Below are 56,618 nucleotides of genomic sequence, written 5' to 3' on the forward strand. Positions count from 1 at the left end.
ATCCGGTGCTCCCCGCGTACGCGGGGATGATCCGATCAGGTCGTAGAGGCCAGCTTCGGTGACGATGTGCTCCCCGCGTACGCGGGGATGATCCGTCGGTCTCGATGGTCTGAACGTTGACGCCGCCGTGCTCCCCGCGTACGCGGGGATGAGCCGATCGCGGACAACGTGGTCGAGGATCCGTCGCAGTGCTCCCCGCGCACGCGGTGATGATCCCGGGTCGCGGCCCGTCACCGACAGCTTGACGCGGTGCTCCTCGCGTACGCGGGGATGATTCCGGCGAAGCTGCTGATGGTGGCGGTGCCGACGGTGCTTCCCGCGTATGCGGGGATGGTCCGGTGGCCTGCTGGTCGGTCTTGAGGTTCGTCGGTTCCGCCTCCGCGTGTGCAGAGGCGGGCCTTCATCGCATGGACCTATGCTGTGGCACGCGCACTTTGCCTCGCGTATGCGGGGATTACCCGATCCAATTGTGCAGAGACCGCGGTCAACAAGCGCACGTCCCGCGTACGCGGGGATCAGCCGTTGTGATCGAACACGACCGCCGCGTCTGCTGTGCTGTCTGCTCCGTGCATGCGGGAGCTCGGTGGTTCTTCCGCTGTTCACCCCTCGGGTCTGGACCACCGTGTGTCGTGTGTCATACTCTCTCGCCATCGATTCCATCATCCAATTGTGGAGAGAAGATGCAACCTTCTGACTTTGTTCAGCAGATCCGTGACGCGGTTGCGGATCCGATCGTCGCCGCGGTGGTGTTCGAGCACGATCTCGAGCCTGCGTGGGGGCCGGGTACGCCGGTCGCGCCGCCCACCTATCCCGGGCCCTCGCGCTACGCGCACAGCCCGGACGGATTTGTCCCACGGGCCACCGACAGTTCGTGGCTGTCGGATGTGGTGCGGGACGAGTCCGGTCGTCCGGTGTCGGCCGACACGGTCGTGCTCGACGAGGTGCAGTCCCAGTCCGGGCGTGCCGAGGCCGCGTTGTGGGACGCGCGGTACGACCTGGGCGGTCTTCCTGGTTTCACGGTCACGGGAAAGGACGGCAGTAGCGAGCTTCCGGCCGGTGACCAGTCGGCGGATGGCGCCGTCCAGGACGCCTATGTCACCTCGTGGACTGCGGGGCACCGGCACGCCGATTCGTGGATCCAGACCGCCACAGAGGAGCCTGGCGGTGCCCCGATCTGGAAGGCCGGCGGTGCGGTTCGTGAGCTGCTGCAGTCGATGAACGCCACCGTTGACGCGTCGACCCTGTTCGCGTACGCGCCGAACAGTCTGCTGTTCGGTTTCTGGCTCAGCACGGATGTCGAGCGCCAGCATAAGGCGCCGCGGGCCTACTCGAGCCGGGTCACCGGCCACGGTGCCCGACCTGTGTACAGCTCCGTGACGAAGTCCGACAGCTTTCCCATCAGCAAAGACAGTGTTGTCGACCGGATGGAGATGGGTCACGCGCCGGCCAAGAAGAGCAAGGGCGCGGACGGGAAGCGGACCGACCGGCCGTCCAACCTCGGGTTCGGCCCGGTGATCGTCAACATGGATGTCACGGGTTTCGTGTGCGAGGTGATCGTGGCGCGCGGTGCGATCAGTCTCGCCGCTCTGCGCGGTGTGCAGTACGGCGGAGACCAGACCAAGCGGGACGCCGCCGCGGTTGCGCTGACGGTGCTCGGTATCGCCGGTGACGTCCTGTCCCGCCGCAACAGCCACCTCCGCAGCGGCTGCGACCTGGTCGTCACGTCGTCGCGGTACGGCCTCCGTCGCCACGGTAAGCCGACCCCGGACACACTCGACGTCGATCCGAACGCAGGCGTCGACTTCTGGGCGACCGCGTTGCACCTGGCGTTGGAGGATTGTCGGAAGGCCGGTCTGGAATGGGCCGAGCCGATCAACCTGTACCTGTCCGCACCGCAGAAGAAGCTGATCTCCGAGGGTGCCGACGCGACCAGGTCGGGCGAGGTCGAGACCAAATGATTCGTCTCCGTCTGCACAACCCGGGCAGGGTGTGGACGGCGTCGACGGGCCAGAACGGTGGCCGGTCGGCGTGGCCGGTGTCCCCGTGGACGGTCCTCGCCGCCCTGGTCAACGGTGCGCACTTGTCGGGGAATCCGGACCCTGCGCGGGCCGCGATCGCCGAGCTCGCCGCCGACGCGGATCCGTGGATGTGGCTGCCCGAGGTCGCCGACCAGACCGCCGGTGCCCGGTACGTGGGTCCGACGGGTCCGCAGCCGGCCGCCGCGCACCACACGCATCTGGATGCCTCTCGTGCCATCGCAGGCGCGACCGACCGGCGCACGAAACACCAGTTGCTGGAGGCGCGCACGGAGTGGTCCACGTCGACCGTGTTCCTCGACTTCCCGGACGTGTTGACCACCGCGCAGCTCGGTTCCCTCGCCGATGCCGCGCGCGCCACTCCCTACGTCGGGCGGGCCACCGACGAGGTCACCATCGGCGTGCTGTCCGGCCAGGGTGGCGACTGGTGGGACCACACCGCCGACGAGCTCGCCGACCCGGCGATGTCCGAACCGGGCGCCGATCACCGCCGGCATGTGCCGACCGACCTGGCCGGCTCCGTGCGCTGCACCGACTCGGATTTCCTCGACCGGTGCGACCTCGACCACCAGCGACGACAGGACGGAATCCCCGGACTGTCGATCGTCGCCCGTGGTCGTGGCGTGCGGTATGTGCAGACCACCGACCGAACGAGCGGTGCGATCGCGCTCGTGCTGGACGGGAAACGCACAGCCGGCGAGCTGTACACCGCCCTCGAGGAGACGGGCGAGCCGGTTCCGTTCCTGCTCGGCAGCAACCGGCGTCCGTGGGGTGCGTTGTTTCCCGACGTCGACGCCGCGTCCCGCATGGCCGGCGCGGTGCCGCACCTGTTCACCGGCGATGAGCCGCGGACGATGTACGTGAACCGGTGGCACGGCACGTCGGCCACGTCGTGGCGGACGGTCGCACCGGTGGCAGGGCACCCGGACCGGCGCCGCATCACCGCCGAACTCGAAGCCACGTCGAACGGACACGTGTCCGTGCGCCACGTCGGCGCCTGCCCCGAACTTCCGCACCTGTCCCTGTGGCACGTGGCGCTCGAACTCGATCAGCCGCACCCGGGGCCGATCCAGTACGGCGACGGCTGGCGATTCGGCTACGGCCGGTTCCGCAAGAGCGACGAGGAGAACCAGTGACCAGCGAGTTTCCGACGTTCGCGGAGTTCCACCGTGACGTGTACGGCGTCGACCCGTTCCCGTGGCAGGACGCGCTCGCCGAGCGGGTCAGTGCCGCCGACGCGTGGCCCGGCACCGTGTCCGTTCCTACCGGCCTGGGGAAGACGAGGTGTATCGCGGTCGCCGTGTGGCATCTGGCGAAGCAGGTCCACGGCGGGATGGATGGCCGTACAGCACCGCTGCGGATCCTGCACGTCGTCGACCGCACCAGCATCGTCGACCAGACGCACGCCGACCTTTCGGCCCTGCGGGACGGGTTGTGGTCGCCCGGTGGCCCCGCCGCGTCCCTTGTCGCGAGCACCCTCGCCGGCACCTTCGGTAGCGACCCCACCACCGGACCGCTGGTGATCGGTCGTATCCACGGCAGCTCCCCGGACACCGGGCACTGGCACGCGGTCGACCGGCCCACCGTCGTCACGATGACCGCCCACCAGGCGGTCAGTCGCGGACTCTTCCGCGGCTTCGGTGTGTCACCCGGCCTGTCGCCGGTCCACGCCGCGCTCGTCGGCGTCGACAGCCTGGTGTTGTTCGACGAACCGCATCTGTCCGCGCCTGCGGTGAAGACCCTCCGCGCGATCAAACAGCACCAGCAGCACAGCGACGTGCCCGGCATCCCGACCGGTCAATGCGTCCAGCTGGGCGCGACGGTCGACGCCATCGGCACGGTCCACACCACGTCCGACGCCGACCGGTCGCACCCGGTCGCCACCCGCCGCCTCACCGCAGCCAAGACGCTGCACGTGCACCCGTGCGGAGACAAGGACGCCGACGTGACCGGTGAACTCGTCGCCCGCGCACGGGACGCGCTCGCCGGTATCGACGACATGGTCCTCGTCGTTGCGAACACCGTCGCAACAGCGCGACAGGTGCACGCCAAACTCACCGCCGGTCGCAAACCCGACGTTCCTGCCTCCGACGCGCTCCTGGTGACCTCGCGTGTCCGCCGCGACGAGCGCCGCGTCCTGGACGAGCGAATGGCGGCCGGTGGGGCGCGTCTGGTCGTCGCCACCCAGACCGTCGAAGCGGGCGTCGATCTCGACGCGCACGCTCTGGTCACCGAAACGTCGGACTGGTCGTCGCTGGTGCAGCGGTTGGGCCGGCTCAACCGCCGCGGCGACCGTGACACCGCCGCCGCACACCTCGTCGCGCCCATCACACCCCGCACCGGCACCGCGGCCGTGTACGGCGACGATGTCACCGAAGCCATGACCCGGCTGGCCGGCATGCTCGACGGCAACGGCGTCGGCCCCGACCAGCTCGCCGCTCTCACCAGCGAGCACGCGGACCTGATCGACCAGGCAACGCGCCCCGCACCACCGGCGCCCACGCTGTCGGCGGAGCTGTTGCCGACGATCGCGCACACCAGGCCCCGTCCGGCCGCCGACATCAACGTGCAGTCCTACATCACCGGTGTGGAAGAACGTCGCCGCATCACCGACGTCACCGTCGTGTGGCGCCGCATTTTCGCCGCGGACGTACTCGACGACATGCCTGTCACCCCGAACGAAACGGTGTCGGTGCCGGTCGCCGAGGTCAATGGACTGCTCGCTGCCCGTCTGGCCGGCAGGCCGGCGCGACTCGGCGCGCTCGACGACGACGGTGAATCCTCACCGGAGGAAACGTCGCCGCGCCGGTGGCGTTCCGACGAACCGGCCGCCTACGTCCGCCGCGGCGACGAATGGACACCGGCACATTCGCACCGCGACATCACACCCGGCTCGCTCGTCGCCCTGCATGTCGACAGCGGCGGCCACGACGCCACCGGATGGAACCCCGCCAGCACCGACCCCGTCGCGGACCTGTCGGCGCGCATCGCGCATGACAACGGCCGCTGGTGGATCGCCAACCGCGAGACCATCGCCGAGGTCGCGGAACCGCTCGACCAAGACCGATCCGATGCGTGGCAGCGCCTCCTCGACCAGGGGCCCGACCAGTTCGGCGACGACCTCGAACAGCTCCTCGACGACGTCCTGGACGGGCGCATCGGACCGTGGGGCGAGATCGAGTACGGCAGCATCACCGACCACGGCATCTGGGTCCGCACCATGTCCGCGAAGACCACCGAACACCTCGTCACACTGGCCGACCACGCCGCGCACGTTGCGCACGAAACCCGGGAAGCTGCGATCCGCGCCGGCGTCGTGCCCGAGCTCGTGCCTGTCCTCGAGCACGCGGCTCACCGCCACGACGACGGGAAAGCCGACCCGGCGTTCCAAGCCGCGCTCGGCGCCGACGCCCGTGGCCCTGCGCTGGCAAAATCGGCGCCAGGCACCCGGTACGGGCGTGGTCTCGTGCCCACCGGATGGCGCCACGAAGCCGCCTCCGCGGCGCTGCTTCCCGACGACACGCACCCGCTCACAGCGCACATCGTCGCCGCACACCACGGATGGGCCCGCCCCGTCATGCCACCCGCCGACGGCCCCGGGCAGAACATCGACACTGCCGACAGGTTCGCTGCCATGAACCAGCGGTACGGGCCGTGGGGCTTGGCATGGCTCGAAACCGTCATGCGCCTCGCCGACCACCGCGCATCCGCCGAGCCGGTGGAGGGATACGCACCGCCGACGACACACCTGCCCCGCGCATCCCGCAGCGAACGGATCGACGAACCGCTCATCGAGCTCTCCGGCGCGGACGTGGACGGGCCGCTTGCCTGGTGGTCCGTGGCCGGTGCGCTCGCCGCCGCCACCGAGCTCGACGAGACTGCGCGCATCAGCTTCACCCCGGGGATCGGTGGTTCCCGTGCCAGGCTCCACACGTCCGCAACACTCGAGCAGATCGCCGACCACGTCGTGGCCGTGTGCTCCGAGCTCGACGACGTCCGCGGCGACATCGCACCGAAGCACGAGAAGATCAACACTGACCGCGCCCGGGCGCTCGTCTCCGACTACACCGGACCGGCTCGCCGCGCCGTCGCATCACTCGTCGACGACACCACCGCGGGTGACGCCAAGAACAACGTCCTGATCCGCGCGCACTGGTCTCACCAGAACTCGGGGTTTCTCCGCGGCTTCACCCCGGACGCCGACCACGTCGCGGACGTCCTCACCGGCAACGCCGCGAGCCAGTACGACACGGACAAGACGTTCGGCCTCGTCGGCTACCGGGGAACGTCAGCGATCCTCGCCGGAACCGGCACCACCATCCGCAGCGGCCTGCTCCCGCTCGTTCTTGCGGCCCACTCCCGGCTTCCGTCCACCGGCTCCGACCGGCCCGCCGGCGTCACGAGCGACAACCGTGCCGCACTACCCATGCCCGAACGGCCGGTCACCTGGACCGCGCTCGTCGCGCTCCTCCAGTCCGCCGCGTCCGCACCAAGGCGGCCGTGGAACGCCGCCGGAATCCACACGCTCCAGCTCCACCGCATCACCGCAGAGGAGGGGAAGGTCCCGACATGGGAAGCAGCGCAGTAACCAGTGACTTCGTCATCACCACGTCCGACGGCATCGGACTCGAGGCCGAGAAAGACAGGGATTTCGGGCACTGGATGTCGATCAGCCTTTTCGCGGAGGGCCCGGACTACGTCGCACGACGCGAGAACTCGACGCTGTGGGCCGCTGTCGACGCGCGCACGATCATCGTCCGCACGGCAGCGGCCGAACCGACGCACCTGCCGAAGTTCGTCGAGCACATCGAACGTCGCGACATCCCGACGCGCGCCGTCGGTGACCATGTGAGCGTGCGCGTCGACCTCGCCGCCCACAAATCACCGATCCACCACACCGACCCCGACGTGCACGCACGGCTCAAGTCCGGAGCGAACGGCCAGGCACGGCCCGCAGGCGAGGGACTCGCCTACAGGGTGAACAAGGTCCCCGTCCCCGCAGCCGAGGTCCAGACGTGGGCAACGGCCAAGCTCGCAAGGCACGGCGTCGAAGCCGACGATGTGGACATCGAGTGGTATCGCGAGATCCGATACAAACGTGGCCGATCGACCCTGCCCGTCGCACGGGTCTACGCCACCGGAACCGTCACCGACGCCGACACCTGGAACGAGGCCGTCACAACAGCCGCCGGACTCGGCAAAGGCAAAAGCTGGGGGACAGGGTGCATCCTGGAACGAAACTGAATGAGAATCGCCCTACGCGCCGGTATCGCCCCTGGTCAAGAAGTGTCGCCCCCGCGTACGCGGGGATGTTCCGCGATGGAGGCGACGCCTGATCTTGAGCTCGAGGTCGCCCCCGCGTACGCGGGGATGTTCCCCCGAGCCCGTCGACGGGCATGTGGGCTGCGGCGTCGCCCCCGCGTACGCGGGGATGTTCCCGCCACGATCCACCCCCACACCACCATCACCACGTCGCCCCCGCGTACGCGGGGATGTTCCGTCCTCGCCGCTGTCGACGACGACTTCGCGGGCGTCGCCCCCGCGTACGCGGGGATGTTCCGCGCACCGGGTGGCCGCCGGCGAACGTGACGTTGTCGCCCCCGCGTACGCGGGGATGTTCCTTCGTCGCGTTGTTGCTGGTCATGGCCTTACCCGTCGCCCCCGCGTACGCGGGGATGTTCCGGTCGAACCGGGTGACTACGTGATCCGCGGCGTGTCGCCCCCGCGTACGCGGGGATGTTCCGGGCTCGGGGCCGGAGTGGCTGACCTTCCACCCGTCGCCCCCGCGTACGCGGGGATGTTCCGGTCGTTCGGACAGCGATGAAGCTGGAGTAGGGGTCGCCCCCGCGTACGCGGGGATGTTCCGTGGTCGCCCACGCCACGGTCGACGACCCACCCGTCGCCCCCGCGTACGCGGGGATGTTCCCAGGTGCGTCTTGCCGTTCTGCCGCGCCACGAGGTCGCCCCCGCGTATGCGGGGATGTTCCCGCGATACGTTCGGAGTTCGCACCGTCGGCGAAGTCGCCCCCGCGTATGCGGGGATGTTCCCCAGCTGGTCATGTTCAACTCTCTGATCGCGCGGTCGCCCCCGCGTATGCGGGGATGTTCCACCGCCCGGCAGCGAGCCGCCGACCGCGCCCGCGTCGCCCCCGCGTACGCGGGGATGTTCCGAACAAACGCCTCAGCTCTCTGTCGAAGGGCAAGTCGCCCCCCGCGTACGCGGGGATGTTCCGACCAGCGCCTTAAACGTGGCCTGCTGGTCAATGTCGCCCCCGCGTATGCGGGGATGTTCCCGGCCGATGCTGGTCGGCGCAGGCCATACTCAGGCCGCTGAGCCTAATCGGCGAGGGCCCAGTCGATGACGGTTGGACGCTGCCTGGTTCGGACGTATTGCTCTAGCGCGGCGATCACCTTGTCGATCGGCACTTCTGCTTTGGGTGGGAATCCTGCGGGGTGGGCGCCGCCCAGTTGGTAGTCGATGTCTTCGTCGTTGGTGCCGTGGGCCGGGACGTAGATGGTGTCGCCGGCGCCGAACGCCAGGGCACCTTTGTCGGCTTCGGTGCTGATGCCGAATTCGAGCTCGATGTGGTCCTCGTGTGTCGGGTCCACGGGTCCTGCGGCGACGGCCCACATGTGCGGGACTTCCACGCCGCGGGTGGCGAGGTCGCGGACTTGGCCGAGGAACGTGATCACGTCGGTGACGTCGTCGACGTGGAAGCCGATGCGGTCGAGGAGGTCGGTCACTGTGCTGTCCCCTTGTAGGTGCGTGTGAACGGGTTTCCGTTGGCGTCCGTGCCGAGCACGGTCAGCGAGAAACCCAGCGGCAGGATACGGGCGAGATAGTCGTGGCAGCCGCCCGTCTCGTCCGGTTCGGATCCGCATGGCGCGTGATTGAGGGTCAATGTGCCGTTTCGTTCGCCGAGCCGGATCATCATCGCGGCGGTTTTCATCTCGACGTGGTGGGCCATGCGCCGGGCGATGATGCCTCGGTGTTGCCGAGCGCGGCCAGGAGTTGGTGCACGATGCTGTCCGCCTCTTGGGTTTGGGCGAGGATGCCGCTGGATTTCGTGGCATCTGCCTGATGCTGTGTGCAGCGCTGCCAGGGTTTCTTCATGGGAAGTCATCGTTTTCCTGTCGCGGTGCTCCGTCGTGGTCGGGGAGTTCGCCGATGGTCGCGGCGAGGGCTGTCTTGATTCCGTTGATCTGGATCTGCATCTGGTGGAGGGTGCGTTCGATCGCGTCCAGCCGTGCCGGCGGCGGGCTGGGATCTCGTGTTTCCTGCGGCGACCTGCTCAGACAGTGCTCACAGGGCATGCCCGAGGGGTGGTCGAGGCGTTCCAGCTGGCCCGGGCCGAACGACGCGCCGCAGAGGGCGGTGATCCGATGCGGGGGTGTCTGTGTGGCGGGGATCGGGAACAGGTGGCTGACCCGCTGAGATTCGTTCACGAGGCCGTGGACCGGCCGGGCGAGCATCACGCCGTCCGTCATGCACCCGCCTCCAGTCCGTGGATCCCGGTGGGAACGAGCGCAGAGGGGGTGTGCAGCTCGCTCCCACCGGGGCCGGGCTCCGGCCGCGGGGAACGCCCCGGGCGGGGACAGGATGGGGCGTCGGCCGGAGTGCGGATGGCACGGCCAAGCAGGCGACGGATGATTCCGGGGCGTGCGCTCTGTTCGGCGTGCCGTGGCGTGTTGCGGCGTTCGTGACTGTCCAGCACCGCGAAGCACCTGCAACAACGCGGGCCATTCGGCACTATCGCCGCCGACATCGCGACGACGTGACCGCAGATCGCGCGGTACTCACCGGCGCCGACTGCGCGGCCCGCGGCGAACGCCTCGTCCTCGACCGCGTGGTCATTGCCGTCGACGGCGCACCGGAACCATGTGATGTAGATCCTCCGGTGGGCGGTCGCCCGTGTAGCTGTCATGTGAATCGGTCCGTTACGGGTCGTGGATGAGCGGGTGGCGCCTCGAATGACGTTTCCGCGTTTGTTGTTCCAGGTCAGAAGCGCCAGGACGTTGCTCACGATCGGTGTGTGGCCATAAGCTCAATGGAACTGGCCCCATTGGTCACTGGCCAGGGCATGGGCCGGGCACTTTCCGGGCAGCAGCCGGACACCGTGTGCTCTGACCAGGAACAATTTGGTCGGCTGGGATTGGGGGACGTCGTGGTAGTCAGGCGGCGGGAGCTCGCGCAGCGCCGCAAATCCCAGGGGTTCAGTCAAGAAGCCCTGGCGGAACGACTCGGCGTGGACGAGAAGACGGTTCGCCGTTGGGAGAACGGCACGACCAGCGAAGGTCCGCAGCCATGGCTCAGGCCCAAGCTCGCGGCAGCACTGCAGGTCATGCCCGACGAACTTGAGGAGGTCATCGCTTCCGATCGGCGTGGGGAGGACAGCCGCATCGCGCACTCAGTGAGAAACCCACGCGGCACCGACATGATGGTTGTGGCGGGCCTTCGGGCCGAGGTGCAGGAACTGGGCCGACAGTACGATCGCGCGCCGTCGACATCGCTGCTCGCGAAAACCGGGGAGTGTCTCGGGCAGGTGGCGTTCCTGCGCGGCAACGTGTCCAACGAACACGTCCGGCACGAACTGCTTTCCGTTGAAGCAGAGGCGGCGACACTCATGGGCCAGCTCGTCTGGGACGCGTCACAGCGACGTGATCACACGACGGCTCACCGATATTTCGATGACGCGATCACGGCTGCACGGTCGCTCGGCGACTCGGCGGCGGAAAGTCGCGCTTTGCTGCGGAAGAGTTTTGTTGCCCTTTACGGCGAGAAAGACCCCGCTGCGGGCCTCCAGTTCACGATGCGGACAGCCGAGGCGGCGGATAGTAGCCGTGTCCTCAAAGGACTTGCTGTCCTCCATGCCGCTGAAGCGCATGCGATGCGGGGTGAGCGTAGTGATTGTGAGCGAGCTCTGAACGAAGCTGATCTGGACTTCGACAAGATCGGTCGGGATGACGTCGCGATCGACCTGTTCTCTCCTTCGCAGTCCGGCAGGCTCGCGGGGTCCTGTTATCTCTTCCTCGGTAAACCGGAACTGGCGCAGCCGATCTTGGAGATGACTTCACACGAACTTCCCGATTGGTCGAAGTCGCGGTCGATCGTTCTCGGCAATCTCGGCCTCGCTTGTATCCGACAAGGCAAGCTTGACGAGGCGGTCGGCGTACTCCACGGCGCAGTCGACGTGATCGAGTCGACGTGGGGCGGCGGTGGGCTCAACATCGTGTTCGGGGCGTGCCGTGAACTTCAGCCTTGGAGGGGCGTGGACGCAGTGCAGGACGTGTATGACCGAGTCATGACCCTGATGACGGCTTGAGGAGACACGTGTCTGCAATGAGCGTCGACCGCGCCAAGCAAGCGGCCCGCGAGAGTGTCTGGCAGTTGTTGGAAGAGCGGCAGGCCGCGCCTGCGGGAGTCCGTGGTCGCATCCCGGCGTTCTTCGGGGCCGACGATGCCGCTGACCGGCTGGCCGCTCTCCCGGAATGGACGGGCGCACGCGTCGTCAAGGCGGTGCCGGATCGGCCGCAACTGCCGGTCCGCGCGCGGGCGTTGGAGCAGGGCAAGCTCGTGTACATGGCGGTGCCGAAACTTGCCGAGCCGAAGCCCTTCTACACCCTCGACCCCGCTGTGCTCACCGTCTCGCCCCTCGAAGCGGCCGACAAGGGCGGCGCGGCGAAAGCGGGCACGCTTGTCGAGGTCGACGCCATGCGCCCGGTGGACCTGGTCGTCTGCGGCAGTGTTGCCGTGGACGTTCACGGCGGGCGGCTCGGCAAAGGCGCGGGCTACTCGGACCTCGAGCTCGCGTTCCTGCATGAAGCGGGCGTCATCGACCCGAACACGACGATCGTCACCACCGTGCACGACCTGCAGGTGGTCGACGGCGAGTTGCCGGAGACCGATCACGATTTCGGTGTCGACCTCATCGTGACTCCGACGACGGTGATCCGCTGCGACAACCCGCGCAGACCGAAGGGACTGCAGTGGTCCGACCTCCCGGCGGAGAAGATCGCCGCCATACCTGCGCTGGCTGCACGGATCGACCAGCGCGGCTGAGCGAACCATGAACAGCTGCGCCGATGACAAGGCAGGGGCATGCGATGGGTGAGATGCCGAAGCACTCGGTCAGCGTCGCCGGCATCGTCGTCGATTCCGACGACCGTGTCCTCGTGATCCGTCGCCGGGACAACGGGCGTTGGGAGATGCCCGGCGGTGTGCTGGAGCTGGGTGAGTCGTTCGAGGACGGCGTGCGTCGCGAGGTCGCCGAGGAAACGGGCATGACCGTCGAGGTGGAACGGCTGACCGGCGTTTACAAGAACCTCGGTCGCGGCATCGTTGCACTCGTGTTCCGGTGCAGCCCCGCCGGCGACCTCATTGCGCAGACCGACGAGGCGCGCGAAGTCCGCTGGATGAACCGTGACGAGGTCACCCGGGTCATGACTCCGGCCTTCGCCATCCGTGTCCACGATGCGTTCGACACGCAGCCGCACACGCGGGCGCACGACGGCGTGCAGCTGGTCGAGACCACGTAGCTGAGCTGTACACGGACATCAGCCGACGAGTAGCGTTTTCCGGCTCAGCCGATGCCGGCGCCGTCCGTGGCCCGCCACTCGACTGCACTGGGCACGTGACCGTGCGTCTCGACGAACTCGACGAGCGCGGCGCGGAACTTGTCGAGCGGAACACCCGTGCCGGCGGGGAATCCGATCTCAGCCTGCTCGTGCAGTGCAGGCGAGGCCGGGTCACCGACACTCAGTCCGGTGAGTTCGTCGCCCCAGAACGCCAGGTAGCCGTATTCGCCATCAGCGCGGACGTCGAGCACCGCGTCTTCCTCGCCGTCCTGGATCGTGGCGGCGCCGATGTTGTCCCGTTGAAGCAGTTCGACCAGCGCGTCGACGTCCTCCGCCAAGGTCAGGGGCACGTCCGTACCGTCGACGACGTCGACCTCGACCGCGGCGCTGTAGGTCACTTGTCGCTCCTTCCCTCGTACACCTTGATCGTGCCGTCGGGCTCGACGACCTACAACCTCCCACCCGGCGGCAAGACACGCGGCAGATACTTATCGCACGTCAAGGGCTTGGTTCGGCCGTTATCGCGAGTGCCGCACACTGTGCGGTCCATGACGACCGTCTCGTCGGTGAGCCCGTCGCGGCGCATCGCTGCGGCGATCTTGATCTCGACGTGCGTTGCGAGCCGGGCTGCTCGGGGGCCGTGGTGGTCTCGGAGGTAGCGGTTGGTGGGTTCGTAGTGGGTATCGCTGTTGCCGGAACCGACGCGCAGCGTGTCGCCGCTGTCCTGCACCCACTCGCCACGTGCCTGGGATGTCACCGGTAGGGCGGCGATGCGTTCGCGGGCGTCAGCCACGCGGGGCGCGAAGCGTGCTGGTGCGTCCGGGTCGGGGCGTGCCGGCGGCGCCGGTTGTCGGCGAGGTCGGTACAGGTGGCAGCCGCTTCGGCCGCCAGTCCGGGAAACATCGCGGCATGGGGATCGTTGGTACCGGCGGTGCACCTGCCGTACAGGTCGCGCGCTTCAGCTGCGAGGGATTCGGCTTCGGCGACGGCGCTGTGTGCCGCGTCGAGCTGAGCGAGCGTGCGGCTGATGGCCGCGGCGAGCTGCTCGACCGACACGTGTTGTCCTCCCTGCTGTCCTCGTGGCTCGCCAGCGGTGGGACCGTCCGCCCGGCCGGGAGCGCGGGGTGATCACCGACCGGGAAGCTAGGTGTTCGGCTCCATGGCACAGCCCGTGCTGCTCGAGGCGAACGCTCCGGTCCTCGCGGTCAAGGCCGACGTGAAATAGGGCCGGTGCGAAACCCGAGTAGCGGTAGGTGTGGTTGCCACGGCCCGGCCGGGTGACTCGATGGGCCAACGGACCGGCTGCGCAGGGTATGCGGGTCCGTTGGCCCCGTTTTTGTCCACAAGTGACAGATCGGCGGTGTCTGCACGAGGTGTCGGATGGCTGGCGGCACGTGCGGCGAGCGAACGTGTTGCCACCCGGCACGCCGGGTGGCAGCGACAGCTACTCACAGCGCGACGTGTTCGTGTGCCAACAGCACGGCGCCGTCGAGCTCGGCGTTGGTCAACGAGCTCGCCACCAGGCGGCAGGCGGACTGCGACAGTGAGGAGTGCCGAACGGCCTGTTCCAGCGGGCGCCACAGCACGTCGCCGGCGCCGGCTACCGCGCCGCCGAGGACGACGAGGTCGGGATTGAGCATGTTGAGGAGGTAGCCGATCCCGCGCCCCAGTCCGGCCCCGGCGCGCTCCACCGCAGTCACCGCCGCGGTGTCACCGCGCGCGGCGGCTGTCAGCACGTCGTCGATATCGCAGGTGGATGCGAGGTCGGTGGCCGCTGCCTCAGCGGCCTCGTGTGCCGATTGCAGGATCGCGGGTTCGGAGGCCACGCTCTCGAGGCATCCGATGTTGCCGCAGGCGCACGGCCGACCGTTGCCCTCGACACGGCAATGGCCGATCTCCCCGCCGATCCCGGCGGCTCCCGAGAACAGCCGGGAATCGAGCACGACCCCGGCACCGATGCCCGCGCTGACCATGATCCGCACGAAGTTGGCGACCCCGTCGCCCAGGCCGAAGCGCTGTTCCGCCAGCGCGCCGGCGTGGGCTTCGTTGTAGATCACCGCCGGGACGCCGAACAGCTCCTCGATCCACTCCCGCAACGGCACGTCGTGCCAATCCAGATTCGGGGCGAGGAGGCAGTGTCCGCTGCGGTGGTCGACCAGGCCGGCGACCGAGACCCCGACCGAGGCGATGCGGTCGACGGGCACGCCCGCCTGCTCGGCCGCCCCGCGGACCAGTGGCCCCAGCTGACGCACGCCGGCCGCGGGGTCGCCGACCGCGCTGGGCACGGTCGCCTGCGCCAAGGTACGGCCGAGTGCGTCGGCCACCGCGACCGAGCTGCGTTCCACGCCCAGATGCACGCCGACGTAGGTGCGCGCGTCCGGGTTGAAGACCACGAGGTTCGGCTTGCGACCTCCGACGACTCCGGCTTCGCCCATGCCGGCGGGGATCAGCAGCCCCTCCTCCAGCAGGCCGTCGACGATCGACGCCACCGAGGGTTTGGTCAGGCCCGTGGCGCGGGCCACCGCCGCGCGCGAGCGGGGGCGCCCGTCGGCGAACAGCTCGAGCAGGTGCTGCCGGTTCATCTGCCGGACCGTCCGGGGATCGGCCATCCTGTGAAACCTCCTCGTACGGCCTGTGCGGCCACTGCCAGCTGCGAGCACCACGGTTCATGGTGATCGCCACCCACCGGCTCGGTGATGGCGGTTCCATTCTTGACAGTGGTTGGTAAGTATACGATCCTTACCAACCACTTCGGAGTGTTTGTCCCGCCACTGCAATGGAGCATTGATGTCGGTCCATTCCACCACTGATCCCCCAGGTTCCAGCCCCAGCTCCGACTCGCTGCGCACCGCACATTTCGCCGTGGTGGCCGCGCTCGGCGGTTTCCTCTTCGGGTACGACACCGCCGTGATCAACGGGGCCGTCACCGCCATTCAGAGCGAGTTCGAGATCGGCGCCGTCGTCACCGGACTGGCCGTGGCGACGGCACTGATCGGTTCGGCGCTCGGGGCGTGGAGCGCCGGAACGCTCGCCGATCGGTACGGCCGCCTGGCCACGATGCGCACCGCCGCCGTGCTGTTCCTGCTCAGCGCGATCGGCTCGGCGCTACCGCTGTCGGTCTGGGACTTCACGATCTGGCGGCTCGTCGGCGGTGTCGCGGTCGGCATGGCATCGGTGATCGCACCCACCTACATCGCCGAGATCTCCCCCGCGGGCAACCGAGGGCGTCTCGGCTCGCTGCAGCAGTTGGCCATCGTGCTGGGGATCGCGATCTCCCAGGTCGTCAACTGGGGCATCGCCGGCGCCGCGGGCGGCTCCGAAGCGCCGCTGCTGGGGCTCGACGCGTGGCAGTGGATGCTGGCGGTCGAGGCCGTCCCGGCGGTCCTCTACGGCTTGCTCGCCTTCACCATCCCCGAATCGCCGCGCTATTTGGTCGCCCGCGGACGCATCTACAGCGCCCACGAGGTTCTCAGCACCACCGAAGGCGGCGACGTCGAAGCGCGGCTCGCCGAGATCCGGCAATCCGTGGCCGACGACCACCGGCCGCAGGTGCGGGACCTGCGCACCAGGCGTACCGGCCTGCTCCCGATCGTCTGGGTCGGCATCGTGCTGTCCGTGCTGCAGCAGTTCGTCGGGATCAACGTCATCTTCTACTACTCGTCGGCGCTGTGGCAGTCGGTCGGGATCGACGAGTCCAGTTCGCTGTTGCTGAGCCTGTCCACCCAGATCTTCAACATCGTCGGGACCGTCCTCGCGCTGCTGCTGCTGGATCGGGTCGGACGTCGCCGGCTGCTGATGACCGGCTCGGCCGGCATGGCGGTCATGCTGGCGGTCGCCACCTACGCCTTCAGTCACGCGACCACAGTGGACGGTGAGCCGAACCTGGCCGATCCCTACGGCCCGATGGCACTGATCGCCGCGCACGTGTTCGTGTTCTTCTTCGCCATCTCATGGGGCCCGGTCGTCTGGGTGCTGCTGGGCGAGATGTTCCCGAACCGGTTCCGCGCTCCGGCGCTGGCGGTGGCCGCCGCTGCCCAGTGGTTGGCGAATTTCGCCGTCACCGCCTCGTTCCCGCCGCTGGCCGAGATCGACCTGTCGATGACCTACCTCGGCTACACCGCATTCGCGGCGGTGTCGGTGTGGTTCGTCTTCAAGTGGGTGCCGGAGACCAAGGGGCGCACGCTCGAGGACATGGACCGCACCACGCTGACGCGGACGAGCTGAGTACGACCGCGTTTCCCCTTCCCAACCCGAAACGAGGAGACATCATGGATCTGACCCCGAAGCCCCAGGACCGCTTCGCCTTCGGCCTGTGGACGATCGGCTGGCGGGCCGACGACCCGTTCGGTGCCCCGACCCGCGAACGCCTCGACCCCGTTGAGGCGGTGAACGGCCTGGCCGAGATCGGCGCGTACGGGATCACGTTCCACGACGACGACCTGATCCCGTTCGGCACGCCGGCCGCGGAACGCACCGCGATCATCGAGCGGTTCCGCAAGGCGCTGGCGGAGACCGGCCTGGTCGTGCCGACCGCGACGACCAACCTGTTCGGACACCCGGTGTTCAAGGACGGCGCGCTGACCGCCAAGGACCGGGACGTGCGGCGTTTCGCCCTGCGCAAGGTGGCGCGCAACATCGACCTGGCCGCCGAACTGGGCGCGCAGACGTACGTGTTCTGGGGCGGCCGCGAGGGCTCTGAGGCCGAGGCCGCCTACGATCCGACCGCGGCCCTGGAGCGCTACCGCGAGGGCCTCAACGCGCTGACGCACTACGTCAAAGAACAGGGCTACCAGCTTCGGTTCGCCGTGGAGCCCAAGCCGAACGAGCCGCGCGGCGACATCCTGCTCCCGACCATCGGGCATGCCCTGGCCTTCATCCAGACGCTGGATCATCCCGACATGGTCGGTGTCAATCCCGAGGTCGGCCACGAGCAGATGGCCGGGCTCAACGCCGTGCACGGCTACGCCCAGGCGCTGTGGCAGGGCAAGCTGTTCCACATCGACCTCAACGGCCAGCACGGCCCGCGCTACGACCAGGATCTCGTGTTCGGGCACGGCGACCTGATCAACGCGTTCTTCCTCGTCGACCTGTTGGAGAACGGCGGTTACGACGGTCCCCGCCACTTCGACTACAAGCCGCTGCGCACCGAGGACAAGGCGGGTGTGTGGGAGAGCGCGCGCGCCAACATGCGCACCTACCTGGTCCTGCGCGAGCGAGCCCGGCAGTTCCGCGAGGACCCCGAGGTGGCCGAGGCGCGCAAGGCCGCCCGCCTGGACCAACTGTCGGTGCCCACTCTGGACACGGGCGAGACGGTCACCGGCGTCCTCTCCGAGGAACTCGACGTGGACGAGGCGGCCGAGCGGGGCGCAGCAAACGCCCGCCTGCAACAGCTGGCCGTGGAACACCTCATGGGAGCGCGCTGACCATGCCCCTCGTCGCGGGCGTCGATTCGTCGACGCAATCCTGCAAGGTGCTCGTGCGTGACGCCGAGACCGGTGCGCCGGTGCGTGAGGGGCACGCCGAGCACCCCTCGGGAACCCAGGTCGACCCCCGGCGCTGGTGGACGGCACTGCAGACCGCCGTCGACCGGGCCGGGGGCCTCGACGACGTCGCCGCGGTGTCGGTGGCGGGCCAGCAACACGGGCTGGTCTGCCTCGACGAGGACGGCGAGATCGCGTGCACGGCGTCGCTGTGGAACGACCTCGCTCCCGCCGCGGCGGCCGAGGAGCTCATCGCCGAACTCGGTCCGGAGCAGTGGGCCGAGGCGGTCGGGATCGTGCCGCGCGCCTCGTTCACCGTGGCCAAACTGCGGTGGCTGGCCGAGTCGGACCCCGATTCGGCTGCGCGCACCGCGGCGGTGTGCCTGCCGCACGACTACCTGACGTGGCGGTTGGCGGGCAGCGGCGATCCCGCCCGCGTCACCACCGACCGGGGAGACGCCTCCGGGACCGGGTACTGGTCGCCCCGCTCGAGGCGCTACCGCGAGGACCTGGTCGAGCGCGCGTTCGGCTCGGTGCCGCACCTGCCGAGGGTATGCGGCCCGGCCGAACCGGTGACCACCACCGCAGGCGGTCTCGTCCTCGGGCCGGGCACCGGCGACAACATGGGCGCGGCCCTCGGATTGGGCATCGGACCGGGTGACGTCGTCGTCTCGCTCGGCACCTCCGGCACGGTCTTCGCCGTCGGGAGGCAGCCCGTTTCCGACCCGGCCGGGGACATAGCCGGCTTCTGCGACGCCACGGGCCGGTTCCTGCCGTTGGTGTGCACTCTCAACGCGGCGCGCGTACTCAGCAGCACCGCGGAGCTGCTCGGTACCGATCTCGACGGACTGAACCTGCTTGCCGCGCAGGCCGAGCCCGGTGCCGACGGGCTGACGCTGTTGCCCTACCTCGAGGGCGAGCGCACCCCGAACCTCCCGGACGCCGCGGGCACGATCACGGGGCTGCGCACCACCAACACGACTTCGGCCAACCTGGCTCGGGCCGCGGTGGAGGGAATGCTCTGCGGACTGGCCGATGGTCTGGACCGGCTGCGCGAGCACGGCGTGGCGATCAACCGGGTGCTGCTGACCGGCGGAGCTGCCCGCTCGCCTGCGGTGCAGCACGTCGCCCCGGCTCTGTTCGACGTCGACGTGGAAGTCCCCGAGTGGGACGAATACGTCGCCATCGGCGCCGCACGGCAAGCAGCCTGGGCGTTGTCCGGTGCGGAGGAGCCTCCGCCCTGGGAGGTCGTTCGCACGCGCCTGCCGGCGGGCGATCCGGCGACGGTGCGACCGGCGCGCGAGTCCTACCGGCAGGCACGCGAACGGATGCACTCGGTCTGACGTTTCCCTGGCAACCCGAACCCCCAACGTGCAGCCCTGGACCGGCGGCATGCACCCGTGAATGCACAACACGGGCCCCGGAACCCGCAACACGGGCCCCGGAACCCGCAACACGGTCCCCGGAACCCGCAACACGCGGGTTATCGGTCGTGTTCGCCGATGGCGAGGGTGATCAGCATCGCGAGGCGTTTGCGTGGTTCGTCGAGGCGCAGGTCGGCGAGTTCGGACATCTTGCGCAGGCGGTTGCGGATGGTGTTGGGGTGGACGTCGAGGTGGTCGGCCGCGGCGTTCAGGTCGCCTTGCGCCTCGAGCCACGCGTGGAGTGTGGGCAGCAATCGGGTGCCGTGCGCATCGTCGTGCCGGGCCAGGTGCGCGATCGGTCCTCGCGACGGCACGCGTCCCGCGGTGGCCGCGGTGCGGAGCCGTTGCAGCAGGATCTCGTCCCAGGCTTCGTCGTAGCAGACGGGCTCCCCCTCGGCCCGCGCCGCGTGCAGGGCGAGGCTTTCGTCGGCCTCCTGCCTGCTCGCCGGGATCTCGCCGGGTTCGGCGGGGCCGCCGACGCCTGCGAAGAGACTGGCATGGCGGGGCAGGCCGCGGGCCAGTTCGCCCAGCCAGTCGAGCGCGGGTGCGGGATCGTCGTCGCAGGGAAGCACCGTGTAGACGGTGTTGCCGAACAGCGTCGTCCGGCCGGGGCGCGACCAGCCGAAGCCGGTCGTGGCCCGTTCGAACGCCAGCAGAATCGCGGCGTTGCGCTCGGACGTCGTGTGTGCTTGTAGCGCGATGACGCGGTGCCGCCGAGGTGGCAGGCCGAGCTTGCCGATGACGGCGGATGCGTCCGGGGTGCCCTCGAGCAGCTGGATGACCAGTTCCGATTCGACCTGTCGTTCCAGGTCGGCACTCACCCGGGAGCGCAGCAGGTGCAGCGCCACCGTGTGAGCGCCGTCGGCGAGCAGCCGCGTGCGGATCGGATCGAGCGGGCCGTCGCACGTGACCCACAGCGATCCCAGGAGCTCACGCCCCGCGCGGACCGCGACGACGGTCCGGTCCTGCAGGCCGTGCTCCGGGGCGCCGACGACGTGAAGCGGCTCGTCGGACACGGCCAGATGCGTGAACACGCCGCGCTCGTCGAACAGTGTCCGCACCCGTTCGGGCACCCGCCTGCCGAGGATGGTGTCGAGCCGGGCGGGGTCGGTGTCGTGCTGCACGCTGGAGTAGGCCATCACGCGGGACAGCTGATCCTCGATCGTCACCGGGCCGCCCACGGCTGCGGCGATGCTGTCGGCGAGGGTGAACAGATCGCTCGGTCCCCGGCCTGCTTCCGTCTCCCTGCCTTCCAGCACCAGGCCGTACACGACACCCGCCACCTGGCTCCATGACACCTCGGCGGGCACCAGCAGCAGGCTGATCCCGGCTGCGCGTGCCGCTGCGACGACGTCGTCGTCGAGCTCGTCGATGCGGATGAGTACGGCCCGTGCCTGTGCGGCGCGTCCCAACTCGAGGGCGCGGGCCGCGTCGCCGGCACCGACGGCCAGCAATGCGTCGCCCATGACCTGGTCGTCGCCTGCCGGATCGTGCATGGCCACGCTGTGCAGTTCCGCGTCCCTGTCCTGATGGTGGCCCGCGATCCTCACGCCGTAGCCGCCCAGCACGTTGATGAGGCGATCCAGCCTGACCATCCGCGATCCGTCCCGCGCGAATCCGCCGGGTCACCGCCCGGATGGGCTGATCGTACGCTGGCCGATTCGAACAATCGAAGGACTTCGGATTGTGGTCTTCGTACAAGCCCGTGGTCGGTGGACTCGGCGATGCTTACGGCGTCGGACCGGATACGAGTCGGACCGGATACGGGAAGGTACTCATGCTCAACGCTGCAGACAGCTCCGATCGCCCACGGACGGCGGTCGTCGTCGGGGCGGGTGTGGTCGGGTTGTCGACCGCCTGGTTCCTGCAGGAACGCGGGGTCGAGGTGACCGTCGTGGACCGCTCGGGCGTGGCCGCGGGTTCGTCGTGGGGCAATGCGGGCTGGCTCTCTCCCGGGCTGGCGCTGCCGCTCAACGATCCCGGGGTGCTTCGCTACGGGCTGCGCTCGTTGTTCGACCGCACGGCGCCGCTGCATGTGCCGGCCAGGATCGATCCTGCACTGTGGCGGTTCCTGCTCCGGTTCGCCGCGCGCTGCACCACGAAGGGCTGGGACCGGGTGGCCCGCGCGAACCTGCCGCTCAACGTCGAGAGCTTGAACGCCTACGACACGCTCGCAGCCGGCGGCGTGGCGACCGGCGCGACACCGGCCCCGATCACCGCCGCGTTCGAGAACCACGACCAGGCCGCCACGCTGATCGACGAGTTCGAGCGACTCGGCGACGCCGGTCAGGACGTTTCGTACCAGCGGCTGGGCGCCCGCGAACTGCGAGACCGGCTGCCACAGGCGTCCGACCGGCTCGGTGAAGGCGTACGCCTCGACGGGCAGCGCTACCTCGACCCCGGCGAGTTCGCCGGCGCCCTCGCCGACGCGGTCCGAGCCAGGGGAGGTGTCATCCGCAGCGGCTTCGACGTCGTGGACGTGCGGCCCCACGATCACGCGGTGACGCTGCGTTCGTCGTCCGGGTCGGTGTCGGCACAGGTCGCAGTGCTCGCGGGTGGCGCGTGGTTCAGCCGGCTCGGCCGCCGGTTCGGGATCCGGGTGCCGGTCCGCGCCGGTCGTGGCTATTCGTTCACCGTGCCCACCGACGAACCGGTGCCCGGACCGGTCTACCTGCCCGGGATCCGCGTGGCCTGCACGCCTTACCAGGGCGCGTTGCGGGTCGCGGGCACCATGGAGTTCCGCGGCGTCGGCGATCCGCTCGACCCCGCCCGCATCGACGCCGTCGTCGAATCCGCCCGCCCGCTGCTGGCGGGGGTGCACTGGGAGGAACGGCGCGACGAATGGGTCGGCGCCCGCCCGGTCACCCACGACGGCAAGCCGCTGATCGGCGCGACGAACGCTCCCAACGTGTACGCCGCGGGAGGTCACGGCATGTGGGGGCTGACCCAGGGGCCCGTCACCGGGCAGCTGCTGGCCGAGCAGATCGTCACCGGCAAACGCCCGGACCTCCTCCACGAGTTCGACCCGCTGCGCTGACCGGGCCGGGTGTCATGACCGAGAACGCGGGACCACACTCCGCCGAGCCACGTCCGAACGACGACGAACGCGCCGAACTGGAATGGCTGCGCGCCGAGAACGAACTGTTGCGCGCCCAACGCGACGTCCTCGAGCGCATCGCCACCGGATTCGCCGAGGACCTGGGGATCGCCCGGTTCGGCGATTGGGGCCGGCCCGGCACCTCACACCACAGGGACATCCGATGACCGACGCCAACCGGACCTGGCTCACCGCCGAGGCCCACGACCGGCTCCACGCCGAACTCGCCGATCTTCGGCGTCACGACGGCGAAACCGAGAACGCCGAGGAGCTCGACGGCGGTGAGCGCGCACTTCACGACAGGCGCGTGCAGGCCCGTATCCGGGAGATCGAAGCGCTGTTGCACAACGCGGTCGTGGGCGAGGCGCCGCCGGACGACGGCGTCGCCGAACCCGGGATGGTTCTGACCGTACGTTTCGACGACGACCCCGACACCGACACGTTCCTGCTCGGCGTGCGTGACGGTGCGGAATCCGGCGGACTGGACGTCTGTTCGCCGGACTCGCCGCTCGGTCGGGCGTTGACCGGAGCCGTGCAGGGCGACGAGCGCACCTACACCGTCCCCAGTGGACGGACGGTGGGCGTGGAGCTGCTGAGTGCTGTTCCTTACGAGGGCACGCGATGACGTGGCGGTCGCATGGGCGCCGCCCGCGTGTGTTCGGCGGCGTCCCCGATCGACCCGCACCACATTGGACCGGTGTGGTGCGTGCAGGTCGGCCGGGCCCTTGTTCACCGGTGCCGGTGGATATCGTGGTCGGCCGACGGTGTTCGGCGCCGGCGCAGCAGTGCGGGGCAGCCGACCGCGGCCGCGAGCAGGACGGCTGAAGCCGCGGTCGCTGCGACGCTCAGGCTGTCGACGAAGGCGGAGTCGGCGAGTTCGGTGAGGCGCTCGGCCGGGCCGTCCGGCAGGTACTCGGCGATGCCGCTGGCCGCGCCCAGACTGGACGTGGCGGTGTCGGCGACGTCGGGTGGGACATCGGCCGGTAGTCCCTCGCGCAGGTTCGACCGGTACACGGCCGTGCCGATGGATCCGAGCACGGCGATGCCCAGCGCGGCGCCGAACTCGGCGGCGGTCTCGGACAGCGCGGACGCGGCACCGGAACGGGAGGGCGGTGCCGAGGCGACGACGACGTCCGTCGCCAGGGTCATCATCGGAGCAATCCCCGCGCCGATCGCCGCGGAGGCGACGACGGCGAGGACGAGTCCGCCGTCGGCGGGAACCGTGCTGAACGCCAGCATGCCGGTGGCTGCCAGCGCCGCGCCGACGCCGAAGATCAGTGGGTAGCCCAGCCTGCCGACGAGCATCGAGGCGAGGACCGCCATGGTCCCGACGCCCAGCATCACCGGCAGCATCGCCACGGCGGCGACCAACGGCGAGAGCCCGTGCACGAGCTGCAGGTACTGGGTGTTGTAGAGCATCACGCCGACCAGTGCGAACATCGCCAGCCCCGCCCCGGCGATCGCGCCCGTGAACCGGGGGTCGCCGAACAGGCCCAGGTCGACGAGCGGGTTGCGCAGCCGTCGTTGTCGCATGGCGAACAGCACGCCGAAGCCGAGCCCGCCGACAGTGGCGAGGATCGTCGGCGTGGTGACCGCGAGCTCCTCGGCGGCGGTCTTGATGGCCCAGACGATCGGCAGGATCGCGGCGAACGACAGTACGACGCTCAGCGGATCCAACGGTGCCGCACCGGGCTGCTCGCCGCACTCGGGGTTTCGGTATTCGGGGCTTCGGTATTCGGGATTTCGGTATTCGGGCACGACGCGGGGCGCGGTCACCAGCAGTACCACGATGACCGGCGCGTTGATCAGGAAGACCGAGCCCCACCACAGCGACTCCAGCAGCAGGCCGCCGACGATGGGTCCGACGGCGATGCCGCCGGACAGGCTGGCCGTCCAGATTCCGATGGCGCGCGTTCGTTCGCCCGGGTCGGTGAACATGTTGCGGATCAGCGACAGCGTCGACGGCATCAGTGTCGCGCCGCCGATGCCCATCGCGGCCCGTGCGGCGATGAGCATTTCCGCGGTCGGCGCGAAGGCCGCCGCCACCGACGCCGCGCCGAACAGGGCGGCGCCGATGAGCAGGAGCCTGCGCCTGCCGATCCGGTCGCCGATGTTGCCCATCACGATCAACAGGCCTGCCAACAGAAACCCGTAGGAGTCGACGATCCACAGCGTCTCGCTCGGGCTCGGCGCCAGTTCGTCGGTGATCGTCGGGACGGCGATGTGCAGGATCGTCACGTCCATCGACGTCAGGATCACCGGCAGCGTCAGCACGGCGAGACCGAGCCACCGCGAATCGCTTCGGACGGTTGTCATGACCGCTCCACTCCCTCGTGGTGCATCCCTCGTTGCGAACAGTGTTCGCAACGAGGATAGCGAACGATGTTCGCAATGCAATAGGGTCGCGGCACGGAGGTGGCAGCAGTGAGTCCTCGAACCCGGCCGGCGGGCCCGCTCTCTCGCGAAGGGATCGTGTCGGCGGCGATCACACTCGCCGACCGAGACGGTCTGGACACAGTGTCGATGCGCCGCGTCGCCGAGCACCTGCGCACCGGGCCCGCATCGCTCTACCGGCACGTCTCCAACCGGGACGAGCTCGTGACGGCGATGGTCGAACAGGTCGTTGCCCAACGTGAGTACCCCGACCCGGCCGACCTGGATTGGCGCGAGTGCATGCACGTGCTGGCGCGGCAGGACTGGTCGGCCATGCTCGTCCACCCGTGGATGATCACCGCCACGGCGACGGTCACCCCGCCCTTCGGAGCGGCTTCGCTGGCTTCGATGGAGTGGGCGCTGACGGCGCTCGCGCAGCTGGAGCTTCCATTGCAGGAGGCGGCGCGCGTGATCATGACGATCAACAATTACGTGCAGGGCACCGCCCGCGTCGTCCTCGGCGACCGGCAGGCCGGCTCGGACGACGATCCGGGCCGCAGCTGGCAGCGACGGCTCCGCGGCGTCGACCTCAGCGCGTCACCGCGGCTGCAGCGGCTCATCGCCGAGCCACTTCCCGACGGCGATCGACACTGGTTCGAGGACGGACTCGACGTCATCCTCGACGGCGTCGAAGCCCGCCAGGCCAGGAAGCCCGGCCGGGAGTCCGAACTCGACTGAGCGCGGCAGGCCCGACGGTCCACTCGGATTCGCGGTCGGCCGAGAGCGTCGGTCGATCCGGATTCGGCAGTGCCGCGGCCGCCCGCTCGGCACGCCGAGTGACACCGGCCAGGCTCGCGTCGGCACACCGGTCGCCGGGCCGGGAATCACGACCGTGCCCCGCCCGCGAAGAACGATCGCGCTGACGAGTAGCCGGTGCACCAGATGCACGACCGGCCGGTAGTAGGTGTACGGCGTGCCGGCGGCAGCATGCTCGCGAACCGGTCGCGGGTCGTGTCCGCCCGGCACGGATGCAGTATGTCACGCGACCCGAGGAATACCCCCCGGGGTTTACTATGTTGAGCGTGACGAGGAACCGGTGAAGGGAGATGGCGGTCGTGGAGATGAAGCCGGAGATGGTCGGTGACGCGCTGACGCGGCTGCGTCGGGCGAAGGGGCAGCTCAGTGGTGTGATCGAAGCGGTCGAGGAGGGGCGGGACTGCGCCGAGGCGCTGACCCAGTTGGCCGCGGTATCCCGTGCGCTGGACCGGGCCGGATTCAAGATCGTGGCCAGTGGGATGCGGTACTGCCAGCAGGCTCGCGAGGACGGTGACGAGCCGCCGATGACCGAGCAGGAGCTGGAGAGATTGTTCCTGGCGCTGGCCTGAGTGCTTGTTCTCGCTGTTCCGGGCGAGGACGTGTGGTCTCTATATACCCCCTGGGGTTTAACGGTTCTTTTGGTAAAAGCAATCCCGTAACAGCGGTCGACGCACCGAACGCGGCCGACGCCCCGCGTCGCGGCCGCAGGCGGGACCGCGGGACGGATCGACAACGAACACGAATTGGAGGGGTTCGCAGTGACGACGGCGACGAACATGGAGAAGCAGGATCGGTTGGCCGGGGGGTTGCAGGTCGAGGTCATCGAGACTTCCTCGCTGGGTGACCGCAGCTACCTCGCCAGCGACGGCGAGGTAGCGATCGTGGTTGACCCGCAGCGGGACGTTGACCGCGTGATCGCGACTGCCGGTCGGCTCGGCGTGCGGATCGGGCTGGTGCTCGACACCCACGTGCACAACGACTACGTCTCGGGCGGTCTGGAGCTGGCCAGACTCACCGGCGCCGAGTACGGCCTGTCAGCGGCCGACCAGGTGCCGTTCGGTCACCGACCGCTGTCCGACGGCGAAGTCGTGGAGCTGTCGCCGCGGATGCGGGTTCGGGCGATGGCCACCCCGGGCCACACCTTCCACCACCTGTCCTACGTGCTCGAAGGCGAACCGGGCCCGGTCGGCGTGTTCACCGGTGGTTCCCTGCTGTTCGGCACGACCGGCCGCACCGACCTGCTCGGTCGGCACCACAGCGAGCAGCTGGCCCGCCACCAGTACGCCTCCGCGCAGAAGCTCGCGACCCTGCTGCCCGACGGAGTGCAGGTCTGGCCGACCCACGGGTTCGGCAGCTTCTGTTCCGCGACCCAGGCCGAGGGGAACTCGGCGACGTTGGGGCAGCAGAAGGAGTCCAACCCCGCGCTGACGCTGGCCGAAACCGACTTCGTCGAGCAGACTCTGACAGGCCTCGACGCCTATCCGGCGTACTACGCGCACATGGGCGTGCAGAACGCCGAAGGGCCGGCGCCGCTCGACCTGCGTGAACCCGCCCGGGCCACCCCGGAGGAGCTGCGCGACCGGCTGGCTGCCGGCGAGTGGGTCGTCGACCTGCGTTCCCGCAAGGCCTACGTGATGTCGCATCTGGCCGGCACGGTCAGCCTCGGCCTGGACGGGCCCATGGTCACCTGGCTCGGCTGGATGATCGACTGGGGCGCCCCGATCACGCTGCTCGGGCAGTCCCGCCAGCAGGTCGCCGAGGCCCAGCGGGAACTGGCCCGCATCGGCATCGACAAGCTCGCTGCGGCGGCCGTGGGAATCCCGGAGGAGTTGGCGGCCGACCCCGCTCAGCTGCGCAGCACGCAGACCGCAACCTTCGCGGATCTGGCCGCGGCGCTGGGCGGTGACAGCGGCGAGTTCCCCGCACCGGACGTGGTGCTCGATGTGCGTACCAACAACGAGTTCGCAGCCGCCCACGTCTCCGGCGCGGTGCACATCCCGCTGTACGAGCTCGTCCAACGGACCGGCGAGATCCCGGACGGTGCGGTGTGGGTGCACTGCGGCAGTGGATACCGCGCCACGGCGGCGGCCTCGGCGCTGGAGTCCGCCGGGCGCGTGGTCGTGCTCGTCGACGACCACTTCGGCACAGCCGCCGAGGCAGGCGTGCCCATGAGCGACGGTTCCTGATGAGCGCAGGAGACCAGCCCGACATGACCGGAACCCGGTCGAACGCCCTCGGTGCAGCCCAGGTCCGCGAGGTTCGCGAGGCGGACCCGCGGGTGCGGCTGATCGACGTTCGCACCCCCGGAGAGTTCGCCTCGGCCCACATCCCCGGGTCCTACAACGTCCCCTTGGATCTGCTGCGCGAGCACCGCGACGAGCTCACCGACTCCCACGGTGAACCGATGGTGCTCGTGTGTGCCTCGGGTGCCCGCGCGGAGCAGGCCCGCTCCGTGCTGGCAGTGGCCGGGTTGGACCGGCTCAGCGTGCTCCGCGGCGGCATCGCGTCCTGGGAGAAGGAGGGAGGCGAGCTCAACCGCGGCCGGGGAACCTGGGCGATGGAGCGCCAGGTGCGTCTGACGGCCGGGTTGCTCGTGCTCACCGGCGTGCTCGCCAGCACGGCCTTCGACCCGCTCAAGTGGTTCGCCGGTCTCGTCGGCGCCGGCTTGACCTTCGCGGCGATCACCGACACCTGCGCCATGTCGCGGGTGCTGGGACTGCTACCGCACAACCGAACGCGCCCCGGGGGCGACCGCGCTCTGCTCGCGGCCCTCACCGGTGACGGCGCAGCGGCGAAGTAGCCGTGCTCTCGACGGGAGCGGATTCCCGGGACAGGTGGTTGCGTGTACTTGGCCGTGATCTTCGGTGCGCTGGTCGGGCTCGCGCTGGGCCTGCTCGGCGCGGGCGGCTCGATCCTGGCCGTCCCTGCCCTCGTGTACGGCGTGGGGCAACCACTGCAGACGGCGATCCCCACCTCGCTGGCCGTGGTTGCGCTCTCGTCGCTCGGCGGACTCGCTCCGCGGGAGCGGCGAATCGCCGTGCGGTGGCCGGTCGCGCTGGTCTTCGGCGCGGCGGGAGTTCCCGCCGCCTTCGGCGGGACGGCACTCGGGCGGCTGTTCCCACAGCACTGGCTGCTGTTGGCCTTCGCGGTGCTCATGGCCGTCGTGGCGGTCCGGATGCTGCGCGTCGGGGACGATTCGACCGGCGCCTGCCGCACCCGTGAAGGCGGGGTCGACTGGCGCAGCTGCCTGCCCAAAGCCGTGCTCGCCGGCGCCGCGGTCGGCGTGCTCACCGGCCTGTTCGGGGTCGGCGGCGGTTTCGTCGTCGTCCCCGCTCTCACCCTGCTGCTCGGCCTGGGAGCCCAGGAGGCGGTGGCGACCTCCTTGGCCGTGGTGCTCATCAACGCGGTGGCGGGGTTCGCCGCTCACTGGGGAACGGCGGCGGAGATCGACTACCGGGTACTGCTGCTGTTCGCCGGCGGAGCCCTGGTGGTGTCGGCCGTCGCCGCCCGGTTCTCGGCACGGCTGAACCCCGCGACGGTGCGCCGGTGGTTCTCCTACGTCGTCCTGACCGTCGCGATCTTCGTCGCCGGTGCCGCGTTCGCCGGTCCCGCGGCTCTGGGCTGAGCACCTGAAGGGAACAAACCGCCAGGTGTCGCCGCGTGCAATGCCGTGCGTGCGGCAAGCCGAGCCACACGGGCCACGGTCAGCACCTGGAGCGAGCACCCGCAAGGATCCCGGCCAGTCGGGGATGCACCTGCACCCACGAAGCCGACGGCGACCGTGTTCCGTTGCCGGAGGTCATCGTGGACACTGTCCTTTTCGAACCATGGGAGCTGACATGGGCAAGGTCACCTGGGGATTCACGTGTTCGATCGACGGGTTCATCGCAGGCCCCGGACATGACATGAGCTGGATGTCCGCTGCGGAACCGTTGGCCGACGGCGCGATCGAACGGATGGCGGGCGAGGTCGCGGTGATCATCTCCGGTCGGGACGGTTACGACGCCGCGCAAGCCCAGCGCGGCGAACGGGACGAGCTCACGTCCGAGGCCTACGGCGGCGCGTGGTCCGGCACCGAGTTCGTCCTCACGCACCGGCCGGAAGAGCTCGCCGACGCCCCGAACGTCACCGCCATGAACTGCGACATCACCGAGGCGATCGGCCGGGCCCTGGACATCGCGGGCGAGCGGAACGTGCAGATCATCAGCGCCGACATCGCCAGGCAGGCGCTGGAACACGACCTCATCGACGAGCTGCAGGTCTTCGTCGCGCCGGTTTTCCTCGGCGACGGCGTCCGGCTCTTCGACGTGCCCGGCGGCCGGCGGGTCGACTGGGAACTCGTCGACACTTGCGACGACAGTCCGCGCAGTTTCGGCCGTATCTACCGCCCGAAACGAACGTCGACCGGAGCGTGATGCGGGTTCAGGTGTCGGCTCCGAGGAACGACACCAGGTCCGGGTGCGTGCCGCCGGGCCGGTCATCTGCCGTAGTCGTAGCGACAGGCTGCGATGCGGATCTCGTCGCCGACGATCTTGTACACGAGGCGGTGTTCGTCGGTGATGCGGCGCGACCAGTAACCCTGGAAGCCGTGTTTCAGCGCTTCCGGGTTGCCGATTCCCGCGTGGCGGTGGGGCTGTACGCAAAGGTGTACGCCTTTCGGCCGGGCGGTCAACCGCGGCGGCGGGCGTCTTTCGTTAGTCTCGCGGTACACGGCGGCAGGTGGAGGTTCGGCGGCTCATGACTGGAGACCGGCTCGCGGCGTTCGGGTACGAACTCGGCGTGCTCAAGCGCATCCGGCGGGCCGGCTGGTGGCAGGCGGGCGTGCGGGACCCGGAATCCGTCGCCGAACACACGATGCGCGTCGCACAGCTCGCGGGCCTGCTCGCCGCCGAGGAGGGTGCGACCCCGGAACGCGCGGCCTATCTCGCGCTGTGGCACGACACCCAGGAGACCCGCACCGGCGATCTGCCCCACTCGGCGAAACCGTACGTCGACAAGCCGGACCCGCGGCGGATCACCGCCGACCAGACGTCCGCACTGCCGGACACCGCCCGCGACAGCGTGCGCGGCGCCGTCGACGAGTACGAGGCCGCGGCGGGCTCCGAAGCGCACTGCGCCCGCGATGCCGACAAACTCGACATGCTGCTCCAGGCCGTCGAATACCGCGACGTCGGCGTCGCGGGCACCGGCGAGTGGATCGACAGTGCCCTGCGGAGCTTGACCACGGCCACGGCCCGCCGCATCGCCGATGCCGCCCTCACGATGTCCTCGCTCGCCTGGCGCGACACGTAGATCACCGGCGCCTGCCGCCCCCGGCGCGGCACGCGCCCCGGGACCGGCCGACCGTCGGCGCGACTACTTGAGTAGTTCCACTCGGCCTGATCACGGGGTTTCCCTGAAGCCTGCACGGCCGTCGCCGGGGCATCGTTGACGTATGGCCACAGCGGCGAGTCCGGCACGATCCCGACGTCGACGACGGCGACGGTGTTCGCTCCGCTGAACTCGTCCGGCCCGGCCCGAGGGGCAGGGCGAGGGGGCCAGAACGAGGGGATGAGGGGAACGAGGGGGAACGAGGGGGAACCGAGGGGGACAACGGAGCGGCTCCGTGCACTGTGAACCGGTGCACGGAGCCGCTTCTCGTGGAACTCGCGACCGGGAACTCGCGACGGGAGCGTGCTCGGGACGCATTCGAATGCGCCGTGACGTCCGTGGGGTCAGGCGTTTCCTTCGTGCGGGATCAGGGTTTCCAGCTGTGCCCGGAGGGTCGCCCGTATGAGGTCCGGACCGAACTCGCGGTGCGGGGTGACGGCCTCGACGGTCATACCGGTGATCAGGGCCGTCAGCCGAGCGCTTCCCGTCTCGGGATCGTGCGCGTCCAGTGCCGTCAACGCCCTGCGGAGGACGTCGGCGAGGTCGGCTCCCATGCGTTCGGACATCTCGTGGAAGACCGGCCTGGTGCGCGATGCCATGACGAGCTCGACCACCACGGTCGTCTCGTCGCGCCGTTGCTGGTCGAGCGGCAGTACCTCTTCGACGAGCGACTGCACCGCGTCGAGAGCTTCGGTGCCGCGCAACTGCCGCAACCGCTCCACCGGATGCCTCGCGAGCCGCCGGTCCATCCGGTCGCCTGCTTCCTGCGCGGCGGCCGCGAGCAGGTCGAGGTGCCCGTCGAAGTAGTGGCGTACCGACCCGATATTGAGCCCCGCCTCCTCGGCGACCTTGCGCAGCGACAACCCTTCGAGGCCTGCCGTGACGACGACGCGGAAGGCGGCCTCGATCACCTCCCGGCGTCTGCGCTCGGGCTCGATCCGTGGGGGCATGGTCAGTTCCCCTTCCGTGCGGCTTTCGGCTCGTCCCAGGTGGCCGTCGAACTCTCCTCGACCGTCCCGTCGGCACCGAAGACGAGGAAACGGTCGAAGTCGCGGGCGAACCAGCGGTCATGGGTCACGGCGATGACCGTGCCCGCGAACGACTCGAGGGCCCGCTGCAGCGCGTCGGCGGAAACGAGATCGAGGTTGTCGGTCGGCTCGTCCAGCACCAGCATCGTCGCGCCGCCCAGTTCGAGCAGCAGGATCTGGAACCTGGCCTGCTGACCTCCCGACAGCGCATCGAAGTGCTGCTCGGCCGCCCTGGCCAGCTCGTAACGGGCCAGCGTTGCGGACGCCTCCTCCCTCGGCATCCCCGCACGGTGTTCGTCACCGCGATGCAGGATGTCGAGCAGCGTCCGTCCCACGAGATCCGGCCGGCCGCGGTTCTGCGCGAACCAGCCCGGCCGCACTCGGGCGCCGAGCAGGGCCGAACCGCGGTGCGGCACCGGATCGATCGTCATCCCGCTCACCGGCGCGTGCTCCGGTTCCGGATCGGTGCCACCCGCGGCGAGCAGCCGCAGGAAGTGCGACTTGCCGGAGCCGTTCGCACCGAGCACGGCGACGCGGTCGCCGTACCGGATCTCCAGTCCGAACGGGTTCGTCAAGCCGATCAGTTCCAGGTGCTCGCAGACCAGTGCTCGTTTGCCGGTTCGCCCGCCGCGCAGCCGCATCGCCAGCTGCTGCTCCCGAGGCTGCTGCTGAGGCGGTCCGGCCTGCTCGAACCGTTCCAACCGCGTCCGGGCCGCGCGGTAGCGGGAAGCCATGTCCGAGTTGTAGGAGGCCTTCTGCTTGTACATCCGCACCAGTGAGCGCAGCTTCTCGCGTTCCTCGTCCCACCGCCGCCGGAGTTCGTCCAGCCGTTCGAAGCGCTGCGTGCGGGCCTCGTGGTAATCGGCGAAGCCGCCTGCGTGCGTCCAGGTCGTGTTGCCCGCCGCGCCGAGTTCGAGGGTCACGATGCCGGTGGCGGTGCGTGCCAGCAGTTCACGGTCGTGACTGACGAACAGCACGCCCTTTCCCGTCTCCGACAGCCGGTCTTCGAGCCACCGCTTGCCGGGCACGTCGAGCGAGTTGTCGGGCTCGTCGAGCAGCAGCAGCTCGTCGGACCCGCTGAGCAGTGCTTCCAGGACGAGGCGCTTCTGCTCCCCACCGGAGAGCGTGGACACCGGCCGGTCCCGCGCAACCTCGAACGACAGCCCGAGCGCTGCCGTCGTGCAGACGTCCCACAGCACCTCGTAGTCGTGGCCGCCCGCATCGCCCCAGTCGGTGAGGGCGGACGCGAACGCCAGCTGCGTCTCCGTGGTGGCCCGTTCGGTCATCCGGGTCTCCGCGTGTGCCAGCCGCTCGGCCGCTCGCCTGATCGCGGGCGGCGCCACGGACAGCAACAGCTCCCGCACGGTGGTTCCGGTGACGAACTGGCGCATCACGCCGAGACGGCCTTCGCGGCCGACCGTTCCGGTGTCGGGGGTCAGTTCTCCGGTGACGAGCTTCAGCAGCGTGCTCTTGCCCGCTCCGTTCGCTCCGATCAGTGCGACCCGTTCGCCGGGGCCGAGATGCAGGGTGGCGTCGCGGAGCAGCGGCCTGCCGTCGGGGAGCGAGTAGCCCACGGCTGCGACGTCGAGGTGAGCCATGCGCCCAAACTATCACAGCTGTGATAAACAGCTGGTGGGGCACGGTTTCGAGGGTGTACGGCGTCATCGGGGAACCGGGCCGGAGGTGTGGACCTGCGACATCGGACATACAGAAATCGGACATACAGAAATCGGATACACAAGTAGAGGCCCCGTGCGATGCACGAGGCCTCTACTTCGGAGCGGACGACGGGACTCGAACCCGCGACCCTCACCTTGGCAAGGTGATGCGCTACCAGCTGCGCTACGTCCGCATGTATGTACTTGTCCGTACATCTGTGTCCGCACGTGTTTGCTCACATGTGGACCACGTTGTTCGTGTATCCGGTTCCAGCGTGCCTTCCCGGTTACGGTGCAGAAGTTTACACGTTGGCGTCAGGGGTCTGGCAGAGGGGTGACGTAACGGCTCCACTCTCCGTATCGTGTTCAACGTTCAACTGGTGCCTGCAACGTGACGAGGGGGCCGCGCAGGCCTTAGGGGGTGACTGGCTGAATGGACCGCACGGTGTCCGCAACCGAGGAGTCGATACTGCTCGAGCGACTGCGTGAGGGCAAGGACGACGCGTTCGGCGAACTGTTCGAGCTCCACGTGGCTTCGGTGCGGCGGCTCGCCCGCGGCATCGCACGGGACGGATCCGAGGCCGACGACGTCACCGCGGAGACCTTCTTCCGGGTGCTGCAGGCCGTCCGCCGTGGCAACGGGCCGAGGGACAACGTCCGTGCGTACCTGCTGACCGTCGCGCGCCGCGTGACGTGGGAGTGGCAGGCCGCGCGGCGCGACATCCCGGTGAGCGACGACGAGCTGACGACCCGCGCGGGTGCGGACACGCAGAGCTCCACCGCGGAGACGTCCTTGATCACGCGCGCGTTCTCGAGCCTGCCCGAACGGTGGCGCACGGTGCTGTGGCAGACCGAGGTCGAAGGCGTGCAGCCCGCGAACGTCGCGCCCGAATTCGGCCTCAGCCCCAACGCGACAGCCGCGCTCGCCCGGCGCGCCCGGGTCGGCCTGCGCGCCGCGTACCTGCAGGCACACCTCGCGACCGGGCGCAGCTCGCACGGCTGCCGCACGATCGTCGAGAAGCTCGGCGGGTACACCGCGGGCAGCGTCACCGGTGCCGAGGCCCGCAAGGTCAAGGCGCACCTGGCCGCGTGCTCGTCCTGCCGGGCGACGCACGACGAGCTGCGCGACGTCTGTTCCTCCCTGCGCTCGCACTCCGGTGTGCTCGCGCTGCTCGTGCCCGCGGCGGGACTCGTCGCGAACTGGGGTGGTGCAGGTGCGGCCTCCGGTACGGCGTCCGGGGCGGTGTCGTCGGTGGCCGGATCCACAGCCGGGACCGGGTCGGCCGCAGGTGCCGCATCCGGGACGGCGGGGAGCCTCGCCGCGCTGAGCGGACACGTGAAGGTCGGGCTTGCAGTCGTGTCGACAGTGACGGTCGGCGCGGCGGGCGTGGCAGGCGTCGCCGGACTTCCCGGTGGCGACACGCGGGAGGTCCTCGGACTGCACGGCGGGCCGCGGGGCGACCTGCAGCGGGGCGATATCGAGCGCGGCGAGCCCGCGCCGGTGGCACCCGAGGTCGACCGCATGACGGAACGCGACCAGGAGGCCGAGGGGCAGGGCGCCGATTCCGAATCCGGATCGGCCGACGGCGCCGATCACCTGCCGTTGGCCGACACCGACTACAGCGTGCCCGGCAACCAGCACTCGACCCGGCCCGGCGATGCGGCACAGCAGGGCAACGAGACGCAGCGCGACAATGCGGCCCAGCACGACAGCGAACCCGAGCGCGACAGCGAACCCGAGCACGACAGTGAACCCGAGCGCGACAACGCGGCAGGGTCCGGGGCCGGCCCGGAACGCAGGTCCGGGAACGAGTCCTCGGGTCCGAACGGGGCCCTCGCGGACTCCTCCGGCGGTAACGGGGTCGACGTCCGTTCCGGCGTCGGACCGGACGGGGCCGTCGGATCCGACGGGGCCACGGGCGGCACCGGCCGTTCGGCCCCGGGCGTGGATGCGGGCGAGGACCGGCATCGCGCCGACGACGCCCCCGACGGTGACAGGGTCGACCGGAAGGCCGGAGCGTCGGTGGCGAAACGGCTGGCGCAGGCGTGGGCCGAGAAGATGCGGGAGGTGCGGCGCGACCGCGACCACGGGTTCGAGCGGCCGACCGAGAGCCCGGACGTTCGCAGCGATCGGCGACCTGCGCCGCACCGCGACCGCGGCGGCGACACCGACCGCGGTGGCGACACCGACCGGAACCGCGCCGACCGGGATGGTGACGACCGGGGACGGGCAGCAGGCGTCGAGCATCGGTTGTCGCGGTCGGGACCGGACCATCCGGGGAGGAAACCGGCCGCTGCCCACTTCCGCGGAGAGTGACACTCCCGGTAATGTCTGTTACTGACAGACACTGGTAGTGACTGAGTTCGTCAGTTGCTTGAGTTCAGTAGTTGCCGGGCTCAGTAGTTGCAGGGCTCAGTACTGCAGCGGCTGTCACCGACAGAGCACCGGCGGGCTGCGGAGGAACGTGATGAACCGGCTGGTTCGAGGAAACGACGGCCGGGAATGGGTCATCCGGGCGCACCTGGAATGGCGCCGGCCCGCGACCGCCGACGACTTCGAGCACGACGCCGCCGCGAACTACACCCCGGGCATCATGATGGCCGGCGTGGCGCTGGCGCTGGCAGGGGCGCTGCTGCTGACGATGCCGGATCGGCTGGTCATCCCGGAATTCGTCCCGTACGGGCTGTTGCTGATCGCGCTGTTCTTCCCGCTCCGGTGGGTGCTGCGCAGGCCGTGGACGGTGGTCGCCGAGACCGACGGCGACTCCGCAGGCGACCACCCGTCCGAACGCTGGGTCGGCACCGTCAGCGGCGTGTTCAACATCAGTGGCGAGGTGAAACGCGTCGCCAAGTCGATCTCTCAGTACGACCTACCGGACTTCGAGGGTCCGCTGCACCCCGTGGAGTAGGCGCCGTGCCCGAGTTACCGGAGGTCGAAGCGCTCGCGCACCATCTGCGCGAGCACGCGGTCGGCCGTGCGGTGACCCGGATCGACGTGGTGTCGCTGAGCGTGCTCAAGACGGCGACGCCCGCATACACGGACCTGCGCGGCCGCGAGGTCACCGGCGCGAGGCGGCACGGCAAGCACCTCGACGTCGAGTGCGGCGACCTGCACCTGATCGTGCACCTGGCCCGCGCGGGCTGGCTGCGCTGGTCGGACGACCTGCCTGCGGCCCCGCCGCGGCCGGGCGGGAAGAATCCGCTGGCCCTGCGGATGCACCTGTCGGCCGACGACACGGGCGGAGAGTCGAACGCGGCGCCGCGGCACGCGGGATTCGACCTCACCGAGGCCGGCACCAAGAAGGGCCTCGCCGTGTGGATCGTCGCCGATCCCGGGCAGGTGCCGAGCATCGCCGCGCTCGGCCCCGACGCGCCTGCCCTGGACCGTGACCGGCTCGAAGCCCTGCTCACCGGCGAGACGCGCCGCATCAAGACCGTGCTGACCGACCAGAAGACCATCGCGGGCATCGGCAACGCCTACTCCGACGAGATCCTGCACACCGCGCGGCTGTCGCCCTACGCGACACCGGCCAGGCTCACGGCCGACGACCTCGACGCGCTGTTCGACGCCCTGCACGGAGTGCTCGCCGCCGCCGTCGACCGTTCCGTCGGCCAGGACGCCGCGCGGTTGAAGGGCGAGAAGCGGTCGGGGCTGCGCGTGCACGGGCGTACGGGGATGCCGTGTCCGGTGTGTGGTGACACGGTGCGTGAGGTGTCTTTCGCCGACAAGGCGTTTCAGTACTGTGCCACCTGTCAGACCGGAGGGAAGCCGCTCGCCGATCGGCGGTTGTCCCGGCTCGTCAAGTGAAGGGCACGATCCTTGTTCGCTGATGCCGATGGAGTTGCTGCAGCGTGCGGGCGAGTTCACGGGTCCCGAGATGAACAACGGCGCCTGCTTCAGCTCGGAGCCCTCCATCGATGCGCTGGTCAGCCTTGAGTTTTCCCGCGACACGGTCACGGGCATGGTCCGGCGTTACGGTCTCGAGCTCGGCAACATCCACGGGCGTGCGGCCGTGGAGCTCGACATGACCGACAAGGACCTCGGGTGCCGAGTGGTGATGGAGATGGACCCCGAGGAAGTCGTCATGCTGCTCTTCGACGGCGGGTCCGCAGGAAGGTCGATACGTGGCGACCGAGGCGACCGAGGTGGAGACGTCGATTTCGCAGGGGTGACGCCGCGTTCGCAGAGGTGGCACCGATTGCGTAGGTGACGCCGCGTTCCGGTACCCGCGGCGTCCGGTGGTGCGCCACCTGCCGGACCTACGGGAAATCACTCGCCGATCGGCGGTTGCCCCGGCTTGTCAAGTGGGCAAGTCGCCCATACGGCCCATGACGCGCCGTGCCGAATCGGATACGCGAAGTACTCGTGCGGGCCTTGCCACCGGGGCGGCGACCCTCCAGCATTGACGCCGTGTCCGAGGAGCTGACCGCAACGATCGTCCTGTCGACGATCGTTGCACTGCTCGTGGTCACGCTGGCCGTGGTGCTGCTGAAGCGGCGCAAGCCGACCAGCGCGATCGACGACGCCGTGCTCGAGGCCGTGTACGTCATGGCGAAGGCACCACTCGAGCTGCGCGAAGGACTCGACCAGGCTGCGGCGGAGAAACTGACCAGCCGGTTGCTGAAGCTGCTCAAGGGCGTTGCCGTGGGTGTGACCGACGGTGAGGGCACGTTGCTGGCCTGGGACGGCGAGGCCAACGACCACTACGTCGACCTGGTCGGCACGATCGGCACCTGTATCCGCAAACACCGTCGCGAGGTCGTCTCGCACGACAAGATGCCGTGCAACCACGGTGGCACCTGCAAGATGCGCACCGCCGTGCTCGTACCGCTCATCGTCGAGGATGAGACCGATGCGGTGCTCATCGTCGTCGGCAAGACCAGTGGCAAGCGCATCGTGCAGATGGCCGACGCCGTCGCCCGGTTCGTCGGCACCCAGCTCGAGGCGGCGCGGCTCGAGGACACCAAACACCAGCTGCACCAGGCGGAGATCAAGGCACTGCGGGCACAGATCTCGCCGCATTTCGTCTACAACGCCCTGAACACGATCTCCTCGCTCATCCGCACCGACCCCGAAGAGGCGCGGGAACTGCTGCAGGACTTCGCCGACTTCACGCGCTACTGCTTCCGCACCGAGGGCACGTTCACGACGCTGTCGGACGAGCTGCGCAACATCGACCGCTACCTGACCATCGAGAGCGCACGCTACGGCGGCAGGCTCGGCGTACGGCTGAAGATCGCGCCCGAGGTGCAGTCCGTCGTCGTGCCGTTCCTGCTGATCCAGCCGCTGGTGGAGAACGCGGTCAAGCACGGCATCGCGAACAAGCCGGGTGGCGGCACCGTGACCGTGACCGCGCAGGATTACGGCGCCGAGGCCGAGATCAGCGTCGAGGACGACGGCGTCGGCATGGACCCGAAACAGCTCGACGGCATGCGCGACTCCCGTTCCAGTGCACACATCGGCCTGACCGGGATCAACCGCCGGATGAGTCAGGTCTTCGGCAACCGCTACTCGCTGGTCGTCGAGACCGCTCCGGGCGCGGGCATGAAGGTCACCATGCGGGTGCCGAAGTTCGTGCGCGGTGTGCGGCCGGACATGCTGAAATTCGCCGCCGACGGCACTCCGGAGGACGACGCGCTCGCCGCCGGACCGGACGGTCTTGCTGCCGGACCGGACGGTGCGGCAGCGGCAGGCGCGGGTTCCGGTGTGCCCGCCCCGGGTGCGGCTCCGGGCCAGTCCCAGCCGGTTCCGGCCGAGCACGCCCAGACCCAGGCCGCTCCCGCCCCGCCCGGCCAGCACGCCCCGCCCGGCCAGCAGCAGACCCGGTCCCAGCAGGGCCCTGCCCAGGCGCCGCAGCAGGGCCAGTCGCAGCCGCAGCCACAGCAGGCCCAGCCACAGCAGCCGCCCCAGCCGCAGCAGGCCCAGCCGCAGCAGGGCCAGTCGTCCCAGCCGCAGTTTCAGCCGGCCCCACCGCCCCAGCAGCGGCCGTCGATGCAGCAACCGCCCGCAGCCCGGCCTGCAGCAGCACAGCCGGCAGCCTCGCCCGCAGCGCAGCTCGCGGAGGCGCCTGCCGAACAGGGATCGCGGCAGACGTCCTCGCAGCCGTCACGCAGGCCGGTCGCGCGGCAGGCGTCGGAGGCGAAGCAGGCCGCACGTGCTGCGCAGGCGGCCGCGCACGGAGGGAAGACCGGTCGTCCGGAACGCCGGGCCGACGGCGACCACGACCCGGCGCCGGGGCCACGGCCCGACTGACGGTACGGCCACGGCCCGACTGACGGTACGGACGCGGCCGGACTCGCGGTCCGGCCGCGCCGAGGCGACGGGTCCGTTCGTGGTGGGTTTCGCCGGGGCGGGAGAGCCGAGATCGTCGCTACGGTGGGGGCATGGCAAAGAGCGGGCTGGCGGGCCGGATTCCCGTCGTAGGGGATCGGATCGAACGCCGGGACAAAGACGTCGTCGCGGTCGTGAAGCTTCAGGGCATCATTACGCAGCACGCGTCGCCGGTAGGCAGGGGCGTGCTGAACCTTTCGACCGTCGAATCGGCCCTGACCAGGGCTTTCGGCCACGAGAACCTCAAGGCCGTCGCGCTGCAGATCAACTCGCCGGGTGGTGCACCGACCCAGTCCGGCCTGATCGCCGAGCGCATCCGGCAGCTGGCCGACGAGAAGAACGTGCCGGTCATCGCGTTCTGCGAGGACGTCGCTGCCTCCGGCGGCTACTGGCTGGCCTGCGCCGCGGACGAGATCGTCGCGCATCGCACGTCGCAGGTCGGCTCGATCGGCGTGATCAGCGGCGGATTCGGATTCACCGGGCTGATCTCCCGCCTCGGCATCGAGCGCCGCCTGCACACGGCGGGGGAGAACAAGGCCAGGCTCGATCCGTTCAGTCCGGAGAAGGACGAGGACGTCGAGTGGCTCAAGGGCGTGCACGACGACCTGCACGGACTGTTCACCGAATGGGTGCGCGAGCGCCGCGGAAGCCGGCTCGCGGAGGGCGCCGACCTGTTCACCGGCGACATCTGGCTCGGGCAGCGCGCCCTCGACCTCGGTCTCGTCGACCGGGTCGGCAACCTGCGTGACGTGGTCTCCGAGCGCTTTCCCGACGCCGAGGTCGTGACGGCCGAGCCGAAGAAGTCGCTGGCCGCGCGCCTGGGACTGGGTGCCCCTGCGGCGGCGGCGCTGTCGGCGCTCGAGCATCGCGCCACATGGTCACGTTTCGGCCTATGACACCGAGTTTCGCCCGGTGCGGTGTAGACAGTCGAGCTGTACTCACGGCAGGATAACGGTCACTGTGAGTGCTCGTGATGACGACCGGAAGCTCCTCGTCCTGGCGGTGGACGACGAGCTGCCCGGCCTTGACCAGCTCCGGCACTGCCTCGAGTCGAACGAGGTGGTCGGCCGGGTGATTTCCGCCGTCGACGCATCCGAGGCGCTGCGGTTGCTCGGGTCCGAGGACGAGGACATCAACCGGCGCAAGGAGATCGGGCTGCCGCCGGTCGACGCGGTGTTCGCCGACATCAACATGCCCGGATTGTCGGGGATGGAGATGTCGCGAGTGTTCGCCTCGCTGAATCCCGCCCCGGTGCTGGTGTTCGTCACCGGCTACGCCAGCGAGGCGGTCGACGCGTTCGACCTCGGCGCGGTCGACTACGTACTGAAACCGGCCAGGCAGGAACGCATCGACAAGGCCATCGGCCGCGTGCTCGACAAGCTCGACTCGCAGCCCGCCCGCGCCGCGGGTGGTGCCATCGCGGCAGGCGGGGAACCGGTCGTCGACGACACGGCCATCGGCGACGAGGAAGTCATCCCCGTCGAGCTCGGCGGCACGACCAAGCTGATCCCGCGCTCGGCCGTGCGGTGGGTCGAGGCGCAGGGCGACTACGCGAGGCTGTACACCACCGAGGGCAGCCACCTGGTGCGCATCCCGCTGGCCCAGCTCGAGGAACGCTGGGGAGGTGCCGGGTTCGTGCGCATCCACCGGTCGTATCTCGTGGCGTTGTCGCTGATCACGGAACTGCGCATGGCCCAGGGCGGCTACCAGGTCGTGCTGGGTGACGAGGAGAAGGTGCTGCCCGTGTCCCGGCGGCACACGCGGGCGCTCAAGGACAAACTGGTCGGCTCCTCGCGAGCGGGGTGACGGGCCGTGGGGGACCCGAAGGACCCGTCGGATCCGGCCGGTACGCAGGGCGGCATCCGTGAACCGGATCCGACGCTCGGCAAGCCTGCGAAACCGTTCGCGCCCGAACCGGTCGCGGCGCGGTCGCCGGAGCCGCCGTCCCAGGAGTCGCCTTCCCAGGAGTCGTGGTCGCCGGAGCCGCGGCCGCCGGGGTCGGTGCCGTCCCACGCCGCGACGTCACATGCGGCCGCTTCTCGCTCTTCGGAGTCGCGCTCGTCCGAACCCCGTGCCCCGGAACCGCGCCAGCCGCGCATCCGCAGGCAGCGCGTCGTGCTGGCCGAGCCGAGTCGGTCGTCGAACAGCCTGCGCGCGCGCGTCGAGCTGGAGGAGCAGACCAGCTGGGGCGAACTGCTCATCAAGGATCTCGTGAAGGTGCAGCTGCGCACGGCGGTGCTGCTCGGGCTGCTGGTGTTCGGCGTGCTGTGCGCCATCCCGGCGGTCTTCTACGCCGTGCCCGCCGTCACGCAGCTGCGCCTGGCCGGCATTCCGGTGCCGTGGCTACTGCTCGCCGTGGCGCCCTTCCCGCTCATGTTCGGCGTGGGACTGTGGTACAACCGGCTGGCCGAGCGGCGCGAGCGGGACTTCGTGAACATGATCGAGCACTGACGTGAACATGATCGAGCACTGATACCGGGCCGCAGGGAAGCTTCGCGAGGAAGGCGTGCGTGCAGGTGAACCCGTGGGCCCTGGTCAGCGTCGCGCTGGTCGTGGTGGTGACGTTCTACCTCGGTCACCGCACGTCGCGGTTCGCGCGCACCACCCATGACTTCCTCGTCGCCCGCCGCACCGTGCGCTCGCGGCGCAACGCCGCGGCCATTGCGGGCGAGTACATCTCCGCGGCCTCGTTCCTCGGCGTCGCGGGGCTGGTGCTCAAGGAGGGCGCCGATGCGCTGTGGTTCCCGATCGGGTTCACGGCCGGGTTCCTCGCGCTGATGCTGTTCGTCGCCGGGCCGTTGCGCCGGTCGGGTGCCTACACACTGCCGGACTTCATGGAGGCGCGGCTGTCCTCGCCCGCGTTGCGCACCGCCTCGACGTGGTTCGTGGTGTTCATCGGCGTGCTGTACCTGCTGCCACAGCTGCAGGGCGCGGGACTGGCCCTGATGATGATCATGCCCGCGCCCGCGTGGGCCGGGTCGGTGCTGGTCACCGTGGTGATCGCCTACAACGTCATGGGCGGCGGCATGCGCGCCATCACCCTGCTGCAGGCATTCCAGTACTGGTTCAAGCTCTACGCCATCGCCGCGCCGACGTTCGTGCTGTGCGCGGTGTTCGTCGCAGGCGGTGCGGGCGCTCCGGGGTCGGCAGGCAGCCTCGACGAACCCGCACCGCCGAACTTCGCCGCGCAGACGGCCGTCACGGTCGACACGGACGTGACCCTCGGTGTCGACAGTCCGACGCGCGTGCGCCTCGACGACGGCTCCGGCGACGGGGGCTCCGGCGACGGGGGCTGGACCACGTGGCGGCCCGGTTCCCAGCACGCGGTCGACGCGGGCTCGACGCTGACGTTCCCCGAGGGTGCCGCCGTCCCGACGGTCGGCCAGGCGACGTCGGCCAACCTCGACTGGCTCCTGCCCAGCACCGACCTCACCGGGCTGCTGTCGACGTACTCGCTGCTGCTGGCGCTGCTGCTCGGCACGATGGGCCTGCCGCACGTGCTGTCGCGCTTCTACACCAACCCCGACGGCAAGGCCGCCCGGCGCACTTCCGTGCAGGTGCTGCTGCTGCTCGGGTTGTTCTACCTGTTCCCCGTGATGCTGGGATTGCTGTCGCGGATGTTCGTGCCGGAACTGCTGATCACCGGCGATACCGACGCCGCCGTGATCGCGCTGCCGACGGCGATGCTGTCGGGCGTGACCGGGCAGCTCCTCGCCGCGCTGCTGGCGGCCGGCGCGTTCGCGGCGTTCCTTTCGACCGCGTCCGGACTCGTGTCCAGCATGTCCGGGGTCATCGCCACCGACCTGCTCGCGGGCAAGGTCCGCGACTACCGGGTGGCGAGCGTGGGAGTGGCGGCGGTGGCCGTGGTGCTGGCCGTGACGCTGCCGATCGACGACCTGGCGCTGAGCGTGGGGATGTCGTTCGCGCTGGCTGCCTCGACGTTCGCGCCGCTGCTCGTGCTCGGCATCTGGTGGCGGCGGCTCACGTGGCTCGGCGCGATGGTCGGGATGTGCACCGGCGGCGGGCTCGTGCTGCTGGCAGTGGTGCTCAACGCCGTGTCCGCCCACACCGGTGAGTGGGCCCCGTGGCTGGTGCAACAGCCGGCGCTGGTCACCGTGCCGGTCGCGTTCGGCCTGACCGTGCTCGTCAGCACCGCCACGGCCGGCCGCATCCCCGAGGACGTCGGCGCCGTCATGCTGCGGCTACACGCGCCTGACCCGCTGGGCTTCATGCGTGACCGCGCCGTGCAGCGGTTCGGCCGCGCCGAGGAACACACCCGCACCACCCCGGGTCGCCACCGCAAATAGCGGCCGGGGAGACCGGGCGGGCCCGGAAGGCCGGGTGGTCGGGCGGCCGGGAGGCTCCGAGGACATGGCCGCCCGGCGGCGGGATCGCGCTCCTACGCGGGGGTGACGCCGTTCGTGCGACGATGGGCACGTGGTGAACCCAGCCGAGATCCCGACGACACGTGTGTCCGAACTGCCCGCCGACGATGCGGTGTTGCTCGATGTCCGTGAGGCCGACGAATGGGCCGCGGGGCATGCACCCGGCGCGGTGCACATCCCGCTCGGCGACCTGCCGGCCAGCAGCGACAGGCTGGCCGAACTGCCCGACGACCGCCCGGTGTACGTCATCTGCCGCACCGGCGGCCGGTCCGCGCAGGCGGCGGCGTGGCTCAACGCGGCCGGACTGGTCGACGCGGTCAACGTGGCAGGCGGCATGAAGGCCTGGCAGACCGAGGGCCGCCCGCTGGAAACCGATCACGACGCGGCGGAACCCGAGGTGCTGTAGCCGCGATGCATCCGGGCAGGTACCCGAACGGGCAGCCGGGCAGGCAGCAGCCGCGGCCGAGCGTGCGGTGGGTCGCGACCGTCCCGCCGGGCGAGAACCTGCCACGCCCGCGCGGGCGGCGCAGGCCGTACACGGGACCGCCGCGGTATCCGTCGCCGCCGCGCTGGGGCTTCCCGAACCTCGTGTGGCGCCCGTCGACCGCCGTGCCCGGCACCTCGTCCGGCGGCATGGAGCCCCGGCAGCGGCTGCGTTCGACCAGCCGGAGCGCCGTCACCCTGCTGATCGCGCTCGCCGTGCTGGCCGGGCTCGCCGCCGTCGCCGAGGGCTGGCGGTATGTGCTGCTGCTGCAGAGCCGCACGTCGGCGCTCAGCCCGGGAGTCGTGGGCGCGTCGGACGCGTTCGTGCTGGCGTTCGCGCTGATGACGCCGATCATGGCGTTGCTGGCCGTGGGCGGGGCGCTGTGGTGGCTGTTCGTGGCACGGTCGGTGGCCGCGCGCGATGCGGGCCAGGACGTGCCGCGACCGGCGTGGCAGGTACTCGTCGGCACGCTCGTGCCGGGAGCGAACCTGCTGCTCGCGGGCCCGATCGTCGCCGAGCTGGAACACGCCGCGCTGCGCAGGCCGGTCGATCGGCGGCCCCGGCCGTCGCGGCTGGTGCTGGGGTGGTGGGCGACGTGGTGCGCCAACGTCGCACTCGCCGTGGTCACCGTCGTGTGGCGGCTACGTGACGGCGTGCAGGTCGATGCCGACGGCGTGGTGCTCAGTGCGCTGACCGACGCCTGCGCCGCGGGCCTGGCGATCGTCACGGCGGTGCTCGTCCACCGGATCACTCGCCTGCTGTCCCCGGTCGGCGCCGACGTCCTCGCGCTGCGCCAGGTCGTGAAGGTCACCGGCGCCCCGGAACCGGAACGCCGTCCCCGCCCGGCCACCTCCGCCCGCTGACGGCTCTGGGATCAGCCGCAGTCACTCGGACGGGAGGTCGGACGCGACCCGGGTGAGGACCCTGCGGGCCGCGTCGCCTTCGGCAGCGACACCCCACAGCTGGTCGGTGATAGATCGGTAGAGCGCCACGTCATCAGGGTCGGTCGCGGTCACGTCGGTGTGGTTGACCTCGACCGTCACCGCATCGTCAAGGATGGTGTATCCGTGCAGGGTGATCGTCGGAAGCTGTACGTCCAGAGGGATCACCCCGAGCCGCACGTGTCCCAACCCGGCCAAGTTGGTCAAGCGGTCCAGCTGGCCGCGCATGGCTTCGGGCGAGCAGATCGGGTTCCGCAGGGCGGCTTCGGACACGAGGATTTCGACCGTGCGGGACGGGTCGTAGAGCACGTCCTGGCGTCGGACGCGTTCTCGGACGGCGGTGTCGGCGTCGTCGGGGGAGTCGACCATGGCGGCGGCGATCTCGAACACCCGGCGGGCATAGTCCGGGGTCTGGACCAGGCCGGGGACAAGGAAGAACTCCACCATCGTGATGTGGGAGGCGGCGCGTTCGCTGACGGCGGTGCCGCGCTGCACGGTGGCGTGGCCGTGGCGAAGGCGGCGTTTCCATCGGTCCCGGTCCAGTCGCAGTTCGCGGGCTTCGTCGCGGAGGGAGGTAAGGGTGTCGGCGTCGGCATCGACGGCGGCGGCCCATGCGGCGAGGTCGGCGTCGCTGGGTAGGGTGCGGCCGTTCTCGACGTGGGACACCTTCGAGGCGACCCAGCCGATGTGTGCGGCGAACTCCTTGCCCGTGCGAAAGCCGACACGCTCGCGCAGATTGCGGAGCGTGTCGGCCAGCGCCAACTGTCGTTTCTCGATGCTCAATGGGCCTCTGCGAGGTTGGCATGGTGGGTTGCGAGCGGCCACACCATGTCGCGCCACCGCTGGGAGTGGGCAACGGTGGCCGGGGTGTCGTCGACGTCGATGCCGACGAGGTTCGTGGCCTGGTCGAATCGCAAGGTGACGACCCGCTCGTCGTCGAGGATATAGAAGTCGTCCTCGGGCATCGACATGGCCAGGTCAATGCGGGCCTTGGCGAGGTCGTGGTCGAGTTGATGACGCGGCAGGATGGCGGCGAGCTGTCCGTGGGCGACGTGCGCGAGCTGGCCGAGCGACTCGGCAGGATGGCTGCGGAGCTGTACCGGCGCGCGTGGTGATCGACGCGCAGCAGGCTGCAGGGGTGCCGACGTGAGCCGCGAAGTCGCCGAGCCGACACCGGCCGTTGCCGACCCGGATGTCCCCGATCTCGACACCGTGCCCGGCTGGCGCCCGGTCGCGGCAGGCGTGCGTCACATCGGCGGCACCGCCGACGAGCCACCTGCCGACGTGATGGTCGAGATGCTGTGCGGTCGACAGGTCACCGTGCCGAGACGTCGCCGGCGTCGCCCGCACCCAGCGTTGTTCGACTGCAGCGCGTGCTGGCACGTGTGGCTGGGAATCGACTGATCTCGCCTGTCCGGCCGGTGACTCCCCGCGCTCCCGGGCGGGCAGGAGATCCCACGTTGTCGGGGTGATGTGCCAGGCTGCGCGCCGCACACACTGGGGGTGGTCGGATCGCCGCCGCACGTTCCGCACTGGCCCACGCGCCGCAGCGCCACACCTACGAGGGGACCGCATGACCGCCACCGCGCCACTCCTCGACCACGAGGACGTCCTGCTCGCTGGCGCCGACGACGCCGAGCAGGTGATCGAGCAGCTGGCCGAGCACAACCGGCGCCGCGAACGCGACGAGACCGGCCTGTGCTGGTGGCTGCAGTGCCAACCCGGCGACGAGGCCCCGGCGCTGCTCGTCGGCGTTCGCGGTGAGGTCGGCGCGCTGCAGTGGTTCGAGGGTGCGCACGCGGTTGCACCGGAACAGGGCGCGAACGGCGACCGCGTGGACTACTTCACCCGGTGGGGACACCACAACAGCGTGCCCCCGCACGTCGAAGTGCCCCTCGACACCGTGCACGCCGCCGTGCGCGAATTCGCGAGCACCGGCCAGCAGCCCACCTGCGTGCAGTGGACGGAGACCCAACTGTGAGCACCACCCGTCACCGGTCCCTGTACTCGCCCTGCGTCGTGCTCACCTTCTCGTGACCGAAACAGTCGACGATCTGCCGTGCAGGTAGTCCAGCGTCCTCGAGGAGCATACTCGAGTACGTGCTGCGGAGTCGCGTCTCGAGTCGGTCGGGCGTTTACCGCCGTGCCTGCTGGTAGCCGGCCGAAACGTCGAGCAGGATCGACCGAGCAGCGTCGTCGGCCGCGGCAGCGTCCCAGAGTTGCCGGAACAGGTCGTCGTAGAACGCGTAGTCGTTGCCGTCGCTGGTGCGGATACTGGTGTGCAGCAATTCGGCGACGACGAGGTCATCGAGGATCGTGAACCCGTGGAGCGGCGCCGCCGGCAGAGGCATGCCGAGTGGGAGCACGCGAAAGCCGACAGCAGGGCCGCCGACGAGCGCAAGTAGCCGGTCGATCTGGCCGGCCATCATCTCGAACCAGCCACCATCCGGGTCGACGCCGGGCGGTGGTGTACGTAGCGCGGCCTCGCTGACGAGGATGTCGACCTGCGCTGACGGTTCGTAGAGGATCGTCTGGCGCTGCATACGTGCCGCGGCAGCCTGGTCGGGGTCGCGAGTCGTACCACGCAGCGCCGACAGTCCGCGGAACACCGCCAGGGCGTAGCTGTGGGTCTGTACCAGGCCGGGCACGAGCACGGTCTCGAACACGCGGATGTGCTCCGCCCGCTGCTCCAGCTCGCCGAACGACTGCTGAAGCGCGGTGTGGCCGGACTGAAGGCGGTCCTTCCAGCGTGCCTCGTCCAGCCGGATCGCGCGCAGCTCGGCGCGTATCTCCTCAACCTCGTCAGGGTCGACCTCGCATGCCGCGAGCCATGCTTTCAGCTCGGCGTCGGTGATGCGCTGAACGCCGTTCTCGATCTTGGAGATCTTGGGCTGTTGCCACTGGAGACGGTTCGCGAGGTGCGCACCACGCAGGCCGGTAGCGATGCGGTATTCACGCAACTGCTCGCGAAGCCGTCTCCAGCGCGTCTCTACATCTGTGCTCACGGACTCCTCGCGGTCGCGTACTCGCCGTGCGGGATGGCGACTGACCATACCCGGTCGCGGTACGCCAAGTGTTCAGCGACGGATCCCACGTTGTCGGGGTGATGTGTCTGGCTGCGCGCCGCACACACTGCGGGGTGGTCGGATGTCGGTCGATCGGCTGGCCGAGACCATCGGCCGCGTCCTCGACCGGATCGCCGCCGCACGTTCCGCACTCGCCCACGCGTCGCAGACCACCGTCGAAGCACGTGACATGTACGCACAGTGCTTCGAAGGCATTCACGACCCGGACGCCGGTCAAGCACCTGGCGCAGCTGCGGAGGCCGCCGAGCAGGTCGACCAGCAACACGGCCGCCTCGCCCAGATCGAGCAGACGCTACGCGGGTACCTCGACCAACTCGGCGCGAGTCTGCCGGGTTCGGCACCGACGAGCGCACCGACGCCGAAACCCGGCGCTGCGCCACCTCCGGCATCGGCGCCGAAAGCAACACCCTCCGAGCGAGCACGTGCCGCCCTGCCTCCGCCCGTGAAACCCGGCACGGGGGACAAGACGCGCGGGTTCTGGTGGACGGCCGACGGCGACGACATGACGGAGATCGTCAGCGGACGCGACGAGAACGCCGACCGCGTAGACGAATGGGTTGCCGCACAACGGTTTCCCATGGCGCCGATCGCGCGCGCCGGTGACGTCGAGCTGAAACTCGCCGCTCACATGGTCCGCAACGACATACGGGAAGCATCGGTGGCGATCAACAACGTTCCCTGCATCGGCCCGGCGTCGTGTGACACGCTGGCGCCCGTGATGCTGCCGAAAGGCTCGCGGCTGACCGTCCACGGGACGAAACCTGACGGCACGCCGACCACAACGACCTACGAAGGGGGCCGTGCACCATGGTGGCGCTAGATGCCTGGTACGACCACGACGGACCGACGCGGGTTACGACGGCCGCCGAACTCGATGCCGTGCTCGACACCGTCGCCGCCATGTCGGGGCCGACTCTCGTGGCATTCAATGCCGCCGACGATCCGGCGAGTGCTGGCCTGCTGAACGTCGGCCTGGACGCCGAGCGCGGGGTCGGCGTGGTGCATCATGCCGGACGCGGACGCGGGTACTTTTCACTCGGGGAGGCGTCGAACGTCGATACGATGCTCTACTACTACATGGGTAGCGACACGGAGTTCCCGCCACAGTCCGAGATCCCGGTCGCCGACGTGCGCCGCGCGGCGCACGAGTACTTCGTGAACGGCGCGCTGCCAGCGTCGGTGATCCGTTGGCAGCGCGACGAGCGGTCGACAGTCTAGCCACCGACGGCGTGTAGCTCGCGGTTGTTCAGTGTCACCGCGGACGTCGACGGTCACGGCGGGCCGTGGCACGCTGTTCGAGGCCCTTGGCGTTCCACCTCCCCCTCGTTGAACGCCAAGGGCCGCCCTTCGTTTCACCCAGTTGCGCTTTCTGCTGCGTCTGGAGCGAGCTACGAGGTCGTGGCCGAGGACGTCGGCGCGGTCGTGACGGGGAAGTTGCGCAGGCCGCGGATGACGAACTCCTCGCGGCGTTGCGGCTCACGGGCGAACCGCAGTGACGGCAGGCGGGTCACGAGCGCTTCCAGCGCCGCGGCGATCTCGATCCGTGCCAGGGGCGCGCCGAGGCAGTAGTGGATGCCGCCGCCGAATCCCAGGTGCGGGTTCTTCTCCCGCGTGATGTCGAGGGTGTCCGGCTCGTCGAACACCTCGGGGTCCCGCGCCGCCGCTCCGAGCAGCGCGGCGATCTTCCCGCCCTCGGGGACGGCGAAGCCCGCGATCTCGACGTCGGCGGTGGCGGTGCGTTCGAACAGCTGCAACGGCGAGTCGAACCGGATCAGCTCCTCGGTCGCCGTGGCCGCCAGCCCGGGGTCGGCGACGAGCAGGTCCCACTGGTCGCGGTGGGCGAGCAGCGCCCGCACACCGTTGCCGATCACGTTGACGGTGGCCTCGTGCCCGGCCATCAGCAGCAGCACGGCGGTCGCGACGGCCTCGTCGCCCGTCAGCTCACCGACCGCCAGGTGACTCAGCAGGTCGTCGCCCGGCGCGGCGGCCCGCTCGTCGACCAGGCCGCGCAGGTACCCGGCGAACGCCTCGGCCGCGCGCTCGGCCTCGGCCTGCTTGTCGCCGGGTAGGCCGTACTCGTACATCTTGACGATCGCGTTGCTCCACTCGACCAGCTGCGGCCCCGCCTCCTCGGGAACACCCAGCAGCTCGGCGATCACCGCGACCGGCAACGGCTGCGCCAGGTGCTCCAGCAGGTCCGCCTCGCCGTCGGCGTCGATCGCCGTGGCCAGCGAGTCGACCATCCGCTCGGCCAGCGCCTGCACCGTCGGCCGCAGCCGCTCCACGTGCCCGCGTGCGAACGCCGACTGCACGAGCCTGCGCAACCGGGTGTGCGCTGGCGGTTCGTTCTCCAGCAACGAGTTCCGGTGGAGCAGGTTGAACGAGGCGAACTGCTCCAGCGGCGTGGCATCGGTCCAGATGCGGCCCAGCGACCGGTTGCGCAGCACGGCGGAGGCGGCCTCGTGGGAGACGGCCACCGCGAGCCCGAGGCCGTCGTGGTGGTGGACGCCGTCGGCGCGGCGCAAGCGGGCGAATTCGGGATACGGATCGGCGAGGAAGGCCGGGTCTGCAGGATCGAACACCCGCCGACAGTAACGGTTCCGCGAGTCGAGTAGCGTTTTTCCGCCAGGTGAATCACGACCGGGAGGCGAGCGCAGTGGGCAAGGCCGCGCGGAAGAAGGAGCGCAAGGAGAAGGTCCGCGACGTATTCGTCGGGCGGCCGTTCGAGGGCCTGGCGGCGGAACCGGAGCTCATCGCGATGCGCGAGTTCGTGCCGTCCGCGACGGCAACGCTGCCGCTGGCCGGCGAGCACAGCGACCGCACGGTGACGATCGCGTCGGTGCTGCCGATGGCCGCGGCCGCGTTCGTGCGCGGCGACGGCGAGGTGTTCGTCGGCCTGCAGGTGCAGACCCGTTCCGGCGACATCAGCCGCGACCTGGGCAGGGCGTTGTCGTGGGCGCTGACCGCGCAGCCGGGTCAGGTGCTCTCGGTCGCCGACACCCGCAGCCCGTCGCAGCCCGGTGAGCGGCTGCAGGATCTGCTCGACCCCGCCGTCGAACTCGACGTCGAGGTGCACGAGGACTTCTCCTGGTGGCTTCCCGAGGGCGAGGAGCCGACGGGCGAGGTCGCGATGTCGCTGCAGCGCGCCAACGAGGCGATCATGCCGACCGAACGCCTCGACTCCGGTGCCTACTGGGTGCTGGCCGGCGAGAAGGCGCACCTGCGGTGGGTGTGGCCCGCCGAGGAGAACCGCCTGATGCAAGCGCTTGCGCGCTTGTCGGCCGCGGGCACGCTGACGCTCGGCGAGGAGACGAAATTCGCCGGTTCGTTCCGGGCGCACGGGCTGCTGGTTCCGGTGTGGGACCTCGATCCCGAGGCACACGCCCGCGAGTGGCTCGAACCCGCCAAGGCGCTGGGCACTCGGCTGGCCGAGGCCTCCGCCTCGCTCGACGACACCCCGCTGGACGCCGCCGAGCGCCGGGCCCGCGACGGGCTGATCGGCCGCCAGTTCACGCTGCGCTGAGGGCCGGTGCGCCGATGATCCTCCACATCTGCCCCGAGGCCGACTGGGCCGCGGTCCCGGCCGGCGGCGAGTACCGGCCCGCCTCGCTCGACGACGTCGGGTTCGTGCACTGCAGCGACTTCGGCACCGTGGCGCTGCCCGCCGAGCGCGTGTTCGCGGGCCGCACCGACCTGGTTCTCCTCGTGATCGATCCGGCCCGCCTCACCGTTGCGCTGCGCTGGGAACCCGCCGAGCCGCCCGAACCGGGCGCACCGTGGTTCCCGCACGTCTACGGTCCGATACCGGCCGCGGCCGTCGTGCGCACGTGCGCGTTCCCGCCCGAACCGGACGGCACGTTCCGACTGCCGAAGGCGCTGCACGAGTACCCGGTCTGACCGAGCACTCGTACAGCGCCGTGGCATCGGAAACCTGGTGCCGGCTGCGCTACTCCGACTGCGCTACTCCGGTGACGGGCCTCCGCCCGGGCCGCCTCCGCCGGACGGGCCGGGCGGATTGCCGCCTCCGCCGGGCGGCCCGCCCCCGCTGCCGGGCGGACCGCCGCCGGACTGGCGGCCACGTTTGCCACGCCGGCGAGCGCGCGACAGTGTGCTGATCGGGGCGCGCCGCTCCGTGTGGTTCCAGATTCCGGTCGTGGTCGATATCGCGTAGTCGATGCGGTCGTCCACCTGTTCCCCGAAGTGCCGGTCGAACTCCTGCGACAGCTCTCCGGCGAGTTCGCGCTGGTAGATGCGCCGTTCGGCTCTGAGGATCCCGCGGTGCTCGGCACTCAGCGCCTTGTACAACGAGACCGCCATCGCCACCAGCACGACGGCGAACGGCAGTCCGGTCGACACAGCGCCTGCCTGCAACGCGGACAACCCTTCGTCACCGCCGGCGAGTAGCAGTCCGATGGCGACGAGCCCCTCGAGCGAGGCGAACAGCACCCGGCTCCAGATGGGCGGGTCGGGGTGTCCACCCGAGGCGAGCATGTCGACCACGAGTGAACCCGAGTCCGAGGAGGTGACGAAGAAGATGACCACCAGGACGATCGCGATGACCGACAGGATCAACCCCAGCGGCAGGTTCTGCAGCGTGTCGAACAGCGCCTCCTCGGCGACCACCCCTCCTTCGGGCACGAGGTCGCCCTGCCGCTGCTGTTCGTCGATGGCCGTGCCACCCATCACCGTGAACCACAGGAAGCCGACGATGGTGGGGACGAGCAGTGCGCCTGCGACGAACTCACGGACCGTGCGGCCTCGTGAAATGCGCGCGATGAACACGCCGACGAACGGTGCCCAGGCGATCCACCAGCCCCAGTAGAAGATCGTCCAGCTGCCGGCCCAGTCGATGCCCGCCTCGCCGGTGTAGGCGAACGCGTCGAAGGTCATCGGCAGCACGTTGGCGAGATAGGACCCCAGCGACTGCACGAAGTCCCGGGCGAGGAACAGCGTCGGCCCCAGCAGCAGGACGGCGATCAGGAACACCCCGGCCAGCGACAGGTTGAAGTTCGACAACCAGCGGATACCGCGGCCGACCCCGCTGACCACCGACACGATCGCGACCAGGGTGATGGCCACGATCAGGATGACGAGCAGGAGGTTGTTCGCCTCGTCGACCACACCGATCTCGCTCAGGCCGGTAGCGACCTGCGTCACGCCGAGCCCGAGCGAGGTCGCCACGCCGAACAACGTGCCGACGACGGCCAGCACGTCGATGACGTCGCCGAGCCAGCCCTTGACCTTGTCCCCGAGCAGCGGTTCCAGCGCCCAGCGGATGGATACCGGGCGTCCCTTCCGGTGAATCGCGTAGGCGAGGGACAGGCCGACGATGACGTAGACCGCCCAGGGGTGGAAACCCCAGTGCAGGAAGGTTTGCGCCATGGCTTGCGAGGCGAGTTCGGCGGAACCACCGTCGACGCCGGGCTTCGGGTCGGAGTAGAAGGTCAGTGGCTCACCGACCCCGAAGAACACCAGCCCGATCCCCATACCGGCGGCGAACAGCATGGTGAACCAGGAGAACAGCCCGAACTCGGGTTCTTCCCCGTCCTTGCCGAGGGTGATGTTGCCGAAGCGGCTGACTCCGAGAAAGATCGCGAAGATGACGAATCCGGCGATGGCCAGCGTGTAGAACCACCCGAAGCCACTGACGATCCCGCCCTGGACCGAGTTCCAGAGGTTCCCGGCCGATTCCGGCGCGATGATGGAGAACAGTGCGATGGCCGCGACGACGATCAGGCTCGGCCAGAAGACGGACGGGGCGACCCCACCTCGTCCCAGCCGAACGCCGTGATGGCGCAGCTGCTCCTTGATCTGATCATCGGTGGCGTCAGCCTGGGCAATGCTTCCCTCCGCGGCCTGACCCGGCGGGGTCGGCTCGTCACCGGGGGGTTCGTTGTCGCCGGAGGGTCCGTTGCCACCGCTGTACGACTCGCTCATGGTGCCCCTGCTTTCCGTGGGCTCTGTCCTTAACCGAGCGCAGATGCTCCTTGCGTCCGAAAACTACGGTGGCTCCGGAACCACGTCCGGTCAAATCGGGACGCCGCGAGTTACTTCCTCGTTCGGGTGGAAGGTAGCCGGACGAGTGGCGCTGCCGGTCGCCTCCGGCGATTGCCGCGGTCAGGGACGCCGGATCGCATGGGCACGCATGCGATGGCGATCGTCGTGACCGGCGAGCCCGCGAATCCGGATCGCGTTTCCGCGCCCACAGTTCACAGCCACAGTTCGCGTGCCGTGAGGTGAGCCTTTCCTCGCCGAACCCGAGAAGTGGCCGAATCCGAGAAGTGGCCGAATCCGGCATGCGAAAAGGGCGGCACTCCTCGTGGCCGATCCGTGATCGGAATCGACCGCGAGGAGCGCCGCCCCTTCCGGTTCTCGAACTGCTGCTTCTCGAACGCTGCGTGTGTCCCGACGGGAAGCGTCAGAGCTTGCCGCCCGCGACCTCCGGCATGTCGTCGTCGGTGCCGTCGCTGCGCAGGTGCTTGTGCACGAACCGCTCGACCTCGAACAGGTTGCCGTTGGCGCGCTCGAACACGTTCACGAGCGTGCTCATCGTCGCGACCTCCTCGACCTGCTCCTTCAGGAACCACTGCATGAACTGCTCGCCGAGGAAGTCGTCCTCGGAACGGGCGGCCTTCGTCAGCGTCTTGATGTCGCTGGTGACCTCCTTCTCCTGTTCCAGGGCGAGCTCGGCCAGATCCTTGGCGTTGGAGAACTCGTTACGCACCTCGCCCGTGCTGGGAATGGTCACGTGGTGGTCGGTGTCCATCATGTACTGGACGAGCGCCATCGCGTGGTTGCGCTCCTCGACGGCCTGTGCGTAGAAGAACTTCGCGAGCTCGGGCAGGTCCTCGGTGTCGAACCACACGGCCAGCGCGGTGTACTGCTGCGAGGCGTGGAACTCGTTGTGGACCTGGCCCTGCAGCAATTCGTAGAACTTGGAACGCGGCTGCTGGGAATTCTGTTGCTTCGTCGTGGTGGGCATACATTCAATGTACGCCCCCGGATCCACTTTTTTCCACCCGGGGGCTGGTGATCCAGAACGCAGTTGACTACAATTCCTTAGCCAAGGATGAGTTAAATAAATTGAGCCTCACCTAAGATTAATTAAGCCTCACCTAAGTTGTCGCAATTACTTAGGTGAGGCTTAATTCTGTCTCAGTCGGTCGATCGTCCCCCGTTCGGGGAATCAACAACGCTCGGCGACGAGAACGTCGCCGAGCGGTCACTGCTCCGGCGCGTGCCGTGCCGGTGACCGCCGGAGCGGTGACCGTCGGCACGTGACGCTCGCCGGAGCGTGCCGACCGGTCGGGTGTTCGGGAGACCGATCAGGTGTTCGGGGCGTCGGGCAGCGGGCCGCGTGTGATGGGGCAGGACATGCAGCGCGGACCACCGCGGCCGGAGCCCAGTTCGGATCCGGCGATGGCCAGCACCTCGATGCCGGCGTCCTCGAGCCGCGCGTTCGTCTGCGTGTTGCGCTCGTAGCCGACGACGACGCCGGGCGCGAGCGCGAGCGTGTTGTTGCCGTCGTCCCACT

57 protein-coding genes, 1 tRNA gene, 1 pseudogene and 1 CRISPR repeat array (1 of these 60 cut by a window edge) are annotated in these 56,618 nt (G+C 69.6%); of the genes and pseudogenes, 38 read left to right on the forward strand and 21 right to left on the reverse strand.

Annotated features, from left to right (window positions below):
• Positions 1-680: 680 nt before the first annotated feature.
• From LY41_RS17415 to LY41_RS17430, 4 genes are read left to right on the forward strand one after another with little or no spacing between them, the layout of a single operon-like run.
• Positions 681-1,958, forward strand: a complete 1,278-nt coding sequence (locus LY41_RS17415; protein WP_253865113.1) for a type I-G CRISPR-associated protein Cas7 — start codon at positions 681-683, stop codon at positions 1,956-1,958.
• Positions 1,955-3,172 carry a hypothetical protein gene (locus LY41_RS17420; RefSeq protein WP_253865114.1) on the forward strand — a complete coding sequence of 406 codons (1,218 nt, stop codon included), beginning with the start codon at positions 1,955-1,957 and terminating at the stop codon, positions 3,170-3,172. The genes LY41_RS17415 and LY41_RS17420 overlap by 4 nt, the downstream gene beginning before the upstream one ends.
• Positions 3,169-6,624, forward strand: coding sequence for a type I-G CRISPR-associated helicase/endonuclease Cas3g (gene cas3g, locus LY41_RS17425; protein ID WP_253865115.1), 3,456 nt, complete (start codon positions 3,169-3,171; stop codon positions 6,622-6,624). Before LY41_RS17420 ends, cas3g begins: the two co-directional genes overlap by 4 nt.
• Positions 6,606-7,280 carry a type I-E CRISPR-associated protein Cas6/Cse3/CasE gene (locus LY41_RS17430; RefSeq protein WP_253865116.1) on the forward strand — a complete coding sequence of 225 codons (675 nt, stop codon included), beginning with the start codon at positions 6,606-6,608 and terminating at the stop codon, positions 7,278-7,280. Before cas3g ends, LY41_RS17430 begins: the two co-directional genes overlap by 19 nt.
• A 44-nt stretch (positions 7,281-7,324) precedes the next feature.
• Positions 7,325-8,329: direct repeats of the CRISPR family, unit length 28 nt; unit sequence GTCGCCCCCGCGTACGCGGGGATGTTCC.
• 43 nt (positions 8,330-8,372) lie between these two features.
• Here the strand turns inward: LY41_RS17430 and LY41_RS17435 are convergent.
• From LY41_RS17435 to LY41_RS23910, 4 genes are read right to left on the reverse strand one after another with little or no spacing between them, the layout of a single operon-like run.
• Positions 8,373-8,780, reverse strand: coding sequence for an Imm1 family immunity protein (locus tag LY41_RS17435; RefSeq protein WP_253865117.1), 408 nt, complete (start codon positions 8,778-8,780; stop codon positions 8,373-8,375).
• Positions 8,777-9,004, reverse strand: a complete 228-nt coding sequence (locus tag LY41_RS24210; protein ID WP_486352041.1) for a DddA-like double-stranded DNA deaminase toxin — start codon at positions 9,002-9,004, stop codon at positions 8,777-8,779. Before LY41_RS24210 ends, LY41_RS17435 begins: the two co-directional genes overlap by 4 nt.
• Entirely contained in the window at positions 8,983-9,150 is a 168-nt protein-coding gene (locus LY41_RS24215) for a hypothetical protein (RefSeq protein ID WP_486352040.1), read from the reverse strand. The genes LY41_RS24210 and LY41_RS24215 overlap by 22 nt, the downstream gene beginning before the upstream one ends.
• Positions 9,147-9,524, reverse strand: coding sequence for a hypothetical protein (locus LY41_RS23910; protein WP_308292269.1), 378 nt, complete (start codon positions 9,522-9,524; stop codon positions 9,147-9,149). Before LY41_RS23910 ends, LY41_RS24215 begins: the two co-directional genes overlap by 4 nt.
• A gap of 560 nt (positions 9,525-10,084) precedes the next feature.
• Here LY41_RS23910 and LY41_RS17450 point away from each other — a divergent pair.
• The 3 genes from LY41_RS17450 to LY41_RS17460 are packed head-to-tail and all read left to right on the forward strand — an operon-like array spanning position 10,085 to position 12,572.
• Complete coding sequence (locus tag LY41_RS17450; protein ID WP_253865119.1) at positions 10,085-11,359, forward strand: helix-turn-helix transcriptional regulator; 1,275 nt, start codon at positions 10,085-10,087, stop codon at positions 11,357-11,359.
• A gap of 17 nt (positions 11,360-11,376) precedes the next feature.
• Positions 11,377-12,096 (forward strand): 5-formyltetrahydrofolate cyclo-ligase, encoded by a 720-nt coding sequence (locus LY41_RS17455; protein ID WP_253865544.1) that lies wholly within the window; start codon positions 11,377-11,379, stop codon positions 12,094-12,096.
• 44 nt (positions 12,097-12,140) lie between these two features.
• The gene (locus LY41_RS17460; RefSeq protein WP_253865120.1) at positions 12,141-12,572 is read left to right on the forward strand and encodes an NUDIX hydrolase; all 432 of its coding nucleotides are present in this window, start codon (positions 12,141-12,143) and stop codon (positions 12,570-12,572) included.
• Positions 12,573-12,616: 44 nt separating this feature from the next.
• Here LY41_RS17460 and LY41_RS17465 read toward each other — a convergent pair whose 3' ends face one another.
• The 4 genes from LY41_RS17465 to LY41_RS17480 all read right to left on the reverse strand — a co-directional run bounded on the left by LY41_RS17465 (position 12,617) and on the right by LY41_RS17480 (position 15,220).
• Complete coding sequence (locus LY41_RS17465) at positions 12,617-13,009, reverse strand: Imm1 family immunity protein (protein ID WP_253865121.1); 393 nt, start codon at positions 13,007-13,009, stop codon at positions 12,617-12,619.
• A 50-nt stretch (positions 13,010-13,059) separates the two neighbouring features.
• Entirely contained in the window at positions 13,060-13,404 is a 345-nt protein-coding gene (locus LY41_RS17470; RefSeq protein WP_253865122.1) for a DddA-like double-stranded DNA deaminase toxin, read from the reverse strand.
• A complete protein-coding gene (locus LY41_RS17475) occupies positions 13,365-13,667 on the reverse strand; it encodes a hypothetical protein (protein ID WP_253865123.1) in 303 nt (100 codons plus the stop codon). Before LY41_RS17475 ends, LY41_RS17470 begins: the two co-directional genes overlap by 40 nt.
• A 392-nt stretch (positions 13,668-14,059) precedes the next feature.
• Entirely contained in the window at positions 14,060-15,220 is a 1,161-nt protein-coding gene (locus LY41_RS17480; protein ID WP_253865124.1) for an ROK family protein, read from the reverse strand.
• Between the two features lie 178 nt (positions 15,221-15,398).
• Here LY41_RS17480 and LY41_RS17485 point away from each other — a divergent pair, with 178 nt between their 5' ends.
• Genes LY41_RS17485 through xylB form a run of 3 tightly spaced genes read left to right on the forward strand, consistent with a single transcriptional unit; the run spans position 15,399 to position 19,434 of the window.
• The gene (locus LY41_RS17485) at positions 15,399-16,835 is read left to right on the forward strand and encodes a sugar porter family MFS transporter (RefSeq protein WP_253865125.1); all 1,437 of its coding nucleotides are present in this window, start codon (positions 15,399-15,401) and stop codon (positions 16,833-16,835) included.
• 44 nt (positions 16,836-16,879) lie between these two features.
• Positions 16,880-18,034 carry a xylose isomerase gene (gene xylA / locus LY41_RS17490; protein ID WP_253865126.1) on the forward strand — a complete coding sequence of 385 codons (1,155 nt, stop codon included), beginning with the start codon at positions 16,880-16,882 and terminating at the stop codon, positions 18,032-18,034.
• A 2-nt stretch (positions 18,035-18,036) separates the two neighbouring features.
• Positions 18,037-19,434, forward strand: a complete 1,398-nt coding sequence (gene xylB / locus LY41_RS17495) for a xylulokinase (protein ID WP_253865127.1) — start codon at positions 18,037-18,039, stop codon at positions 19,432-19,434.
• A gap of 140 nt (positions 19,435-19,574) precedes the next feature.
• Here the strand turns inward: xylB and LY41_RS17500 are convergent, their stop codons facing one another.
• Positions 19,575-21,110 carry a PucR family transcriptional regulator gene (locus tag LY41_RS17500; protein ID WP_253865128.1) on the reverse strand — a complete coding sequence of 512 codons (1,536 nt, stop codon included), beginning with the start codon at positions 21,108-21,110 and terminating at the stop codon, positions 19,575-19,577.
• Positions 21,111-21,292: 182 nt separating this feature from the next.
• On the opposite strand from LY41_RS17500, the gene LY41_RS17505 reads away from it, so the two are divergent.
• The 3 genes from LY41_RS17505 to LY41_RS17515 are packed head-to-tail and all read left to right on the forward strand — an operon-like array spanning position 21,293 to position 23,237.
• Positions 21,293-22,552: an NAD(P)/FAD-dependent oxidoreductase gene (locus LY41_RS17505; RefSeq protein ID WP_253865129.1), complete on the forward strand. Its 1,260-nt coding sequence runs from the start codon at positions 21,293-21,295 to the stop codon at positions 22,550-22,552.
• A gap of 14 nt (positions 22,553-22,566) precedes the next feature.
• Complete coding sequence (locus tag LY41_RS17510) at positions 22,567-22,779, forward strand: hypothetical protein (protein WP_253865130.1); 213 nt, start codon at positions 22,567-22,569, stop codon at positions 22,777-22,779.
• Entirely contained in the window at positions 22,776-23,237 is a 462-nt protein-coding gene (locus LY41_RS17515; protein ID WP_253865131.1) for a GreA/GreB family elongation factor, read from the forward strand. Before LY41_RS17510 ends, LY41_RS17515 begins: the two co-directional genes overlap by 4 nt.
• Positions 23,238-23,341: 104 nt before the next feature.
• Here LY41_RS17515 and LY41_RS17520 read toward each other — a convergent pair whose 3' ends face one another.
• Positions 23,342-24,928: an MFS transporter gene (locus LY41_RS17520; RefSeq protein WP_253865132.1), complete on the reverse strand. Its 1,587-nt coding sequence runs from the start codon at positions 24,926-24,928 to the stop codon at positions 23,342-23,344.
• A 108-nt stretch (positions 24,929-25,036) separates the two neighbouring features.
• Between LY41_RS17520 and LY41_RS17525 the strand changes: the two genes are divergently transcribed.
• The 7 genes from LY41_RS17525 to LY41_RS17550 all read left to right on the forward strand — a co-directional run bounded on the left by LY41_RS17525 (position 25,037) and on the right by LY41_RS17550 (position 30,216).
• On the forward strand, positions 25,037-25,723 hold the full coding sequence (locus tag LY41_RS17525) for a TetR/AcrR family transcriptional regulator (RefSeq protein ID WP_253865133.1): 687 nt from the start codon (positions 25,037-25,039) through the stop codon (positions 25,721-25,723).
• Between the two features lie 377 nt (positions 25,724-26,100).
• Entirely contained in the window at positions 26,101-26,370 is a 270-nt protein-coding gene (locus LY41_RS17530) for a metal-sensitive transcriptional regulator (protein ID WP_253865546.1), read from the forward strand.
• Positions 26,371-26,577: 207 nt separating this feature from the next.
• Entirely contained in the window at positions 26,578-27,987 is a 1,410-nt protein-coding gene (locus LY41_RS17535; protein WP_253865547.1) for an MBL fold metallo-hydrolase, read from the forward strand.
• Entirely contained in the window at positions 27,987-28,601 is a 615-nt protein-coding gene (locus tag LY41_RS17540; protein ID WP_253865134.1) for a rhodanese-like domain-containing protein, read from the forward strand. Before LY41_RS17535 ends, LY41_RS17540 begins: the two co-directional genes overlap by 1 nt.
• Before the next feature lie 42 nt (positions 28,602-28,643).
• Complete coding sequence (locus LY41_RS17545; RefSeq protein ID WP_253865135.1) at positions 28,644-29,426, forward strand: sulfite exporter TauE/SafE family protein; 783 nt, start codon at positions 28,644-28,646, stop codon at positions 29,424-29,426.
• 35 nt (positions 29,427-29,461) lie between these two features.
• Positions 29,462-29,710, forward strand: coding sequence for a hypothetical protein (locus tag LY41_RS24220; RefSeq protein ID WP_504966725.1), 249 nt, complete (start codon positions 29,462-29,464; stop codon positions 29,708-29,710).
• On the forward strand, positions 29,629-30,216 hold the full coding sequence (locus LY41_RS17550) for a dihydrofolate reductase family protein (protein WP_253865136.1): 588 nt from the start codon (positions 29,629-29,631) through the stop codon (positions 30,214-30,216). The genes LY41_RS24220 and LY41_RS17550 overlap by 82 nt, the downstream gene beginning before the upstream one ends.
• 62 nt (positions 30,217-30,278) lie before the next feature.
• Here the strand turns inward: LY41_RS17550 and LY41_RS17555 are convergent, their stop codons facing one another.
• Positions 30,279-30,512: a Txe/YoeB family addiction module toxin gene (locus LY41_RS17555; RefSeq protein WP_372493310.1), complete on the reverse strand. Its 234-nt coding sequence runs from the start codon at positions 30,510-30,512 to the stop codon at positions 30,279-30,281.
• A 26-nt stretch (positions 30,513-30,538) separates the two neighbouring features.
• Between LY41_RS17555 and LY41_RS17560 the strand changes: the two genes are divergently transcribed.
• The gene (locus LY41_RS17560) at positions 30,539-31,093 is read left to right on the forward strand and encodes an HD domain-containing protein (RefSeq protein ID WP_253865137.1); all 555 of its coding nucleotides are present in this window, start codon (positions 30,539-30,541) and stop codon (positions 31,091-31,093) included.
• A 422-nt stretch (positions 31,094-31,515) separates the two neighbouring features.
• On the opposite strand, the gene LY41_RS17565 is transcribed toward LY41_RS17560, so the two are convergent.
• From LY41_RS17565 to LY41_RS17575, 3 genes are all read right to left on the reverse strand, one after another.
• Positions 31,516-32,121: a TetR/AcrR family transcriptional regulator gene (locus tag LY41_RS17565; protein WP_253865138.1), complete on the reverse strand. Its 606-nt coding sequence runs from the start codon at positions 32,119-32,121 to the stop codon at positions 31,516-31,518.
• Between the two features lie 2 nt (positions 32,122-32,123).
• Entirely contained in the window at positions 32,124-33,797 is a 1,674-nt protein-coding gene (locus LY41_RS17570) for an ABC-F family ATP-binding cassette domain-containing protein (protein ID WP_253865139.1), read from the reverse strand.
• 181 nt (positions 33,798-33,978) lie between these two features.
• Positions 33,979-34,051: transfer RNA gene (locus LY41_RS17575), tRNA-Gly, on the reverse strand.
• Between the two features lie 239 nt (positions 34,052-34,290).
• Here LY41_RS17575 and LY41_RS17580 point away from each other — a divergent pair.
• The 11 genes and pseudogenes from LY41_RS17580 to LY41_RS17630 all read left to right on the forward strand — a co-directional run bounded on the left by LY41_RS17580 (position 34,291) and on the right by LY41_RS17630 (position 45,920).
• Complete coding sequence (locus tag LY41_RS17580; protein ID WP_301297268.1) at positions 34,291-36,174, forward strand: sigma-70 family RNA polymerase sigma factor; 1,884 nt, start codon at positions 34,291-34,293, stop codon at positions 36,172-36,174.
• Positions 36,175-36,325: 151 nt separating this feature from the next.
• The gene (locus LY41_RS17585) at positions 36,326-36,766 is read left to right on the forward strand and encodes a DUF983 domain-containing protein (protein ID WP_253865141.1); all 441 of its coding nucleotides are present in this window, start codon (positions 36,326-36,328) and stop codon (positions 36,764-36,766) included.
• 5 nt (positions 36,767-36,771) lie between these two features.
• Positions 36,772-37,665, forward strand: coding sequence for an Fpg/Nei family DNA glycosylase (locus LY41_RS17590; RefSeq protein ID WP_253865142.1), 894 nt, complete (start codon positions 36,772-36,774; stop codon positions 37,663-37,665).
• Positions 37,666-37,693: 28 nt separating this feature from the next.
• Entirely contained in the window at positions 37,694-38,068 is a 375-nt protein-coding gene (locus LY41_RS17595; protein WP_253865143.1) for a hypothetical protein, read from the forward strand.
• Positions 38,069-38,259: 191 nt separating this feature from the next.
• Positions 38,260-39,483: pseudogene (locus LY41_RS17600) on the forward strand (sensor histidine kinase); the annotation flags it as partial.
• Between the two features lie 758 nt (positions 39,484-40,241).
• The gene (locus tag LY41_RS17605) at positions 40,242-41,084 is read left to right on the forward strand and encodes a S49 family peptidase (protein ID WP_253865144.1); all 843 of its coding nucleotides are present in this window, start codon (positions 40,242-40,244) and stop codon (positions 41,082-41,084) included.
• Between the two features lie 52 nt (positions 41,085-41,136).
• A complete protein-coding gene (locus LY41_RS17610) occupies positions 41,137-41,994 on the forward strand; it encodes a LytR/AlgR family response regulator transcription factor (protein ID WP_253865549.1) in 858 nt (285 codons plus the stop codon).
• Positions 41,995-42,000: 6 nt separating this feature from the next.
• Positions 42,001-42,639, forward strand: a complete 639-nt coding sequence (locus tag LY41_RS23915; protein WP_253865145.1) for a hypothetical protein — start codon at positions 42,001-42,003, stop codon at positions 42,637-42,639.
• A gap of 59 nt (positions 42,640-42,698) precedes the next feature.
• A complete protein-coding gene (locus LY41_RS17620; protein ID WP_253865146.1) occupies positions 42,699-44,495 on the forward strand; it encodes a sodium/solute symporter in 1,797 nt (598 codons plus the stop codon).
• A 133-nt stretch (positions 44,496-44,628) separates the two neighbouring features.
• Entirely contained in the window at positions 44,629-44,979 is a 351-nt protein-coding gene (locus tag LY41_RS17625; RefSeq protein WP_253865550.1) for a rhodanese-like domain-containing protein, read from the forward strand.
• Between the two features lie 5 nt (positions 44,980-44,984).
• On the forward strand, positions 44,985-45,920 hold the full coding sequence (locus LY41_RS17630) for a DUF4328 domain-containing protein (protein WP_253865147.1): 936 nt from the start codon (positions 44,985-44,987) through the stop codon (positions 45,918-45,920).
• Positions 45,921-45,941: 21 nt separating this feature from the next.
• On the opposite strand, the gene LY41_RS17635 is transcribed toward LY41_RS17630, so the two are convergent.
• Together LY41_RS17635 and LY41_RS17640 are read right to left on the reverse strand one after the other, a co-directional pair.
• Positions 45,942-46,781, reverse strand: a complete 840-nt coding sequence (locus LY41_RS17635; protein WP_253865148.1) for a helix-turn-helix domain-containing protein — start codon at positions 46,779-46,781, stop codon at positions 45,942-45,944.
• On the reverse strand, positions 46,778-47,026 hold the full coding sequence (locus LY41_RS17640; protein ID WP_372493317.1) for a DUF6879 family protein: 249 nt from the start codon (positions 47,024-47,026) through the stop codon (positions 46,778-46,780). Before LY41_RS17640 ends, LY41_RS17635 begins: the two co-directional genes overlap by 4 nt.
• A 118-nt stretch (positions 47,027-47,144) precedes the next feature.
• On the opposite strand from LY41_RS17640, the gene LY41_RS17645 reads away from it, so the two are divergent.
• Positions 47,145-47,402, forward strand: a complete 258-nt coding sequence (locus tag LY41_RS17645) for a hypothetical protein (RefSeq protein WP_253865150.1) — start codon at positions 47,145-47,147, stop codon at positions 47,400-47,402.
• A 169-nt stretch (positions 47,403-47,571) separates the two neighbouring features.
• On the forward strand, positions 47,572-47,979 hold the full coding sequence (locus LY41_RS17650; protein WP_253865151.1) for an Imm1 family immunity protein: 408 nt from the start codon (positions 47,572-47,574) through the stop codon (positions 47,977-47,979).
• 154 nt (positions 47,980-48,133) lie between these two features.
• On the opposite strand, the gene LY41_RS17655 is transcribed toward LY41_RS17650, so the two are convergent.
• Complete coding sequence (locus LY41_RS17655; protein WP_253865152.1) at positions 48,134-49,003, reverse strand: helix-turn-helix domain-containing protein; 870 nt, start codon at positions 49,001-49,003, stop codon at positions 48,134-48,136.
• A gap of 142 nt (positions 49,004-49,145) precedes the next feature.
• On the opposite strand from LY41_RS17655, the gene LY41_RS17660 reads away from it, so the two are divergent.
• The gene (locus LY41_RS17660; protein WP_253865153.1) at positions 49,146-49,904 is read left to right on the forward strand and encodes a DddA-like double-stranded DNA deaminase toxin; all 759 of its coding nucleotides are present in this window, start codon (positions 49,146-49,148) and stop codon (positions 49,902-49,904) included.
• Positions 49,892-50,302: an Imm1 family immunity protein gene (locus LY41_RS17665; protein WP_253865154.1), complete on the forward strand. Its 411-nt coding sequence runs from the start codon at positions 49,892-49,894 to the stop codon at positions 50,300-50,302. The genes LY41_RS17660 and LY41_RS17665 overlap by 13 nt, the downstream gene beginning before the upstream one ends.
• Before the next feature lie 170 nt (positions 50,303-50,472).
• Here LY41_RS17665 and LY41_RS17670 read toward each other — a convergent pair whose 3' ends face one another.
• Positions 50,473-51,666, reverse strand: coding sequence for a cytochrome P450 (locus LY41_RS17670; protein WP_253865155.1), 1,194 nt, complete (start codon positions 51,664-51,666; stop codon positions 50,473-50,475).
• Between the two features lie 74 nt (positions 51,667-51,740).
• Here LY41_RS17670 and LY41_RS17675 point away from each other — a divergent pair, with 74 nt between their 5' ends.
• Complete coding sequence (locus tag LY41_RS17675) at positions 51,741-52,607, forward strand: DUF5926 family protein (RefSeq protein WP_253865552.1); 867 nt, start codon at positions 51,741-51,743, stop codon at positions 52,605-52,607.
• 14 nt (positions 52,608-52,621) lie between these two features.
• Entirely contained in the window at positions 52,622-52,981 is a 360-nt protein-coding gene (locus LY41_RS17680; RefSeq protein WP_253865156.1) for a DUF952 domain-containing protein, read from the forward strand.
• Positions 52,982-53,044: 63 nt separating this feature from the next.
• Here the strand turns inward: LY41_RS17680 and LY41_RS17685 are convergent, their stop codons facing one another.
• From LY41_RS17685 to LY41_RS17695, 3 genes are all read right to left on the reverse strand, one after another.
• Complete coding sequence (locus tag LY41_RS17685) at positions 53,045-55,021, reverse strand: BCCT family transporter (RefSeq protein ID WP_253865157.1); 1,977 nt, start codon at positions 55,019-55,021, stop codon at positions 53,045-53,047.
• A gap of 481 nt (positions 55,022-55,502) precedes the next feature.
• Entirely contained in the window at positions 55,503-56,066 is a 564-nt protein-coding gene (locus LY41_RS17690) for a ferritin (RefSeq protein ID WP_253865158.1), read from the reverse strand.
• 343 nt (positions 56,067-56,409) lie between these two features.
• Positions 56,410-56,618, reverse strand: partial view of an arginine deiminase gene (locus LY41_RS17695; RefSeq protein WP_253865554.1) — the 3' end only. Its footprint extends 1,012 nt past the window's final position; 209 of the gene's 1,221 nt are visible here — the last part of the coding sequence; its start codon lies beyond the right edge, outside the window — the gene reads right to left on this strand; its stop codon occupies positions 56,410-56,412.

The sequence above is a fragment of the Prauserella halophila genome, from assembly GCF_024171895.1.
Classification (GTDB): Bacteria; Actinomycetota; Actinomycetes; order Mycobacteriales; family Pseudonocardiaceae; genus Prauserella; species Prauserella halophila.

Coding starts and splice junctions, on each gene's coding strand:
- LY41_RS17415 (WP_253865113.1), top strand. CDS start 681: ATGCAACCTTCTGACTTTGTTCAGCAGATCCGTGACGCGGTTGCGGAT.
- LY41_RS17420 (WP_253865114.1), top strand. CDS start 1,955: ATGATTCGTCTCCGTCTGCACAACCCGGGCAGGGTGTGGACGGCGTCG.
- LY41_RS17430 (WP_253865116.1), top strand. CDS start 6,606: ATGGGAAGCAGCGCAGTAACCAGTGACTTCGTCATCACCACGTCCGAC.
- LY41_RS24210 (WP_486352041.1), bottom strand. CDS start 9,004: ATGGCCCACCACGTCGAGATGAAAACCGCCGCGATGATGATCCGGCTC.
- LY41_RS24215 (WP_486352040.1), bottom strand. CDS start 9,150: ATGAAGAAACCCTGGCAGCGCTGCACACAGCATCAGGCAGATGCCACG.
- LY41_RS23910 (WP_308292269.1), bottom strand. CDS start 9,524: ATGACGGACGGCGTGATGCTCGCCCGGCCGGTCCACGGCCTCGTGAAC.
- LY41_RS17450 (WP_253865119.1), top strand. CDS start 10,085: ATGGAACTGGCCCCATTGGTCACTGGCCAGGGCATGGGCCGGGCACTT.
- LY41_RS17455 (WP_253865544.1), top strand. CDS start 11,377: ATGAGCGTCGACCGCGCCAAGCAAGCGGCCCGCGAGAGTGTCTGGCAG.
- LY41_RS17460 (WP_253865120.1), top strand. CDS start 12,141: ATGGGTGAGATGCCGAAGCACTCGGTCAGCGTCGCCGGCATCGTCGTC.
- LY41_RS17480 (WP_253865124.1), bottom strand. CDS start 15,220: ATGGCCGATCCCCGGACGGTCCGGCAGATGAACCGGCAGCACCTGCTC.
- LY41_RS17485 (WP_253865125.1), top strand. CDS start 15,399: ATGTCGGTCCATTCCACCACTGATCCCCCAGGTTCCAGCCCCAGCTCC.
- xylA (WP_253865126.1), top strand. CDS start 16,880: ATGGATCTGACCCCGAAGCCCCAGGACCGCTTCGCCTTCGGCCTGTGG.
- xylB (WP_253865127.1), top strand. CDS start 18,037: ATGCCCCTCGTCGCGGGCGTCGATTCGTCGACGCAATCCTGCAAGGTG.
- LY41_RS17500 (WP_253865128.1), bottom strand. CDS start 21,110: ATGGTCAGGCTGGATCGCCTCATCAACGTGCTGGGCGGCTACGGCGTG.
- LY41_RS17505 (WP_253865129.1), top strand. CDS start 21,293: ATGCTCAACGCTGCAGACAGCTCCGATCGCCCACGGACGGCGGTCGTC.
- LY41_RS17510 (WP_253865130.1), top strand. CDS start 22,567: ATGACCGAGAACGCGGGACCACACTCCGCCGAGCCACGTCCGAACGAC.
- LY41_RS17515 (WP_253865131.1), top strand. CDS start 22,776: ATGACCGACGCCAACCGGACCTGGCTCACCGCCGAGGCCCACGACCGG.
- LY41_RS17520 (WP_253865132.1), bottom strand. CDS start 24,928: ATGACAACCGTCCGAAGCGATTCGCGGTGGCTCGGTCTCGCCGTGCTG.
- LY41_RS17535 (WP_253865547.1), top strand. CDS start 26,578: ATGGAGAAGCAGGATCGGTTGGCCGGGGGGTTGCAGGTCGAGGTCATC.
- LY41_RS17540 (WP_253865134.1), top strand. CDS start 27,987: ATGAGCGCAGGAGACCAGCCCGACATGACCGGAACCCGGTCGAACGCC.
- LY41_RS17550 (WP_253865136.1), top strand. CDS start 29,629: ATGGGAGCTGACATGGGCAAGGTCACCTGGGGATTCACGTGTTCGATC.
- LY41_RS17560 (WP_253865137.1), top strand. CDS start 30,539: ATGACTGGAGACCGGCTCGCGGCGTTCGGGTACGAACTCGGCGTGCTC.
- LY41_RS17565 (WP_253865138.1), bottom strand. CDS start 32,121: ATGCCCCCACGGATCGAGCCCGAGCGCAGACGCCGGGAGGTGATCGAG.
- LY41_RS17570 (WP_253865139.1), bottom strand. CDS start 33,797: ATGGCTCACCTCGACGTCGCAGCCGTGGGCTACTCGCTCCCCGACGGC.
- LY41_RS17580 (WP_301297268.1), top strand. CDS start 34,291: ATGGACCGCACGGTGTCCGCAACCGAGGAGTCGATACTGCTCGAGCGA.
- LY41_RS17585 (WP_253865141.1), top strand. CDS start 36,326: ATGAACCGGCTGGTTCGAGGAAACGACGGCCGGGAATGGGTCATCCGG.
- LY41_RS17595 (WP_253865143.1), top strand. CDS start 37,694: ATGGAGTTGCTGCAGCGTGCGGGCGAGTTCACGGGTCCCGAGATGAAC.
- LY41_RS17605 (WP_253865144.1), top strand. CDS start 40,242: ATGGCAAAGAGCGGGCTGGCGGGCCGGATTCCCGTCGTAGGGGATCGG.
- LY41_RS17630 (WP_253865147.1), top strand. CDS start 44,985: ATGCATCCGGGCAGGTACCCGAACGGGCAGCCGGGCAGGCAGCAGCCG.
- LY41_RS17650 (WP_253865151.1), top strand. CDS start 47,572: ATGACCGCCACCGCGCCACTCCTCGACCACGAGGACGTCCTGCTCGCT.
- LY41_RS17660 (WP_253865153.1), top strand. CDS start 49,146: ATGTCGGTCGATCGGCTGGCCGAGACCATCGGCCGCGTCCTCGACCGG.
- LY41_RS17665 (WP_253865154.1), top strand. CDS start 49,892: ATGGTGGCGCTAGATGCCTGGTACGACCACGACGGACCGACGCGGGTT.
- LY41_RS17680 (WP_253865156.1), top strand. CDS start 52,622: ATGATCCTCCACATCTGCCCCGAGGCCGACTGGGCCGCGGTCCCGGCC.
- LY41_RS17685 (WP_253865157.1), bottom strand. CDS start 55,021: ATGAGCGAGTCGTACAGCGGTGGCAACGGACCCTCCGGCGACAACGAA.
- LY41_RS17690 (WP_253865158.1), bottom strand. CDS start 56,066: ATGCCCACCACGACGAAGCAACAGAATTCCCAGCAGCCGCGTTCCAAG.